The sequence below is a fragment of the Novosphingobium sp. NDB2Meth1 genome (assembly GCF_900117425.1).
GTDB lineage: Bacteria > Pseudomonadota > Alphaproteobacteria > Sphingomonadales > Sphingomonadaceae > Novosphingobium.
Genome location: NZ_FPEH01000012.1, coordinates 345,332 through 403,002, shown reverse-complemented (window position 1 = coordinate 403,002; position 57,671 = coordinate 345,332). Strand labels below are relative to the sequence as shown.

The window sequence follows — 57,671 nt, the reverse complement described above, 5'->3', positions numbered from 1 at the left end:
GACGAGTGTTCCGGCCGGCATCGCGAGTTATGCCGTGTTCGGCTTCTCGACCTCGATCTTCCTCGCGCTCCATTCCGCGCAGACCTTGCGCACCTTGCCCGACAGCAACCGGCGTGGGCGCGATCTCGGCCTGTTCAATCTCACCAACACGATGCCCTCGCTGGTGATGCCGTGGTTCACCATAGCTTTGGTGCCGTGGTTCGGCTTTTCGGGGCTGTTTCTGATGTTTGCTGCACTTGCGCTTGTTGCTGCAGCATTGCTGGCCGAACTTCGCTCCGATCCGGACTCCGATAGCTGAAACCACCGCTTGATTTTGATGCTTTCTCATGCGACGAACGCGCTTGAGAACGTTCACAGAATACAAGGGAAGGGTGGGAATGATGGTTCGGCGCGCGCTTTTGGCTGCCATGTTGCTGGCTTCGGGGAGCGCCATAGCTGCGACCGCCGATCGTTCCAGCACGGCCCATCCCGCGCTCTGGCCCGCCGCGCACAGCCCCGCCGCGATCACCAGCGCCGAGACCGAGCGCCGCATTGCCCGCATGATCGCGGCGATGACGCTCGAGCAGAAAGTCGGCCAGATGATCCAGGCGGACATCAGCGCGATCACCCCCGAAGACCTCGCCCGATACCCGCTCGGCTCGATCCTCGCGGGCGGCAATTCCGGCCCTTACGGCGATGAGCGCGGCGATGCGGCCAAGTGGTCGAAGCTGGTCCACGAGTTCCGCGCGGCTTCGGTCAAGGCAGGCGCGGGCATTCCGATCCTCTTCGGCATCGACGCGGTCCACGGCCATTCCAACGTGCCGGGCGCGACGATCTTCCCGCACAACATCGGGCTCGGCGCAGCGCATGATCCCGCGCTGATCCAGCGCATCGGCGAAGTGACGGCCATCGAAGTCGCCGCCAGCGGGATCGACTGGACGTTCGCGCCCACGCTCGCCGTGCCGCAGGACCTGCGCTGGGGCCGCAGCTATGAAGGCTACGCGGCCGATCCCGCATTGGTAGCAAGCTATGCCAAGGCCATGACCATCGGCCTGCAAGGCGCGCTTCTGCCCGGCAAGCCGCTCGCCGCCGACCGCGTCGCGGCCACGGCCAAGCACTACCTCGCCGATGGCGGCACCGATGGCGGCAAGGACCAGGGCGACGCGCTGGTTTCCGAACGCGAACTCGTGGCGAAGCACGCGCAGGGCTATCCGCCCGCGATCAATGCCGGTGCATTGACCGTGATGGCCAGCTTTTCCAGCTGGAACGGCGCCAAGAACCACGGCAACCAGAGCCTGCTCACCGACGTGCTCAAGGGCCGGATGGGCTTCGAGGGCCTCGTCGTCGGCGATTGGAACGGCCACGGCCAGATCCCCGGCTGCACTGTCACCGATTGCCCGAAAACCTTCACTGCCGGTCTCGACCTCGCGATGGCGCCCAACAGCTGGAAGGGCCTCTACGAAGCCACCTTGCGCGAGGCCAGGGATGGCTCGCTGCCGATGGCGCGCATCGATGATGCGGTCGCCCGCATCCTGCGCGTCAAGGCCAAGCTCGGCTTGCTCGGCGCGCATCCGGTCGATCGCGGCAATCCCTCGGTCGTCGGCAGCGATGCACACCTCGCGGTCGCGCGCGAAGCCGCCGCCAAGTCGCTCGTCCTCCTCAAGAACAACGGCGGCGTCCTCCCGCTGAAGCCCGGCACCAAAGTGCTGATCACCGGCCCGGGCGCGGACAATATGGCGATGCAGGCCGGTGGCTGGACGATCACGTGGCAGGGTACCGACACCACCGCCGCCGATTTTCCCAAGGGCCACACCATCGGCCGCGCCATCGCCGCAGCCGTGAAGGACGCGGGCGGCAGCGCAGCCCTCTCGGCAGACGGCAGCTTCACCGACAGGCCCGACGTTGCAGTCGTCGTATATGGCGAGCAGCCCTACGCCGAATTCCAGGGCGACATGCCCAACATCGCCTTCCGCGATCATGCGGGCGAGACGGCCATGCTCGCCAAGCTCAAGGCGCAAGGGATCAAGGTCGTCTCGGTGTTCCTCTCGGGCCGCCCCTTGTTCACCGGTCCCGAAATCAACGCCTCCGATGCGTTTGTCGCGGCATGGCTTCCCGGCACCCAAGGCGAAGGCGTCGCCGATGTCCTCGTCGCCCGCAAGGATGGCAAGCCTGCCCGCGGCTTTACCGGCAAGCTGTCCTTCCCCTGGCCGGCCGATGCGGTCTCGCCGGTCAAGACCCCGCTGTTCGCGGCCGGGTACGGTCTGACCTATGCCAGCAAGGCGGCGGTCGGCCCGGTCAACGAAGACCCCAAGGTCGATCTCGTCGCCTCGGCCAGCGAAGGCGTCTATTTCGCGCTCGGCAAAGTCCCCTCCCCCTGGCACCTCAGCCTCGATCCGGGTATTGCCGCCCGCGCGGTCGATCTCGGCGCACAGGAAGATGCGCAAGCGTTCGTGTGGAGCGAAGCAGGCGCCATCGGCATCGACGGCCCGCCGGTCGATCTGATGCGCCAGCTTGACGAGGAATTCGCGCTGAAGCTGGAAGGCAAGCTCGATGCTGCCGCCGGCCCCATCGCGGTAACCATGGCGGGCGCCACGCTCAAGATCACCCCGCCTGCCGGTCCGATGACGGTGCGCATCCCGCTGCGCTGCTTCCTCGAGGCAGGAGCGAACTTCAAGGCGGTCGGTACGCCGCTGCGCATCGCCGGTGACAGGGGCCTCGTGCTCACCTTGCGCGGTGCCAGCATCGAAGGCGTCGGCGAGACCATCGCCTGCCCGGCTAGATAGCGATGCCTTCGCTTTCAAAGTAGGCGATCACCGGGGCCAGCGCGTCCCGGTGCGCCTTCCAGCGCGCGACCGAATCCTTGTACATGGGCCGCCGCACCTGCTGCGCGCTGGGGGTCGAGACGGGCGCGGTGTTGCGGTGGAAGTCGAGGCAGGCTTCGTCCCACGCCAGCCCGCAGTGCGCGAGCAGACGCCGCGTCTGGCCCTCCTGATCGGCGACCAGATCCTCGTAGCCCAGTTCAAGAATGCGGCCCGGCAGCGCCGCGCGCCAGAAGGCCATCAGACGGTCAAACCGCACATAGTAGCGCGCGATGTCCATCAGGTCGTAGCTGTAGTCGTAATAGCGCGAGGAGATCGCGAAGAGATTGCGGAAATTCGCCAGCACCGTATCGAGCGGATGGCGCCTGAGGCACACGATCCGCGCCTCCGGCAGCGCCCGCGCGATGAACCCGGCGTACTGGAAATTGCCCGGAAACTTGTCGGTAAACCGCCCCTCGCGCGCCCCGGCATGGGTGCGCGCCCGCGCCATGTAGTCGCGCCCGATCGCGCCGAGATCGGCCCCGGCGGCCGCTTCGATGGTCTCCACATCCAGCACCTTCCGGCTGCGCGTTCCCGAGGCCATCTTCACCGCGAGCGGCATTGCCTGCAATTCGCCCGCGCTCCACACCTCGGGGTGCGAGGACAGGATGCGGTCGACCAGCGTCGTCCCGGTACGCGGCATGCCGATCACGAAAATCGGTGCATCCTGCGGCGCTCCTTGCACCGGGGCGGCAGCCACGCGCGGCCAGACCCGCTCGATGGCATCGAAATTCGCCGCATCGCGCGCGAACGTATAGGGCAGGCGCGCCCGGTGCTCGGCATTGGCGGCAGAATGACGGGCGAAGGCGGCCTGCTGCTCGCCCAGATCCTCTAGTTCCTTCGCCAGCGCATAACCGATCAGCAGCCGCGCATCACCCGCAGCGGCTCGGGCAAGTGCCACTTCGAGCCTCGCGACATGGTTGCTCTCAGGCGTCTGCTTCCTGAGGCCCGCGAGCAGGTGATGCCCGCGCGCGTAATCGGGATCGATGGCCAGCAAAGCCTCTACCGCAACCTCCGCTCCGGCAATGTCGCCGATGAAATTGAGCGCCGCGGCCAGATTGTAGTGGAACGAAACATTGCCCGGGGCGAGCCGCACCGCCTCGCGGAAATGCGGCACCGAAGCGGCATGCTCGCCAAGCCGGGCGTAGACGCAGCCCATCGTGTCGCGGCCCAGCGCATCTTCCGGCAGCGCCTGCTCGGCTGCCGCCAATGTCGCCGCCGCCGCGCCATCCTGCCGCAACATGATCTGCAGCCGCGCCAGTTGCGCCCGGAAACTGCCGCGCGGCTCAAGCTCCACGGCCTGCGCAACATCGGCAATCCCGGCACTCACCCGCCCCGCTTCCGCCCGCGTCATGCCGAGCAGGAAGCGCGCTTCCGCATCATCGGGAAAGGCCGCGACCGCGCTCGCCGCAAGCTGCTCCGCGGCTCCCAGATCGCCCCGGTTCAGCGCCCGGCGGATGGCTGCAATCCGGGCCGGCTCAGCGCTCACGTTTTGGTCTTCACGCCTGGATCTTCACTGGGCGGTGGACGCGCCCTTGCGCTTCTCCACCATCGCGATCAGCGGCTTGAACGGAAACACGAACTGCTCCCAGATCGTCAGCCGGCGCCGGTCGTCCTGCCCCACCAGAATGCCTTCGCCTTCCTTGTAGGTGCCGAACATCCGGTCGATCAGGATCAGCGAATTGCCATAATTGCAGCGCGTGTTCTCATAGCCCACCGAGTGGTGGAAGCTGTGGTGGCGGATCGTCGTGAAGAAGAAGCTGTAGAACAGCGGCGGGTCGCTCTTCACGTTGGCATGGGCGTACGTCGCCACAGCATTGGTCACCGCAAAGGCGCAGAGATAGGCTGCGGGCGAAACATCGAGCAGCGCGACAATCCCGAGGCTGATCAGGAACAGCTCGATCGGATTGCCGACCGCGCCTTTCATCGCGTTGAGCTGGGTGATGTGGTGATGCGGCGCGTGGGTCAGCCAGAACGGCTCCCAGTTGTGCATCAGCCGGTGCATCCAGTACTGGCCGAACTCCCACAGGAACACGACGAGCGCCACTTGCGCGAGGAACGGCATTGCCGTCACCCACGGCGTGGTGATGCCCCAGGCTTCCTTCAGCGCATGAAGCGGCGCCTCGGACAGGATATAGGCCATGCGCGAGATGACCGTGTTGATCAGCACGAAGTAGAACAGATCGGTGAAGAACTCCTGCCGGTTGATCCGCCAGCCCTCATGCCGCTCGAACACCAGCTCCAGCCCCAGCACGAAGGCCGTCACCACGCTGTTGACCACAAGCAGGGTCCACGGGTTCGCGACGAGGCTTTCCGGCGCCCACGCCCAGAATGCCACCACTGCCGCCACTGTCGCGGGCGGGATGCAATCGACCGCCAGCCTCTTGATGCCCGAACTCATGACGCACCACTCCTCACCTGTGGTTTTTCACGTTCCTGCCCTGCAACTTGTCTTATTGCTGCAGAATTGCGCAATCGGGGGCGAGGATCAACCCCGCCCCCTTTTGTGCAGTCACCCTCTTCCCAAGCTCAGTACTTGACGCGCATCTCCAGCCCGAAGGTGCGCGGCGTGATCACCGTGTTGCGCAAGTAGCGCAGGCGGACGCCATCATTCAGCCCGACGCGTGAACGGTCGTTGGAGACCGCCGTCACCGCGTACTTGTTGAAGATGTTGTTCGCGAACAGCCCCACCGTGAACGTATCGTTCTGCCAGCTGAGCGAGGCGCGGTGCAGCACGAAGCCCGGCAGCTTGTCGCCAAAGGCGCGGTCCCAACCAAGGCGCGTCACCACATCGCCGCGGTAGGTCGCGGTCCAGTCCGCCGTCAGATCGCCGCCGAACGCGGGCTTGGTATAGTTGATACCGAGGCTGCCGCTGTTGCGGGTCGATCCGGGCAAACGGTCGCCCTTGAGCGCATTGATCCGGGCCGGCGAACTCGGATAGACGCCTGCCGGATCGTTGACCGGGATCAGACCGACAACATCTTCGGTAAGGCGTGCGTTGGTGTAGGAATACGTCCCCTGGATCGACAGCCCATCGATCGGCCGCAGCTGGAACGACGCGTCGAAGCCGTCCGACTTGCCCTTGCCGCCATTGACGGTGATGCCGACGATGCCGTTGACCGTTGCCGAGGCCAGCTGGATGCCGTCCCAACTGATCGTGAACGCGTTCAGGTTGAAGGTCAGCTTCCGGTCGAAAAGTTCGGCGCGAATACCGACTTCGAGGTTCTTGGTGCTGTCCGGGCCATACTGCTGCTCGTTCGGCAGCGCGCAAACGTTCTGGAACGGCGGCGGCTTGAGCGGGAAGATGCAAGGCGCAACCGTGTTCGGTCCGCCGATACGATAGCCCTTGCTGTAAGTCACATAGAGCATGACATCCGGCGTGAACTTGTACGAGGTGTTGAACTTCCACACCCCACCGCTTTGGCCAGCCTGACCGCCCGCGGGGTCTGCATCATAGGGGCTGAGCGGATCGCCGAGAAGCGGTACGACCGCACGTCCGGAAACCTGTGAAGTGTAGCTGAAATAGCGGCCGCCAGCCGTGACTTGCCATTCCGGCGTGATCTTGAACGTGCCCTCGCCAAACACTGCCTTCTCGATCACCTTGGCGCGGTTGTAGGAGACATATTCGAGCTCCAGAGGATTGGTCGCCAGGTCGACGCCCGGCAATCCGGGCACGCGCTCACGGTAATCCGCCTGCAGCTTCTGCTGGTTGAAGAAGCCGCCGAGCACCCAGCTGAACGGCCCGCCGTGGGTCGAGACGAAGCGGATTTCCTGATTGAACTGTTTGCGTGTGTTTTCGCTCTCGTTGAAGCTGGTGAACGCTGGGAACAACTCGTAATCATAGTCCAGATCAAGCAGCAGGTCGGTGTTGTCGCCGACCCGCTTGTTGTTGACCTTCGTATAGGCCGTCGTCGCTACGAGATCGAAGATATCGGCGACATTGGCATTGATTTCCATGCTGGCGAGGTGCGCATTGCGGTTCACGGGCTCGGCATAACGCGCCGCGCTTTCATACTTGCCGGTGCCGAACACGAAATCGCTGTTGTACTGCCCGCCGCCGGTCTTCGTACGCTGGAAGGCGTAGGTGAAGTCAACCGACAGATCCGGCGTGATCTGGAACAACAGTTGGTTGCGGGTCGTGAAGGTCTTCTCGAAGTTGAGATCTTTGCGGGTAGTTAGATTGGCGTCAGCAAACGCCTGCGTGATCGGCGGAGAACCCGGCTCCTGCGGGAGTGAGACGCCCGGTGTCTTCACTATGCGCGTGTAATCGATGAAGCCGGGATCGTAGTAGTATCCCGTCACCGAACGGAACGCGATGCGGTCCTTGACAATCGGAATGTTGATCACTCCGTCGACCTGATAGCCGACTTTCGAGGCCTCGTTCTTGCCGTAGACGCGTCCGTGCCACTCCGCCGACCACTTGTTCGTGTCAGGCCGGTTGGGGATGTTGCGGATCGCACCGGCCAGCGTGCCCAGGCCGTAGAGCGTGCCCTGCGGGCCGAGCAGAGTCTCGACGCGGGCGATGTCGAGCATCTTGAAGTCATAGTAGATCGGGACTTCGCCGAGGTAGACGCCCAACGCGTTGTCATAGTTGTTGCCGGTCGCGTCGGTATCCGAGGCATTCAGGCCGCGCAGCACGATCGTGCCGGTCGAGCCCGGGCCAGTGTCGGCAATCGTCACGCCCGGGGTGAAATCGGCAATGTCGCGGATGTCGTCGATGCGCTGGCGCGACAGTTGTTCGGAACCCAGAGCGGTGATGTTGATCGGCACGTCCTGCAGCGAAGTCGCGCGCCGCGTCGCTGTCACCACGATGGCACTGTTGTCTTCGACTGCCGCGGCCTGAGGCGCGTCGCTCACCGGGGCCGGAGCCGGGTCCGTCTGCGCGAAAGCGGGAAATGCGGTGCTGCCCATGAGGATCGTCGCACCATACAGAGCCTTTTTGGCCAGCGTTGTCTTATAGGTTTTCTTGGTCACTCGAGCCCCCGCGTTGACTGCGTGAAAGCCTTTTCGAAGTGACATCCAGTCCCTGATTTCCCCCTTGTTGCCGGGGAGCGCCGCCCCTTGTGGAACTGGCGCCATGTCAATCCCTCAATCTGCCTCCGAAGAGGCGCCCCAACTCGCAGCTTCACCAGATGACCAAAGAGGCAATTCCACCCGAACCGCCGATCATCCAGCAAATCATGACAAACCGGCGCCAGGCGATTTCAGAACCACCTGCCGAATTCGCACGACACCATTCTGCACGAATACCATTCATGCAGCTTAACGTGGTCAAGCAATACTATTGCCTGACTCAAAGTGTTATTGTTGGCGCCGCAATGGACCAGCTCCTTTGCGACATTTCAGTTACGCTATCGATATTACATAACAGGTCAAGCGTAATAATTCCCGGCAACTCCGGTATTATTCGATCCTCGCTGCAGTGCGGAAATCCTTGATTTTTCCGGACCGGATGGCTCACCAAACAGCCGCGAGATCGCACACCCGGTTCGCTGCAGCGTTGCATCGAATCAACAGAAAGCCACGGTTTATGGGGCCCGATTCGCAGCCTCCACAGGGCATCGGCCCAAGGTGGTATTACGTTTTTTCCGGAACGTAACATTTTGCCGTGGACAAGCAGATTGTTTCTCGCAATGCTGCACTGCGAAAGGAGACAGAATCGTGTCAGCCACCTCTCCCACCAGGAAAACCCGAGGGATCACCGGTTCGCTCCTCGCTGCGGCCCTTGTCGCCACGCTCGCCCTCACGGGGTGTTCCGGCGGAGGCGGCGCTCCCACTGAAAAGAAATCCGAATTCAGCATCGGCTGGTCGATCTATGCCGGCTGGATGCCGTGGCCTTATGCCCAGCAAGCCGGCATCGTGAAGAAGTGGGAAGACAAGTACCACCTCAAGATCACGATCGTGCAGGTCAACGACTACGTCGAATCGATCAACCAGTACACCGCCGGCAAGCTCGACGGCGTCACCCTCGCCAACATGGACGCGCTGACGATCCCGGCCGCGGGCGGCAAGGACACCACGGCGGTCATTCTCGGCGACTATTCCAACGGCAACGACGGCGTGCTGCTAAAGGGCGCCGCGGACCTTTCCGCACTCAAGGGCCGCTCGGTCAATCTGGTCGAGCTCTCGGTCTCGCACTACCTTCTGGCGCGCGCCCTCGAAAAGGCAGGCATGGGCATGACCGACGTGAAGACGGTCAACACGGCCGATGCGGACATCGTCGGCGCCTTCGCCAGCCCCGATGTCACCGCCGCCGTTGCCTGGAACCCGCAGCTTTCGGTGATGCGCGCGCAGCCCGGCGTCACGCAGGTCTTTTCCTCGGCCGATATTCCGGGCGAAATCCTCGACCTGCTCGTTGTCGATACCGCCACGCTCAAGGCCAATCCCGATCTCGGCAAGGCGCTCGCGGGCATCTGGTACGATACCGTCCAGCTGATGATGAAGCAGGATGCGGACGGCAAGGCCGCGCGCGCCGCGATGGCCAAGCTGGCAGGGGCCGCGCCCGAAACCTTCGACAGCCAGCTCAAGACGACCTTCCTCTACACCGACCCGAAGGCCGCGGTCGCCGCCGCACAATCACCTGCGCTCGTCACCACGATGACCCGCGTGCGCGATTTCAGCTTCGCGCGCGGGCTGTTCAAGGGCGCGGCAACGGCGGACGCTGTGGGCATCGCCTTCCCCGGCGGCAAGACACTCGGCGACAAGAACCACGTCACCCTGCGCTTCGACGACAGCTTCATGAAGCTCGCCGCCGACGGGAAGATCTGAGCCGATGCGGCTGATCAACCGCCACTTCTCCAAACGGGACCGCCTGATCGCAGGCGGCGCACCGATCGTGCTGCTCCTCGTGATCTACCTGATCATGGCGGCAGCGCGGCACGCGGCGAACCCGTCGGACAAGATCCTCCCCCTCCCCGGCGGCATGTTCACGGCGATGGCCGGCCTCCTCACCACGCCCGATCCGCTTTCCGGCCATCTCGTGTTCTGGGCCGATACGCTCGCCAGCCTCCAGCGCCTCGGCCTCGGCCTTGGCATCGCGACACTTTTCGCGCTCGTCCTCGGCCTTCTCATCGGGGCAATCCCGCCGGTCCGTGCAACGCTGAGCCCGCTGGTGACCGGCATTGCGGTCATCCCGCCGATCGCGCTGCTCCCAATCCTGTTCATCGCGCTGGGGCTGGGTGAGACCTCGAAGGTCGTCCTCATCGCCATCGGCGTCGCGCCGGTGATGATCCGCGACATCGCCGCCCATGTCGGCAGCCTCCCGCGCGAGCAGATCATCAAGGCCGAGACGCTTGGCGCCAATTCATGGCAGATCATCGCCCGCGTCGCGCTCCCCCAAGCGATGCCGCGGCTGCTGCAGGCGATCCGCCTTGCACTCGGCCCGGCGTGGGTATTCCTCATCTCCGCCGAAGCTGTCGCTTCCGACATCGGCCTTGGCTACCGCATCTTCCTCGTCCGCCGCTATCTCTCGATGGACGTGATCATACCCTACGTCGCGTGGATCGCGCTGCTCGCCATCGTGATGGACGTCGCGCTGAATGCGCTGAGCCGCCGCGCCTTCCCCTGGGCCCATGGAGACGCCCGGTGAACGCGCTGCTCTCGCTACGCAATGTCTGGGTCGAATACGGCGACAAGGTCGTGCTCGAAAAGGTCAACCTCGAGGTCGCCGAAGGGGCGTTCCTCTCGATCATCGGCCCTTCCGGCGCGGGCAAGTCGAGCCTGCTGCGCCTGATCCTCGGGCAGGAAGCGCCAACGCGCGGGCAGGTCTTGCTCGACGGGCAGCCGCTCCGCCCCGAATGCGGTCCCGATCGCGGCGTCGTGTTCCAGCGCTATTCGGTCTTCCCGCATATGACGGTGCTCGGCAACGTCACCTTCGGCCTCGAATGCCCCGCCGCGCCCCTCGCCGCGCGCCTGTTCGGCGGCGCCCGCCGGAAGGCGGAAGCCGAAGCGACGCAGATGCTCGAAGCCGTTGGCCTTGGCGACAGCCTCCACCTCTACCCGGCGCAAATGTCGGGGGGCATGCAGCAGCGCCTCGCCATCGCGCAGGCGCTGATCAAGCGCCCGCGCATCCTGCTTCTCGATGAACCCTTCGGCGCGCTCGACCCCGGCATCCGGGCGGACATGCATGGCCTGATCACCCGCTTGTGGCGCGACTATTCGCTCACTGTCGTGATGGTCACGCACGATATCAAGGAAGCCTTCACGCTCGGCACGCGCGTCCTCGCGCTCGACAAGCGCCGCCACGATCCGCACGCGCCGCACCGCTACGGCGCGACGGCGGTCTACGACCTGCCCTTGCGCGGTCCTCCGGTCCCGGCGCCGGAACCCGAAACCCAGCCAACACCTGTCGCGGCCACGAATTGAGAGGAATGGCAATGACGCCCACAACATTCGGCTCAACCCCCGGCCTCGCCCGGCTCAGCATGAGCCTCCCCGCCGAACTGTTCCGCAAGCTCGACATGATGGTGACCGAGCGCCAGCTCCCCTCGCGCTCGCAGCTCATGGCCGAGCTGATCCGCCACGCGCTCGCCGCGCACGAGGCGTTCACCCGGCCCGACGAGATGCTCGCCGGCACGATCACCCTCGTCTACCGCGGCGAGCGCGGCCGCGTCCGCCACCAGCTCGCGCAGACGCAGGCGCACTACCTCAAGGAAGTGATCTCCTCGCAGCATGTCTTCCTCGAGGATGATCAGTCGCTCGAAGTGCTGCTCGTGCAGGGCCCCGCCGCCCGCCTCAAGGACCTCTCCGATGCGCTGCGCCGCGTGCGCGGGGTCCAGCAGCTCGAACTCGTCACCACCACCGCGCTCCTCCCCCAGCTCTACGAGCCGGAAGCCGATGCGCCGCAGGGAGCCGCCGCATGACTACTGCGCTCGCAAACCCCAACGCCGCCCGCGATCACGCCCGCGCCCAGGGCGGCACCGTGGTCGAGGCGATGCCGATCCTCCCCCCCGCCGCGCCGGACCTGCCCGAAGACGTCGACGCGTCCGACCTGCTCTGGGAAGAAACCGTCGCCCCCGGCGGCTATGCCACCCGCCGGCTGCCGCGCGGGAGCCGACTGCGGCTGATCGACACCAAAGGCGATGCCTGCGCCAGCCTGCAGATCTTCAACGCCGAGATGCCGACCGAGCGTTACAGCTTTGCAGACACCGTGAAGATCCAGTGGAACGCCTATCTCGCCGAGGGCAAGTTCCTGCTCTCCGACATGGGCCGTGTCCTGATGAGCATCTTCAAGGACACGACGCGCGGCACGCACGATACGTTCTCCGGCACTTCCAACGCCTACACCAACGCGGCGAAGTATGGCGACGGGCGCAACTCCGGCCAGTTCCCCAACGGGCGTGACCGTTTCCTGCTCGGCGCCGCCAAGCACGGCCTCCAGCGCCGCGACATCCACGCCGCGATCACCCTGTTCAAGGGCGCGAAGATTGGGGATGACGGCACGATCGAACCGCAGATCGGCCCGTTCGAGCCTGGTCGCGAGGTGATCCTGCGCGCCGAAATGGACGTCATCGTGGTGATCGCCAACGTGCCCCACGTGCTTGATCCCCGGCCGGACTACACCGTCACGCCGCTGCGCCTCACCGCCTGGCGCGGACCCGTCGCGGCCGAAGACGATCCCATCCGCACCGCGACGCCGGAGGGTCTTCGGGCTTTCCTCAACGTCGAAGACTACTACCGCCGGTAAGGAGGCAGCCCCATGCAGAACCGCGATCCGCACCATGACGGCCTCCCTGATACCATCGTCCACGACGAGGTCGTCCCCGCCCGCGCGCCCTGGATCCATCACATCAAGAAGGGCCAGACGCTGCGCATCGTCGACCTCGAAGGCAACCAGGCGGTCGACTTCCTGCTCTACAGCGAGGCCGACGATACCGAGCGCTATTCCGCGCAGGACACCGTTGCCGCGCAAGGCAACCTGTTCCTGCGCACCGGCACCGTGCTGCGCTCGAACGAGGGCCGCCCGATGATGACCATCGCCGCCACCACGGTCGAATACCACGACACCATCGGCGGCGCCTGCTCCTGCGAGAGCAACACTTTGCGCTATGGCCACCACACCAAGGCCCAGCATGCCTGCGTCGAGAACTTCCTCGAAGCCAACCTCACCGAAGGGCGCGGCAAGCGCGATATTGTCGCCAACATCAACTTCTTCATGAACGTGCCGGTGGAAGCAGACGGCGCGCTCGGCATCGTCGACGGCATTTCCGCGCCGGGCCTCACGGTCGATCTCAAGGCCGAGATGGACGTCATCGTCGTCGTGTCCAACTGCCCGCAGATCAACAATCCCTGCAACGGCTTCAACCCGACTCCCGTGCGCATGATCGTCGCCGCATGAGCGCGGCGTTCCCAAATCCTTCTTCTTCCCCTCCCCCGTCCGGGGGAGGCCGGGTGGGGGTATCCAGCACTCACCGGACATGCCGTACCCCCTCCCCCAACCCCTCCCCACGGGGAGGGGAGCAGTGAGTCATAGCGAGAACATGAGCTTCGACACCGTCCTCATTGCCAACCGCGGGGCCATCGCCACCCGGATCATCCGCACCTTGCGCCGCATGGGGCTGCGCTCGGTTGCGGTCTATTCGGAAGCCGATGCTGGCTCGCTCCATGTCTCGGAGGCAGACGAGGCCGTCTGCATCGGCGGCGCGCGTCCCTCTGAAAGCTATCTCAACATCGAGGCGATCCTCGCTGCCGCAAAGCAGACGGGCGCAGGTGCGATCCATCCCGGATACGGATTCCTGGCCGAGAACACCGATTTCGCCGAAGCCTGTGCGGCGGCCGGGATCGTCTTCATCGGCCCGACGCCCGACAATATCCGCATGTTCGGCCTCAAGCACAGCGCCCGCGCGCTCGCCAAGGCGCACGGCGTGCCGCTCGCGCCCGGCTCCGAACTGCTGACGAGCGAAAAGGAAGCGCTCGCCGCGGCGAACGAAATCGGCTTTCCCGTCATGCTCAAGGCGACCGCCGGCGGCGGCGGCATCGGCATGCGCGTTTGCGAAAGCCAGGCCGATGTCCGCGAAGGCTTCGCCACTGTCGCCCGCCTTGGCCAGAGCAACTTCGGCGATGCCGGCGTTTTCCTCGAACGCTATGTGCGCCGCGCCCGCCATGTCGAAGTGCAGATCTTCGGCGACGGCGAGGGCCGTGTCGTCGCGCTCGGCGAACGCGATTGCTCGCTCCAGCGCCGCAACCAGAAAGTGGTCGAGGAATCCCCCGCCCCTCTGCTTCCCGAGCATATCCGGCAGGACCTGTATACCGCCGCGATCCGCCTCGGCGAAGCCGCGCGCTATCGCAACGCCGGCACTGTCGAATTCCTCTATGATGCCGAGCGCGAGCAGTTCTACTTCCTCGAAATGAACACCCGCCTGCAGGTCGAGCACGGCGTGACCGAAATGGTCATGGGCATCGATCTCGTCGAATGGATGGTGCGCGGCGGCGCGGGCGATTTCAGCTTCCTAGATAGCGCGCCCACTGTGCCGCAGGGCCATTCGGTACAGGTCCGCCTCTACGCCGAAGACCCGGCGCTCGATTATCGCCCCACCTCCGGCACGCTCACGGCAGTCGAATTCCCGGCCGATATCCGCACCGAAACCTGGGTCATGGCCGGCAGCGAGGTCACCTCGTGGTACGATCCCATGCTCGCCAAGCTGATCGTCCATGCCCCGACGCGCGGCCTTGCCGTCACCGCGATACAAACGGCGCTCGGCGAAACCCGCGTCGATGGCATCGAAACCAATTTGCGCTGGCTGCGCGATGTGGTCCGCACCCCCGCCTTCACCAGCGGCGAAGTCTCGACCCGCGTCCTTGATACCATCGCCTATACCCCCCGCAGCGTCCGCGTCGTCAGCGGCGGCACCGCCACCACGGTGCAGGATTGGCCCGGCCGCCAGCGCCTCTGGGCGGTCGGCGTGCCGCCTTCAGGCCCGATGGACGATCAATCGTTCCGGCTTGGCAACCGCCTGCTCGGCAATCCCGAAGGCACCGCCGGCCTCGAACTCACTCACTCCGGCCCGACCCTCGCCTTCACCGCGCCCGCGCGCGTCGCGCTCACCGGTGCAGATTTCGGCGCGACGCTCGATGGCATGCCCGTCCCGCGCGGGCAGGTGATCCCGATTGCCGCCGGGCAAACGCTGGCACTCGGCCGCGCGCGGGGCGGCGGCATGCGCGGCTATCTGCTCTTTGCAGGCGGCCTTGATATCGCGCCCTATCTTGGCAGCCGCGCCACGTTCGAACTCGGCCAGTTCGGCGGCCACGCCGCGCGCCGCCTTGTTGCGGGCGATGTGCTCCACTTGGGCAATCAACCCGCCGAGGCGCCGCTTGCCGCGACGGCACTGCCGCCGCTCAGCAACGAATGGACCCTGCGCGTCCTCTACGGCCCGCACGGCGCGCCCGATTTCTTCACGCCCGACGATATTGCCATGATCGTCGCCGCCGAATGGCAGGTGCACTACAATTCCAACCGCACCGGCGTGCGCCTCATCGGCCCCAAGCCGCACTGGGCGCGGAAGGACGGCGGCGAAGCGGGGCTCCACCCCTCCAACATCCACGACAACCCCTACGCCATCGGCGCGGTCGATTTCACCGGTGACATGCCGATCATCCTTGGCCCGGATGGCCCCTCCTTGGGGGGGTTTGTCTGCCCCTTCGTGGTCATCGCGGCCGACCGTTGGAAGCTTGGCCAGCTCGTCCCCGGCGACCGGCTGCGCTTTGCCCCGGTCACCATCGCCGATGCCGCCACAGCCGATGCCGACCAGCAGCGCCTGCTCAGCGACGGCACGCTCCCCGGCCCGGTGCCCGACCGCCCTGTCGCCCATCTTTCCCCGATCCTCGTCGAACTGCCCGAAGCACAAGGCCGCCCCCGCACGATCTACCGCCAGCAGGGTGATCGAAACATCCTCGTCGAATATGGCCCGATCGTCCTCGACATCGAGCTCAGGATCCGCGTCCACGCGCTGATGGTCGAGATGGAGCGAATGGCCCACCCCGGCGTCATCGACGTGGTCCCGGGTATCCGTTCGCTCCAGCTGCATTTTGATGGGAAGGCGCTGGATCAGGCCACCGCGCTCGCCATGCTGATCGACGCGGAAGAACGCCTCGGAGACCTCGGGGACTTCACCATCCCGAGCCGCGTTGTCCACCTGCCGCTGTCATGGCGCGATCCCGCCACGCTGGAGACCATCCAGAAGTACATGGGCGCCGTCCGCGACGATGCGCCATGGTGCCCGGACAACATCGAATTCATCCGCCGCATCAACGGCCTTCCCGATGTCGCCGCGGTCGAGAACCTGATATTCGAGGCCAACTACCTCGTCATGGGCCTCGGCGACGTCTATCTCGGCGCGCCTGTCGCGACCCCGGTCGATCCGCGCCACCGCCTCGTCACCACCAAGTACAACCCTGCGCGCACCTGGACCCCGCCCAATGTCGTCGGCATCGGCGGCGCCTATATGTGCATCTACGGGATGGAAGGCCCCGGCGGCTACCAGCTGTTCGGCCGCACCGTGCAGGTGTGGAACACCTACAAGCAGACGGATGCCTTCACCGAAGGCAAGCCCTGGCTGCTGCGCTTCTTCGACCAGATCCGTTTCTATCCGGTCAGCGCCGAAGAGCTCACCGCATGGCGCCGCGATTTCCCCGCCGGCCGCCGCGCGCTGAAGATCGAGCCGAGCGAATTCCGCCTCGCCGATTACCGCGCATTCCTGGCGGGCAACGCGGAGACCATTGCCGCCTTCGAAGCCAATCGCCAGGCCGCCTTCGACGCCGAGCGCGCCGACTGGGAGCGCCGCGGCGAGTTCGACCGCGTCAGCAGCCTCACCGAGGCCGAAGCCCCCGCCCAAGCGCTTGCCGAAGTGCCCGACGGCACCGACCTCGTCGAAGCCCCCTTCGGCGGCAGCGTGTGGAAGCTCCTCGTCTCGGCCGGAGACGCGGTGAAGGCCGGCGACACCATCGCGGTGATCGAGGCGATGAAGATGGAATGCCCGGTCGAAAGCCCTGGCACCGGCACGATCGAGGCGCTCTACATCAAGGAGAAGCAGTCCCTCCAGCCAGGCTCGCCGATGCTCGCGCTAAGGAGGACGGCATGACCCAGACCTCGCTCCACTGCCCCTCCCACTCCCGTTCGTGTCGAGCGAAGTCGAGACACCGGGCGCTGCGTAAGGTGTCTCGACTTCGGGTCTTCGACCCGAAGTTTATCCCGAGCCAGTCGAGGGGCTCGACACGAACGGAGATTGGGCTTTGACGTCTGTCAGCACTGCCGCCGAAATCGCCGCCGCCGTCCAGTCCGGCGCAACAACCGCCGTCGAGCAGGCCGAAGCCGCACTCGCCCGGATCGCCGCCTACGACGCGGTTCAACCCCAGATTTGGATCAGCCGCGCCAGTGCCGAACAGGTCCTCGCCGCCGCGCGCGACGTGGATGCCCGCATCGCGGCTGGCGAGAAGCTCCCCCTCGCCGGCGTTCCCTACGCCGCGAAGGACAACATCGACGTCGCCGGCTTCGAGACCACCGCCGCCTGCCCCGCCTTCGCCTATACGCCAGAGCAAAGCGCCACCGTCACCGCGCGCCTCGCGGCGGCAGGCGCGATCTGCATGGGCAAGACCAATCTCGATCAGTTCGCCACCGGCCTCGTCGGCGTGCGCAGCCCCTATGGCATCCCGCGCAATGCCTTCAACCGCGCCTATGTCAGCGGCGGCTCCAGTTCCGGCTCGGCCATCGCCGTCGCCGCCGGCCTTGTCCCCGTCGCGCTCGGGACCGATACGGCCGGATCCGGACGTGTCCCTGCCGCGTTCAACCACCTGATCGGCTTCAAGCCAACCAAGGGCCGCTGGAGCACGAACGGCGTTGTCCCCGCCTGCCGCTCGATCGATTGCGTCACCGTCTTCGCGCACACCACCGCCGACGCCGCATTGGTCGACAAGGTCCTCGCCCGCTTCGATCCCGCCGATCCGTGGTCCAAGCCGCTGGCTGACCGCGCCATCACGCCGACCCGCATCGGCGTCCCGATGCGCCACCAGCGCCAGTGGTTCGGCGATGCAGAATCCGAATACTTCTACGACCGCGCGCTCGATCACCTCGCCAGCTTCGCCGAACTGGTCGAGATCGACATCGCCCCGCTGCAGGAAGCCGCGCAGCTGCTCTATGACGGCCCTTGGGTGGCCGAACGCACCGCCGCGATGGCGCAGATCCTCAAGGCCAACCCCAATGCCGTCGATCCCACCGTCCGCGCCGTGGTCGAAGCCGGGTGGGACAAGACCGCGGTCGAGACCTTCCAGGGCATCTACCGCCTCGCCGAGATCAAGCGTCACGCCGACCTTCTGTGGGGCGAGATCGACGCGCTCGCCTTCCCGACCACCGGCACCACCTACCGTGTGGCGGAACTCGCCAAGGCACCCATCGCGCTCAACAGCAATCTCGGCGCCTACACGAACTTCGTGAACCTGCTCGACATGGCCGCGCTCGCGGTCCCCGCAGGCACGCGCCACAACCGCACCGGCTTCGGGATCACCTTCATCGGCCCCGCCGACACCGACCGCACGCTGCTCGATCTTGCCGACACCTATCTCGCCAGGGCCCACCTCGCCCCCCCGCCACCTCTTGACCTCGAGGGCCATATGCAGACCGTCAAGCTCGCCGTCGTCGGCGCCCACCTCAAGGACATGCCGCTCCACTGGCAGCTCACCTCGCGCGAGGCGACCTTCGTGGAGGCAACCCATACCGCGCCCAGCTACCGGCTCTATGCCATGGCCGACAGCGTGCCGCCCAAGCCGGCGTTGGTCCACAGCGGCGATGACGGCGCTTCCATCGCGGTCGAAGTCTATGAGCTGGGCGTCGCCGAATTCGGCAGCTTCACCGTCGAAGTCCCCGCCCCGCTTGCCATCGGCACCGTCACGCTGGCAGACGGGACCAGCGTCAAGGGCTTCGTCGCCGAACCGCGTGCGCTGATCGGCGCGGAGGACATCACCCACCTCGGCGGCTGGCGCGCCTATATCGCGCAGAAGAATTGAAGGAGCAGCCCATGCGAAGCCCCAAGTCCCTGCTTCTCGCCGCCGCGCTGATCCCCGCTGCTGCCCATGCCGAAGCCGCGAAGCCCGTCGTGCAGGTCGTCCCCGGTTTTGCCGACTTCCTTGCCATCGACGGCGACACCGTCTGGGCGACCAACAAGGGCCGCGTCGAGCAGTGGTCGGTGAAGGGCAAGAAGACCGAATACCCGATGGGGCGGCCCTGCGGCGGCATGAGCGTGGACTATGGCTCGCTCTGGGTCGCCGATTGCCCGGAGAACGCCGTCAAGCGCATCGACGTGAAGACCGGGCGGCTCCTCGCCACGATTTCCAGCGGCATCGCCAACAATATGGAGGGCGAGCTCAACACCGTTACCGGCGCGGGCTCCGTCTGGATCGGCAGCGAGGCCAGCGGGAAGATCGCCCGCATCGACCCCGCCACCAACAAGGTCGTCGCCTCGATCCCGGTCGCACCCGGCTCGTGGTACCTCAGCTTCGGCCTCGGCGCGCTCTGGGCGGTGAGCGGCAAGGAACAGGTGCTCAGCCGCATCGATCCCGCCACCAACACCGTCACTGGCACCGTCGCGCTCGGCAAGATGCCGGGCTTCCTCGTCGCGGGCGAAGGCGCGGTCTGGGTGCAGGAACAGGGCGATGGCACCGTCGCGAAGATCGACCCAGCCACGATGACGGTCACCGCGCGGATCAAGGTGGGCGACAACCTCAAGTGGGGCGATATCGATACCGGCGGCGGGAAGGTCTGGCTGCGCACCACCGATGATCAGGAATACGTGGTGATCGATGCCGCCACCAACGCGATCCTCGACCGCGTCGGCAAGCCCTCCGGCAGCGGCGCGCTGCGTTGGACGCCCAAGGGCGTATGGACCTCGGCGCACGATATCCGCACGCTGACATGGTGGCCCAACAAATAGGGACAGTCCCCTTTTTTTCACTCGCCTCCTCTTTCCGATCAAGATACTCGAAAGAAACGAAAATAAAGGGGACAGTCCCTTTTTCTAAGCCGCGGCCTTGCGCCCCTTTACCCAGTCGATGATCGGCATGAGCGGATAGATCAGCGTCTCGCCGATGCCCATGTGCCGCCGGCCTTCCTGCCCGACTTCCACCGCCTCGCCCCCCTTGAACGTGCCGTGCAGCCGGTCAAACAGGATCAGCGCGCAGGCATAGTTGCAGCGCGTATCCTCGTACTCCACCGAATGGTGCAGGCTGTGCGCCTCGATCGTGGTGAACACGGCGGAATACCAGCGCGGCGGATCGAAGCGCACGTTGGCGTGGCTGAACGCCGCGATGGTTCCCAGCATATGCCCGGCGCAGAACAGGGCCGGCAGCGAGAAATCGAGGAATACCGTCAGGCTAAGCCCGATCAGGAACAGCTCGAAGGGATTGCCCACCGCCCCCTTCAGCGCGTTCAGTTGCCGCACAAAGTGGTGCGGCGCGTGGACCACCCACAGCGGAAACCAGTTGTGCATCGCCCGGTGCAGCCAGTAGTGCCCCCACTCGATCAGCAGCATGATCAGCGCCACCTGCAAGATCAGCGGCGCATGCTCCAGCCACGGGGTATGGATGCCCAGCGCGTCCTTCACCCCGATCAGCGGCGCATCGGCCCAGTGCTTTCCGGCATAGCGCACAACCGTGTAGAACATCACGAAGTAGAACAGGTCCGAAAAGAATTCAGCGCGCGTCAGCCGCCACCCGGCGTGCCGTTCGTTGATCTGCTCGAGTCCCAGGATCATGAACTTGGTGCAGACCGCCGCGATCACGATGGTCCAGCCATTCGTCGCCAGTTCCGGCGGCAGAACCGACCAGAACACGAAAATCGCCAGCAGCGTCGCCGGCTGGTAATACTTGAATATCAGCGGTTTAATACCAGCCATGATACTGCGAACCCCCACGGCATTTCTGTGGCTTGAAGGCTAACACCAAGTCCGAATGCCAACAACTCCCCAGATCGTATTACCGACCACAGGGTATCCCCGTTGGCTGCATTCGCCCCCCGATTTCGCTTGCATCCGATGCGCGTTTTTGATCAAAGCAATCATAAACAATCATGGTCCGTTCGGGAGACGCGCGTTGCACAAGGCCCCCATCCGCCTCTTCGGAGCGCTTCTGCTCGCCGGTAGCGCCCTTGCTCCGCTCCACGCCGAGCCAACAGCGGATCCGCTCGCCGACGGCTTCCGCGATCCGCCCGCTTCCGCCCGCCCGCGCGTGTGGTGGCACTGGATGAACGGCAACGTCACCGAGGAAGGCATCCGCCTCGATCTCGAATGGATGAAGCGCATCGGCATCGGCGGCGCGCAGACGTTCGATGCGCAGCTCAATACGCCGCAAGTGATCGAGAAGCGGCTCGTCTACATGGCGCCGGAATGGAAGCACGCCTTCCGCACCGCTGCCGAGACCGCCGACCAGCTCGGCCTCGAACTCGCCATCGCCGCCTCGCCGGGCTGGAGCGAAACCGGCGGTCCCTGGGTCAAGCCCGAAGACGGCATGAAGAAGCTCGTCTGGTCCGAAACGCGAGTGACCGGCGGCAAACCCTTCAAGGGCAAGCTCGCGCTCCCGCCCACGATCACCGGCCCGTTCCAGGACCTGGGCATGCAGCCCGAGATCGGGGTCGAGCATCCCAAGACCGACCTGCCGCAGCTCTACCGCGACTCCTACGTCTTCGCCGTGCCGGAGACGGCCGCACCAATCGTCCCCGTCTGGACGGCATCATCCGGCAAGATCGACACCGCCGCGCTGACCGATGGCAAGCTGGCCACTGCCGTCGAAGTCCCTGTCGGCCAAGCCGATGCACCCGCATGGATCCGCGCGGACTTTGCCGCACCCCAGCAGGTCCGCTCGGCCACGCTGGCGATGCCACCCGTCTCGCTGTTCAGCGCAGCCAAGTTCGCGTCTGTCCTCGAGGCCAGCAAGGACGGCACCAGCTTCAGCGAAGTCGTCCGCTTCCCAACCGGCACATCCGCCGAATACACAATCACCTTCCCCGCCGTCACCGCCAAGGCGCTGCGCGTGCGCTTCATAGCGGAGCAGACCGGCTTCAACCTGCCGACCCCGCCCGCCCCCGGTGCCGAATTCCCCTCGTTCCCCGGCTTCATGAGCGGTGCGGGCGCGCATGCCACCGTCAACGAACTGCGCTTCTCCGCCGCCGCGCTCACCCACCGCTTCGAGGAAAAGGCGGGTTTTGCCACCACGCTGAATTACGACACGATCCCGACGGGCGAAGCTCCCGCCGTGCCGGAAGGCGCGGTCATCGACCTCACCTCGCGCCTGAAGCCGGACGGCTCGCTCGACTGGACCCCGCCCAAGGGCCAGTGGCGCGTGCTGCGTATGGGCTATTCGCTTACCGGCACCGAGAACCACCCCGCGCCGCCCGAAGCTACCGGCCTCGAAGTCGACAAGTTCGATGCCGCCGCCGTCCGCCGCTACATCAACACGTACCTCGACACATATATCGCCGCTGCGGGCCCCGACATGATCGGCCAGCACGGCGTCCGCGCCCTCCTCAACGACAGCATCGAGGTTGGCGCGAGCAACTGGACGCCGCAGATCGTGGCCGAGTTCAAGGCGCGGCGCGGTTATGATCCGGTGCCGTGGCTCCCGACGCTCACCGGCGTGATCCTCGGCACCCCGGCGCGCACCGACGCGTTCCTCCACGATTACCGGCAGACCCTCGCCGACCTGATGGCGGACGGGCACTACAAGACCATCGCCGAGGAAGCCCACAAGCGCGGCCTCATCCACTATTCCGAAGCGCTCGAGGACAAGCGCCCCTCGCTCGGCGACGACATGGCGATGCGCCGCCATGCCGATGTGCCGATGGCCGCGATGTGGTCCTACGACACCGAGCGCGGCGCCCCGCAGCCCAGCTACGAAGGCGACATGCGCGGCGCGGCTTCGGTCGCCCATGTCTATGGCAAAAACCTCGTCGCGGCGGAATCGCTCACCGCCGCGCTGCAGCCATGGGCCTTCGCCCCGCGCGACCTCAAGCCGATGATCGACATGGAATTCGCGCTCGGCGTCAATCGCCCAGTGATCCATACCTCGGTCCACCAGCCACTGACCGACAAGGCACCCGGCTTCTCGCTGTTCATCTTCGGACAGTATTTCAACCGACTGGAGACATGGAGCGAGCAGGCAAAGCCTTGGGTCGATTACATCGCGCGCAGCAGCTACATGCTCCAGCGGGGCCGCAACGTGGCCGATGTCGCCTGGTTCTACGGCGAGGAAGCGCCGCTCACGGGCCTCTTCGCCAATGCTGTTCCGGGCGACCTGCCGACAAACAACGCCTTCGATTTCGTCAATCCCGACGTGCTCCTGAACCAGCTATCGAATGACGGCCCGGACCTCGTCGCCAAGAGCGGCGCGCGGTACAAGGCGCTCTATCTCGGCGGCAGTTCGGCGCGGATGAGCCTCGCGGTGCTGAAGCGGATCGACAAGCTGGTGCGCAGCGGAGCGACTCTGGTCGGTGAGAAGCCGCTTGGCTCGCCCACCCTGCAAGACGATCCTGCTGAATTCACACGCATCGCCGACGCGCTTTGGAGCGGCGATACCGGCAAAGGCCGCGTCCTCGCGAGCCACGATCCCGATGGTGCGCTGGCCAAGCTCGGCATCGCGCCGGACTTCACCTACACCAAGGCCCGGCCCGACACCGCACTCCGCTTCGTCCATCGCAAGACGGCAGACGCCGAGATCTACTTCGTCACCAACCGCAAAAACCGCGCCGAGCCGACGACACTCAGCTTCGCAGTCACAGGCAAGGCGCCCGAATGGTGGGACGCGCAGACCGGCAGGGCTGCGCCGCTCGGCTACACCGACAGAGATGGCCGGACCGACATCGCGATGACACTGAAGCCTTGGCAATCCGGCTTTGTCGTGTTCCGCAAGGCCGGTCCCGCAAGCCTTAGCCTTCCGGCATCGACGCGCACGCAGCTCGCAGCGCTGTCCGGCCCATGGGCGCTGACTTTCCAGCCCGGACGCGGCGCACCCGCCAGCGTGTCCTTGCCCGCCCTCGCCGACTGGACCAAGAGCAGCGACCCGGGCGTGCGCTACTTCTCAGGCACCGCCACCTATCGCCAGACGCTGAAGGTCCCTGCCACCAAACCCGGCCAGCGCCTGATCCTCGATCTCGGAGAGGTGCGCGATCTGGCCGAGGTAATGGTCAACGGCAAGTCCGCCGGCATCCTCTGGCAGCCGCCGTACGAGGCCGACCTGACCGGCCTCGCCAAGCCCGGCACCAATTCCATCGAAATCCGCGTCACCAACCTGTGGGTCAACCGCCTCATCGGCGACGCGCAGCCGGGGGCCAAGCCGATCACCTTCACCACGCTCAAGACCTACCGCGCCGATGCGCCCTTGCGGCCCTCGGGTCTGCTCGGGCCGGTGACGCTGAACGTGGAGAATTAGCCCCCACTTCCCCAGCCCCGCTCACCCTGAGCTTGTCGAAGGGTGCGAGCACCACGGTTGCGCGTGATGCTTCGACAAGCTCAGCATGAGCGGACGTGACGTTTCTTGTAGGGATGATGTGTAGATCGAGGCTCAGTGCAGCTTCAGCCGCGGCCGCACGATCTGGTTCACATGCCCGATCACGATCAGCGTGACACCCCGCCACCAGCCATGGATGGCGATGAGGTGCATGCGGTAGAGCGACATGTAGACCATCCGCGCGATCCGCCCCTCGACGAACATGCGCCCGCCGACGAGGTTGCCCATCAGGCTCCCCACGGTCGAGAACCGGCTGAGCGACACCAGCGAGCCATGGTCGCTATAGGCGAAGTCCTTGAGCGGCTGTCCCGCCTGCGCCCGCACCAGATTGGTGAAGACAAGGCTCGCCATCTGGTGCGCAGACTGCGCGCGCGGCGGCACCGGGCGTTCCTTGCCGGGGAGCAGGCACGATGCGCAATCCCCCAGCGCATAGATCCGGTCATCGGTCTTGGTCTGCAGCGTTGGCCGCACCACGATCTGATTGCCGCGCGTCAGCTCCAGATCGCTCATCGTCTTGATTTCCTCGGCGCCCTTGACGCCCGCCGCCCAGACAATCAGATCCGCGTCGATCACGCCGCCGTCGCCAGTATGCACCGCGCGGTCCTCCAGCTTCACAACTTGCGTGCGCTCCAGCACTTTCACGCCGAGCCGCTGCAGTTCCTCGCGCGCCGTCGTCGCCAGCGCCTCGTCCAGCGCGGGCAGGATGCGCGGCCCGGCTTCCAGCAGCGAGACTTCGAGCTTGGTCTCGTCGAACACCTCGAGCCCGTAATGCCGCAGCGATCCCGCCGCGTTGTAGAGTTCCGCTGCCAGTTCCACGCCCGTCGCACCGCCGCCGACGATGCTGACCCGCACCTTCGCGTCGGGATTGCCGGTGTGATGCAAATGGTTCGCCCTCAGGCAGGCATTGAGCAGCTTCTGGCGGAACTTGTCCGCCTGCGGCCGATCCTCGAGGAACATCGCATGTTCGCGTACACCGGGCACGCCGAAGTCGTTGGAGATGCCGCCGATCGCGAGCACCAGGTAATCGTAGCGCACGGTATGCCGCCCTATCACTTCCTCGCCGCGTTCATCGAGCAGCGGCGCGGTGGTGATCGTCCGGTGCTCGCGGTCGATGCTCTCGATGCTGCCCTGAAAGAAGCGGTAACCCCAGCGCACCGCGTGCCCGCCATAGCCCACTTCGTCGAGATTGGCGTCGAGCGAGCCCGCCGCGACTTCGTGCAGCAGCGGCTTCCAGATATGCGTCAGGTTGCGGTCGATCAGGATGATGTCGTGCTTCTTGCGCCCGTATTTTGCACCCAGCTTGCGGACGAGTTCCAACCCGCCCGCGCCGCCGCCCACGACAACGATCTGCGTCTTCTGATCCGGCACGCGCATTTCCCCCCGCGCACGCGAATTGGCGCGAGGGGATCAATGCCAGAAACAGACCGGAAATAGTAGCCTGTCCGTAGGGGAAAGCGGGTTTTCAGGCCTTGGTGCGGCCCCCCAGCGTGTCGGCGAACCAGTCGGCAATGTAATCATTGCCAAAACTCATGTTGTCTGCCCCCACGTGCTCCACCCCGCCTTCGCGCGCAGTGAAGATCTTCAGCTCGCGGCGCGGCGAATTGACCAGCTGCGCATAGCTCTGGTGCGCGTAGTCGACGCTGATCTGCCGGTCGGTCGCGCCGTGCGTCACCAGGAACGGCACCTTGATCCGGTCCAAATGGCCATTGAGGTTCATGTCGTTGCTCTTGGCGAGGAAGTCCTCATGGTCCTTCGCGCCAAACACCCAGTAGACGTGCCCCCAGTAGTGCGGCACCGGGTTCTCGCCCTCGCGCGCCATGCGCTTGTCCTGCACCTCGCGCCAGTTGTGGTTCGCGCCCCAGGCTGCCCCGCTGGCAAAACGCGGCTCATAGGCCACCGCGCGCGGCGCGAAGTGGCCGCCGAGCGAAATGCCGGTCATGCCGATCCGCTTGGGATCGACAACGCCAGCCTGCGTCTCGAGCCAATCGACCCACTTCGAGGCCCACCGCTCGGAGTAGGGCGTCGCATTCAGCCCCTGCAGCCGCAGCGCCTCGCCCGTCCCCGGCTGATCGACACACAGCGTATGAATACCACGCTGCGCCAGCGAAGCCGGAAAGCCGCCCAGCCACAGCATTTCCTTCATGCTGTCGAGCCCGTTGCAATAGACCACGCAAGGCGCCGGACCTTCCACGTTCGCACGGTGGAAGTAGGCGGCAATCGTCTTGCCGTCATAGGGGATTTCCACCCGCTGCACCGGATCGCCCGCGAACTGTGTCCCGCGCTGGAAGCTGTCGAGCGCCTTGGCATAAGTCTGCTCGCGCCCCGCCGATCCATGCGCCTGCATGCGCTCGCCCGTCAGGTAGTAGATCGTCGCGCGCTTGAGCTTGGCCCCGGCGGACAACTCGCGGCCCAGCGCGAGGTCTTCCTCGGCGAGGCCGACCAGCTTGTCCGCCATCTTGACCCATTCGGCCATGAACTCGGCCGTGCCAGCATCGGCGCCGCTCTGCGCCTTGTCGAGCAGCGGCTTGATCATGTCGACGATCTCGCCGATCCGCCCGCCGTTCTCCATCGCGATCGCGACGGAGAGGTTCCAGATGTAGTTGGGAAAGGGTTCGAACAGCGCCATCGGATCAAACCCCCGCCGGCTGGAACAGCGCCGCGTCGGGCGCAGGGTGCGGCATGGTCTGCGGGCCGCCGACGCCGACGCCCCACTGATCCATGATCTCGGGCGCGGGCGCGATCACTTGCGCGACATGGTTCTCGAAATCGACCTTCTCCAGTTCGGACGTGTATTCGATCGCAAAACCGGCGGGCGTGGTGAAATAGCTGAAGGTGTTGTTGCCCGCCGTGTGCCGACCGGGGCCCCAGCGGATGTCGATCTTCTGCCGCTTCAGCCGCGCGATGCCGCGCATCATCTCGTCGACATTGGGCATGTCGTAGGCCACGTGATTGAGGCACGGCGGCCCGGGCAGGAAGGCAATGCGGTGGTGCGCCTCGTTGCAGCGCAGGAAGCACATGAAGTCGCCCAGCCAGTCGCTCAGCTTGAAGCCCAGCACGTCGATGAAGAACGCCAGTTCCTCGTGGTGGCGCGGCGAATGCATGACGATATGGCTGATCCGCTCGGGGATCGCCTCGCGCGGGGCGAGCGCGCGGGCCGTGCCGCGCGCGACACCGGCGGAAATCTCGTAGGGCAGGCCGTCCTTCGAGAAGAAGCGGAAGCCGTAGCCGCCGCCGAAATGATCGAGCTGCTTGGGTTCGAACACGATCTGGCAGCCGTAATCGCGAACCTTCGCGAACAGCGCATCGACGTCAGCATGGGTATCCGCCGCCAGCGCGATCACGTCGACCCGCTGCACCGCATCCTGCCGCAGGCGGACGACATAGAGCTCGTCATGCCCCTCGGCAGCGAAATAGACGAGGCCATCAGCCTCGTGGACTTCCTTGAGCTTCCAGTTGTCGGTGTAGAACGCCCGCTCGGCGGCAAGATCGGTGACGGCATAGCCGACATAGCGGATTTCGGTAACGCGGCTCATGCGAGGGCCTTTCCAGTGTCGCAAGGTTGTTTGAAAAACTGACCGCCCTTCATGATGGCGGCAAGGTTGTCCTTGTCCTGCAGCAAACGGACATCGGAAGTCGGATCGCCCTCGACCAGCAGCAGATCGGCGAGATAGCCGGCGCACACCTGCCCGACATCCCAGCCCACCAGTTCGCCGCCCTGCTTCGTCGCGGCAACCAGCGCCTCAGTCGGTGAAAAGCCGAACAAGTTCACGAAGTGCTCCAGATCGCGCGCATTGCGGCCATGCGGGTTATAGGGGAAGCCGTAGTCCCCGCCCGGCAGCACGCGGATGCCGCGCTTGCGCATTTCAGGAATCACCTGCTGGCCCAGCTCGATCCCGCGCAGCGCGCCGAGTTCCGCCGCTTCCTTGGGCCCGATCCCAAAGTCCTGCGCCTCGTAGGCCCGCGCCCAAAGGAGGCCGACTGCGGGCGCGGTGAAGGTCTGGTCCTTCTTCGCCTCGAACAGATCAAGCGCCTCCTCATCGGCATAAGTGCAGTGATAGATCGCCCGGAAACCGGCCCGCAGTGCCCGCTTCACCGCCTCGGCCCCCTGCGCATGGCAGGCAAGCCAGATCCCCGCCTCGCGCGCCGCTTCGCCGATCGCCTGCGCTTCCTCTTCGGAATACATCAGCGTCTGCGATCCGCCGGGCTGGAAAGCATCGTCGCTCGACATCAGGAACTTGATCGTGTCGCAGCCATCCGCCTTCTTCTGCGCGATGTATTCGCGAAGGTGCGGAATGTCGCGCTGGTGCGTGGGATCATGCCCGGCCGGAACCCCCAGAACGCCTTCTGCGCCCTTCTCCAGCGCAGAGGCCCGCAGGCGCGGCCCGGGGAGAAAGCCGCCATCGATCATGTCGCGCAAGGCCGGTTCGATCCGCTCGCCCAGCGAGCCCGCCGAATAGACGCTGGTGAACCCGTGATCGAGCGTGATCCGCGCGTTCTGCGCCGTGACGAGCACATGCTGTTCGATGGGGAGCGGCTTCATCGTGTTGATGGTGCGCTCGACATTGGTCGGCCAGGTCAGGTGCCCATGTGCCTCGACCATGCCAGGCATGAGCGTGCGGCCCTTGCCTTCCACAACCGCGGCGCCTTCACGCGGCAAGCGTTCATCACCTCGCGCGACCGCCTCGATCCGCTCGCCGCGCACCAGCACCTCGCCCGGAAACCGCGCCGCGCCGCTGCCGTCGAAAATCATCACATCGGTGAAGAGCGTGCCGCTCATGCGCCGGTATCCGCTTGCAGCCCCGCCGCGGCGATCCCCGCCAGCGCGCAGAGTTCGTCATTGTCCGAGGTGTCGCCCGTCACGCCCACCGCGCCGAGCAGGTTGCCTTCGCCATCGCGGACCAGAACGCCGCCCGGCACAGGCAACATGCCACTCGGGAACGCGGCTTGCAGGCCATTGAAAAACATCGGCATCGCCGCCGCGCGCTTGGCGAGTTCGCGACCGCCGAAGCCCATGCCGAGGCAGCCCGCGGCCTTGCCCATCGCAATTTCGGGCCGGTAGATCGAGGCATTCTCATCGCGCAGCATCGCCAGCACATGGCCGCCGCAATCAAGCACGACGCAGGCCAGCGGCGCGAGGCCCAGCCGCCGACCTTCAGCCAGCGTCTCCATGGCGATTGTCAGTCCGTGCGCGAGCGTCAGCATGTCCGGCGTTTCTCCCGCCGCTGTTCTGCTGGGGCTCAATCAATCTGTAAAAATGATTGTTTGGATAATTCGATATAGACTGACGTTATGCGTCAAGCGCCTCGCCACGCTGCGCAATCGCCTCGATCCGCCCGCGCAGCCAGGTCAGCCCGGCATCGTCCTTGCGCCCCGGATGATAGCTCAGCATCTGCTTCATCGCGGGAATCTCGAACGGCACCGGCGCGGTACTGATCGCAAATCGCCCCTTGAGCTGCTCGGCCAGCCGCGAATGCATCACCGAAAGCCTGTTGGTTCCTTCGATCAGCCAGGGCACCGCCGTAAAGATCGCCACCGTCGCCTCGATCATGCGGCCTCGCCCCATCAGCTCCAGCGTCCGGTCCGCGTAAGACAATGTCTGTCCGCCGCCCAGCACGACAACGACATGGCCCGCATCGAAGAATGCTTCCTCGGTGATAACGCCGCCGGCAATGGCGGGATTGCCGCTCCACCCCACCACGACCTGCGGTTCGCGATAAAGCACATAGGAGAGGTGATTGCCGCCGATCACATATTCCGGCGTGATCGTGATATCGATCTTGCCTTCTTCCAGTTCCTGCACCGTGCTCGGCTGCGGGAGCCCGCAATCGATGCGGATACCCGGCGCATCCTCCGCCAGCTGCGCGACGAGCGGCACGATCAGCGAGGCGAAGACATAGTCCGAGGTCACGATCTTGAAACTGCGCTGCGAGGTGCGCGGATCGAAATTGGGCGAGCGCGACAGCATCACTTCCAGCCCGAGCAGGCTCTCGCGCACTTGCGGCATGAGTTCATCGGCAAAGGGCGTGGGATGCATGCGCTTGCCCTGCAGTTGCAGCAACTCATCGCCGAAATACTCCCGCAGCCGTGCCAGCGCCGCGCTCATCGCGGGTTGACTGAGGTTCAGGCGCTCCGCCGAACGGCTTACACTGCGTGTCGCCATCAGCGCGTCGAACGCGACGAGAAGGTTGAGATCGAGACCCTTGAAGCGCATCCTGTCCAAACTCTCCGGCGTATGTATCGACGCTGGCTATACGATTTTATGCATCATGACAATTTTACTTGATCGATGATTTCGCCCAGATCAGCATCCAAACAGATGGGAGATGGCGGAATGACAATCGACCGGCGCACATTCGTGGCGGCCACGGCAGCAGGCCTTGCGCTGAGCGCGGCTCCGCGCGTGGCAGCCAAGGCGGTCAAGGCAGCTGCGGCGCCCGGCCCCTTCCCCGCCAACTTCATCTGGGGCGCCGCCACCGCAGGCCATCAGGTCGAAGGCAACAACATCAATTCCGATTGCTGGCTGCTCGAAAACCTCAAGCAGACAGCCTACAGCGAACCCTCCGGCGATGCGGCCAACAGCTTCGAACTTTGGCGCACCGATCTCGAGCTCGCGAAGAACCTCGGGCTCAATGCCTACCGCTTCAGCCTCGAATGGGCACGGATCGAACCCGAACCTGGCCAGTTCTCGATCGCCATGCTCGATCACTACAAGCGGATGATCGAAGGTGCGCGGGCCGTTGGCCTGCGGCCCATCGTCACCTTCAATCACTTCACCACGCCGATATGGTTCGCTGCGCGCGGTGGCTGGACCAACGACGAGGCACCGCAACTCTTCGCGCGCTTCTGCGACAAAGCCGCGCGCCATCTCGCCGGCGGGATCGATCATGCGACTACGCTCAACGAGCCCAATCTGGCAGGGTTGCTCCAGTTCCTACTACCGGGCGGACTTCTCGAAGCGGATAGAGCCATGGCCGCTGCCGCCGCAGCCAAGCTGGGGGTCCCGGTATTCCTTGCCGGCAACGCGATCCATCATCCCGATCCGGCAATGGTGCAGTCCAACCTGCGAGCCGGCCATACCGCCGGAAAGGCAGCGATCAAGGCGGTGCGGGGTGATCTGCCAGTTGGCGTGAGCCTCGCCATGCTCGACGATCAAGCGGGAGAGCCCGGCTCGCTGCGCGATGCAATGCGCGAGAAGTTCTACAATGCCTGGCTGCGCCTCGCTCAGGCCGATGACTTCATCGGCGTGCAGAATTACGAGCGCTCGATCTGGGGCAAGAAGGGCAAACTTGATCCGCCGGCGGACGCACGCCGCAATATCATGGGCGCGGAAGTCTATCCCCCTTCGCTCGCTGGCGCGGTGCGTTATGCCTACGAGGTGGCAAAGGTTCCGGTCATCGTGACCGAACACGGCGTCGGTACCGATGACGACGCGATCCGAGCCTGGCTCATTCCCGAGGCACTCACCCACCTCAAGGCCGCGATGGACGAAGGCGTGCCGGTGAAGGGCTATTGCCACTGGTCGCTGATCGACAATTTCGAATGGGGCTTCGGCTACAAGTTTCATTACGGGCTGCACACGCTTGACCGCCAGACGTTCGTGCGCACGCCCAAGCCCAGCGCTCTTGTTTACCGCGACTACATCAAGAGCCACACGGCAGGTGCCTGACCCCATGCGCAAGATCCTTGCCTTTCTCACCGGGCTGCTCGCATTCGCCGCAAGTCCTGCGCAGGCACAGATGCCGCCTCTGCCGCCTGCAGACACCGTCGCGCCGGTGCGCGGCGAGGAGATCGTGCTCAACGACGTGCCCACCGGCGGTGAAACCTGGACCCGTGTGTTCGGCCAGGTCTGGGCACGCAATGTCCAGCGCTCGACGCTCTCTGTGGTTCGCCCGCTGAACGGCCGCGCCAATGGCAAGGCGGTGATCGTGGTGCCCGGCGGCGGCTACATGTTCGTCTCGATCGACAGCGAGGGCTTTCGCGTCGCCGACCGGCTCGCGGCGCAGGGCTACACCGCCTTTGTCCTCAAGTACCGCGTGAACCCGACGCCGCCGACACCGCAAGCCTTCATGGCCGACATGGCGTCCAAGTTCGGCCAGCTCGGCAAGGGCGAACTGGCTGAACTGCCGCCCGCCGTCGATGATCTCGCCGCGGCGGTTTCCGTCGTCAGCAAGCGCGCCTCGGAGTGGAAGCTCGACCCCAAGCAGGTCGGCGCCATCGGCTTTTCCGCCGGTTCGCGCACGCTGATCCGCCTGATCGAGCAGCGCCCCGAAGCCGCACTGCTGCGCCACGTTGGCCTCATTTATCCGCCGATGACGCAGACTGTCACGGGAGGTCCGCGCCCGCCCTTGTTCCTTGCCATCGCCGCGCATGATCCGCTGTTCAGGCAGGGCGGTCTGAAGCTCGTCGACAGCTGGCTCAAGGAAAGCGACGCCGTCGAATTCCACCTCTACTATGGCGGCGAGCACGGCTTCGGCATGATGCCCAAGGGCACGACGAGTGATCGCTGGATCGACCAGTACATCGATTGGCTGGCGGTCCAGTGAGCGCGCTGCGGGCCATCGCTGCCGCACTGACGCTGGTTGCCGCGACACCGGCGATTGGGCACGAGCCCGTGCGCGATTGCCCGCTCGCCACGGCGCCGCTCGGCGTGGATTCGCCGCTGTCCGATGTCCTGATGCACCCCGGCGGTCCTGCTGCGCTCGAAAGCGTCGCGTCCGATCTCGTTACCGGCTTCACCCGCAACTTCGGCGGGGGCGGGCTTCCAACGGGCTTTGCCAATATCCTCAGTGTCGGCTCGCTGCTTGAAGTGCGCGCCGATGGCGCCGCGCTCAAGGCCCCGCTCGCCGCCAAGCTCGCCAAGCTCCCCATCACCCCCTCCTTCACCGTGGCGCGCTGCGCCCGCTATGACCATGACCGCCCCGCCCTGCCCCCGGCAGATGGCCGCCCGCAGGTTCTGGTCTTCGAGAAGATCAACGGCTTTCGCGACAATCCCTCCGTCGATGCCGCCCGCGCGCGCCTCAAGGCCATCGCGGCGGAGCGGGGCTGGCAGATCGTCTTCACGGATCGCGGCGGGGTGATGAACGCCGAGGATCTCGCGCGCTTTGCTGTCGTCGTCTGGAACAACACCAGCGGCGACGCGCTCACCCTGCCCCAGCGTGCCGCGTTCCGGGGCTATCTGGAACATGGCGGCGGCTATGCCGGAATCCACGGCGCAGGCGGCGATCCCGTGTGGTTCTGGGACTGGTACGCCGACACCCTGCTCGGCGCGCGCTTCATCGGCCACCCCGGCCGCCCGCAGTTCCAGACGGCCACCGTCGGCATCACCGACGATGCCATCGGCGCGGGCGGCGCGAAGTCTTTTCCGCTGCTCGAGGAATGGTACTCCTTCGACCGCAATCCCGTCACCGGCGGCGCGGTCGCCGTCGCGACCATCGACGAGAGGGATTACCAACAGATCGGCTATCGCGGCGAGAGCCTCTCGATGGGCTACCACCCCATTGCCTGGCGCAAGCCCGTCGGAACCGGCCGCATGTTCTACACCGCCATCGGCCACCGGCCGGAAAACTATGACGAGCCGCATGCCGCGGCGCTGCTGGCCGAGGGGATTGCCTGGGCCATGGAAAACAAGGGAACCAGACCGCATGACTGAGCCTCAGCCCATCACCGCCATCGGCAACGCCCTGATCGTCGGCGGCGGCATCGGCGGAATGGCGGCCGCGATCGATCTTGCCGCGCGCGGCGTCGCGGTCACGCTGATCGATCTCGATCCCGAATGGCGCGTCTACGGCGCGGGCATCACCATCACCGGCCCGACCCTGCGCGCCTACCAGCGGCTCGGCATGGTCGAGGACATTGCGCGCGAAGGCGCCATCGTCGCGGGCTCCAGCATGTTCCTGTTCAACGGCATGCACCTGCGCGATCTCGACGAGCCGCCGATCGAGGAAGGCCTCCCCGCGACCGGCGGCATCATGCGCCCGGTGCTCCACCACCTGATGCAGCAGCGCATTGCCGCCGCCGGCATTCCGGTCCGCCTGGGCGTGACCGTGGACACCCTCGCCAACCGCGACGGCGGTGTCGACGTCACCTTCTCCGATGGTACCACCGGCCGCTACGACCTCGTCATCGGCGCCGACAGCGTCCGCTCGCGCGTGCGTGAGCTCGCCTTCCCGCACATGGGCGAGGCGGAGCGCACCGGCCAGGGCTGCTGGCGCGTCTCGATGAAGAAGCCGCCGACACTGGAGCGCGGCGAGATGTTCTTCGGCCACCGCTTCATGGTCGGCATCACCCGCTGCGGCGAGGACCGCATCTACCTCTGGCTGCTCACCCCGCACGCCGATGGCGAGGAGCGCCTCGAAGGCGAGAACCTCGTCGCGCAGATGAAGGCCCACCTCGCCGATTTCGGCGGCAATGCCGGCTGGGTGCGCGATACGATGACTTCGGAAGACTGGGTGAACTACCGCCCGCTCGCCGCGAAGATCCAGCCCCGCCCGTGGTCGGATGGCCGGATCGTGCTGCTGGGCGATGCCGTCCACGCGACCACGCCCCACCTCGCTTCAGGCGCGGGCATCGCAGTGGAAAGCGCACTGGTCCTCGGTGAGGAACTGGCGCGGGCAGACAATGCCGAAGCCGCGCTTATGGCTTACGAGGACCGCCGCTACGAACGCTGCCGCGATGTGGTGGAAACCAGCGTCTCCATCGGCGCCGCGCAGCTGGCAGGTCGCCCCGGCGAGGAAATCGGCGGCATCATGGGCGCGGCGCTGCACCGGCTGGCCGGGCCGTTCTGAGGAATTCCGACAACACCCAAGTCCGCTCACGCTGAGCTTGTCGAAGCATCTGGCACGGTGGTGCGCCACCACCCTTCGACAGGCTCAGGGTGAGCGGGGTTGAGGAATGGCCGAGGACTCGGTTTGAACCGCGCCGCCCTCAATCCGCGTGGCGCAAGTAGGCCAGCGCCATCTTGACGATCTCGTCCTTGATGAAGCCCCACAGGTAGGGATCGCTCGATTCCGGTGTCGAACCCAGCCCGAACTGGCGCGCGATCGTCGCGAACACGATCTGGAACACCGCCAGCGCCTTGGCCTCCGGATCGGCCGACTTGATCTCGTCGCGGAAGGTCAGGATCGCTGCAATCGACATTTCAGCTGAACGCCGCGCCGTCTCCTTGCCCGGCTCGGACACCAGCGGATCGATTTCGGCGCGTGCCATGATCGTGCGCAGCAGCGGGGCATGCTCCTCCAGAAATGCGCTGTAGCGCGCGATGTAGAGCGGGAGGAACGCGCCCAGCGAAGATGTCTCCGCCAGTACGGCATCGATCATCACGCGTTCCTTGGCGATGATCGCCTGCAATTCCTCCGCGATCACCGCGTGCAGCAACCGGTCCTTGCTTTCAAAGCGCAGGTAGATCGAGCCGATCGAGACCTGCCCGCGCTCGCTCACGTCCTGCAGCGTGAAGCTGTCGCCCCCCGTCTCGATCATCAGCGACTTGGTCGCTTCGAGCATGCGTTCGAACGAAGCAAGGCTGCGCCCCTGGCGCGGTTTGCGGCTGAGGGCCTGAAGCGCGAGGGCCTCGGTGTGGCGTGTGGCAGTTGACATTGGAATGCTAAACCCTACTTAAACACGAACGTCAATTCTAATTTTATTCGTCGAGTCCGTACCAGAATCATGGTTCAGGCGGCCCAGACGGGAGGAGAAGACAAGCAGATGCGTTTTTCGGTTTTCCTCAACGCGCGCACGATGTGCCCCGAAGACGACCGCAAGCTGATGAAGGATCTGGAATCGCATGCCCTGCGTGCAGGTGATCTCGGCTTCTCGGCGATCTTCATGCCGGACCATCACTTCAACGGCTACATGCCGGTGGCCAGCGACAGCTTCATCTTCGCCGCCTACCTCGCCGCCAAGATGCCGCGGATGCATTTCGGCTTCTCGGTCGTCTCGGTCCCGCTGCACCATCCGGTCCGCTTTGCCGAGCGCATCAACATCCTTGACCAGCTGACCGAGGGCAAAATCCTCGTCGGCATCGGCAGCGGCACGACGCCGGAGGAAATGATCGGCTTCGGCGTCAACTACAAGGATGCCGGCGCGATCTCCGACCGCAACCTCGAACTGGCCGAGGCGCTCTGGGCCAAGGCGATGACCGACCCCGCCATCGAAATCGACAACGGCCCCCACCAGGGCCGCGTGCTCCAGCGCATCGCGCCCGCCAGCTATACGCCCGGCCATGCGCGCCTCATGCCGGTGGCGATGAAGGAAACCAGCGCCCAGCGCGCCGCGACCCACGGCTGGCCCGCGTTCATCCCGGCTTTCACACCGCCTAGGATCGGCGGCACCGAGCCCTTCGTCCACGTGAAGAAGTTCTTCGACATCTACCACGCCAAGCTCACCGCCGCCGGCCACTCGGACGAGGTCGTGAAGAGCGCGCTCGACTGGACGACACACACCTACCAGTGCGTCCATGTGGCCGAGAGCGATGATCAGGCGCGCGAAGAGCTCGAAGTGATCCTCAGGGCCTATCAGGCGGCGGTCGAGCGCGAGGCCGAGTTCAACGCCCGCGCTGAAAGCAACGCCGAGAATACCAAGACGGACCGGACCCCCAACGCGCTCACCGAAGACTGGATCGGCACCTGGTGTCTCTATGGATCGCCCGAGACGGTGATTGAGCATCTCACGCCCTACAAGGAGCTCGGCATCGGCAACGTTCTGTGCGGGACGACGACTGGTCCGCTGACGGAAGAGCGCCTTCGCCTCGGCAACCAGACGCTCGATCTGCTCGCGCGCGAGGTCATGCCCGCATTGGCCTAATCTATGCACCGATCAGATTATGTATCGATCTGATGAATGATTATCGATGAAAACATACTATTTCACTTAATGGAACCAATCGGGCAGGACATTTTTGTTCCGCCATTCCGGGCCGGTTTCCCGCCATGCTGCGCAGCATGAACGGTACGCCGGAATGGCAGCCCGAGGTTCGAAAACGGGCTTGAATTGAAAATCGCTAACCAGACGCTCCGGATCAAGCGGAGTGCATAACGGGAGGGATCATGCGCAACATCATCCAAGGTACCAGTCTGCTTGCATCGTGCGCCATCATCGCCATGGCCGCGCCCGCGCATGCCCAGCAAACCGCACAGGCAGATGCCGAGGCCGCCAACGCCGAAATCGTCGTCACCGCGCAGAACCGCAAGCAGAACGTCAACGACGTGCCGATCGCGATCAACGTGATCAGCGGCGAGGACCTCAAGAAGGCCGGCTTCTCTACGCTCAACGACATCGACAAGATCGCTCCGGTCGTCCAGCTCAACCAGGATCAGGGCACCGTCAAGGTCACCGTCCGCGGCATCGGCACCACCTCGAACGACGAGGCGCAGGATACCTCGGTCGTCATCAATATCGACGGCGAGTACATCAACCGCCCGAACGTGATGTCGATGGCGCTGTTCGACATGGACCGCGTCGAAGTGCTGCGCGGGCCGCAGGGTACGCTCTATGGCCGCAACTCGACCGGCGGCGCGATCAACTTCATCACGAAGAAGCCCGGCCGCACCTTCGGCGCCGAAGGCACGATCAGCTACGGCAACTACAACGCCGTGCGCGCCGATGCCGGGGTCGATGTGCCGCTCGGTGATGTTGCCGCGGTGCGCGTCTCGGGCTTCTATGAAGACCGCGACGGCTACAACAAGCACCCCGCCGGCGGCGGCTTCTTCGTGTTCCCGGCTTATGCCGCGGGTCGTTCGGACGACAACAACGCGTATGGCGGCCGCATCTCGCTGCGCCTCGATCCGACCGACAAGCTGTCGATCAATCTTGCCGCCGAGTACTCGCAGCGCAAGTTCAGCCCCGGCATCTTTGCCGTTGCCGATCTCAACCGCCCGGGCAACGGCCCGACCGGCGGCGGTTGCAACAACGGCTTCAGCCGCGTTGCTCCGGCCTACACGCAGGTGCTGTGCGTTCCCAACAACACCAACCTCGTCTCGCAGATCGACCGCAACGAATACGTGGCGCCGCTCTACGGCATCGGCAAGGTCAAGCAGGACAGCTGGGCCGTGCGCGGGCGCATCGCCTATGAATTCAGCGATGCGGCAACGCTCACCTACATCGGCGGCTACCGCAGCTTCTCGGGTGATCCCAAGAACCGCCTGACCCTGCCGGTGATCTACCAGTCGTTCTCGTTCCAGGACGATGCCGGGACGCAGAGCCACGAACTGCGCCTCAATGGCAAGATCGGCGGGGTGATCTACCAGATCGGCGGATTCTACTTCAAGGAGAAGCTCGACCGCGAGAACGGCTTCTTCCTCGGCCCGATCGCACCTCCGGCCGGCACCTACCTCTCGTACTTCGGCCGCAAGATCTCCAGCGACAGCAAGTCTCTGTTCGGTCAGGTCGAAGTGCCGTTGGGCGACAAGCTGACCGCGGTCGGCGGTCTGCGCTACACTGACAACTCGCGCGACGCCGTCTACGTCAATGGCACGCCGTTTGTTCGCTACAATACCGTGCCCATCCCGCAGCGCCCGGATTGCCCGACTGTCGGGTCCTGCCCCGTCGGTGGCCCCAACTTCACGCTGCTCGGTGCGGGTCCGGGACGCAAGGATCTGAACGCCATCAATGCTCAGATCCTGCCGCTGGGCAGCAACGACAGCAAGGTCACCTGGCTCGCCGGGCTGAACTACAAGCCCAATGCCGATACGCTGGTCTATTTCAAGGCCTCCACCGGCTTCAAGGGCGGTGGCTTCGACGCGGTCGGCACTTACCGGCCCGAAACCAACACCGCCTTCGAAGGCGGCTGGAAGCAGACCTTCGGCGATCACCGCCAGCACCAGTTCAACCTCGGCGCGTTCTACTACGACTACAAGGACCTTCAGGTCTCGGTCCTGCTCGACACCACGGTGGGCGGTCAGACCTTCAACGCGGGCAAGGCCAAGATCTGGGGCATCGAAGCCTCGGCGAGCATCCAGCTGGATGACGCGACGAACTTCCACACCTCGTTCAACTACCTGAACGCGGAGTACAAGGAACTGCTCGCCCAGTTCAACGTGCTCGATCTGAGCGGCGCGCTCAACGGCATCGGCGATCTCGATCCCACGACTCCCGGCGTGCAGCAGCCGAACTTTGCCGGCAATCGCCCGCCGTTCTCGCCCAAGTTCATCATCACCGCCGGGATCGACCACACCTTCCAGCTGGGCGGTGCGGGCAGCCTGACGGCGCGTGCGGACACGACCTTCAAGTCGTCCTACTTCACCGACTTCTACAACTACCGCGACGGCACGCAGCAGGCGTTCACGCAGAGCGACTTCAGCCTCGAGTACCAGACCGCCAACAAGCGCTACTCGCTGATCGCCTTCGTGAAGAATGTCGAGAACACCCGCCCGCTGACTTACGGCAGCTTCATCTCGGCAGGTCCGGACGACGTGTTCAACTGGCAGTTCGGTACGCCGCGCACCTACGGGATCCGTCTCGGCGTGAAGTTCTGATCTGATCTGACTTTCCAGGCGGGGGCGTCTGGCGCGCGCCCCCGACATCCGGCAGCCGGCCGATCGAACAAGGGAGAACGGACATGACCTTGTCCGCCTGCATCGAATGGCCGCTTGCCCAGCGGATTGAGACGCCACAGAAGCGGTCCTGCTCCAACAGGGCCGCATTCTGTGTCTGATCGGCTCTCACTCGCCGAACGCGCCAGCTACGGCTTCGGCGATTTCGGCTACAGCCTTGCCTACAACATGGCAGGCGCGTTCCTGCTCTATTACTACACCACCGTCGTAGGGCTTCCGGCGGCGGCGGTCGGCACGATCTTCCTTGTCGCGCGCCTGCTCGATGCGGTGATCGATCCGCTGGTGGGCATCGCGGTCGACAAGACGCGCAGCCGCTGGGGCCGCACCCGGCCCTACTTCCTGTTGACCGCCGTGCCCTACGTCCTTGTCTTCATCGCCACGTTCAATGTGCCGCACTGGAGCCAGGGCGCGCAGCTCGTCTACGCCTTCCTCACTTTCAAGGCGCTGGGCATCATCATGAGCTTCGGCTCGATCCCCTACACCGCGCTGATGCCGATGATGACGGACGATCCGGCGGACCGCCTGCGCCTCGGCGGCTGGCGCTCGATCGGCACGTCGGTGGGCGTCATCCTCGGAACCGCGGCGACGATGCCGCTGGTCGGCGCGCTCGGCGGCGGCAACGAAGCGCATGGCTTTCTCATGGTCACGCTGCTGTTCGGCGCGCTGTCGCTCTTCGCGCTCGCCATGCTCTTCCGCAATTGCCGCGAGCGCATTGCCGACGAAGCCCCGGCCTCCGCCTTCCGCACCCTGCCCGCCATCGGCCAGATGCTGCGCAACCGCGCCTTGGCCGTCTGCTTCGGCTTCTGCCTGCTCTACTTCGTGCGTTTCGGCGCGATGCTCGGCCTGACGATCTTCTATGCCAAGGACGTCGTCCAGAAGCCGTGGCTGATCCCGGTCATGCTGCCGATGGTCTCGGGCGGCCTGCTCCTCGCTGCCTTCATCGCTCCGCCGATCCTCGCGCGCACCGGCATCCGCAAGGGCTGCATCGGCGCCATCGCGACTGCATTGGTGCTGCTTGCCGCCATGGCCGGGCTCGATCATGCGGCAGACCTGCAGATCGGCGCGCTCGCCGTGCCTCCGCTGCTGCTCCCCTATTTCGCCTTCTCGATCGTCACTTCGGTCACGATCACCGGCATCTTCTCGATGGCCGCCGCGACCGCAGACTACCACCAGGCCCTGTTCGGCGTGCGCCACGAAGGCCTCCTGTCCTCCGGCATCAGCACTTCGACCAAAGTCGGCATGGCAATCGGCAGCGCGCTTGGCGCCTTTGTCCTGTCGTGGGCGGGATACGTCCCCGATGCGCTGACCGATGCCGCCCGCGCCGATATCCGCCAAGCCTATTTCCTCGCCGCTGGCACCCTGCTTGCGGCGCAGGCCGCCGTTGTCTGGTTCTGGCCGATGGATGGCAACTGGCGCGCCCGGTTCGGCGCAAAGGCCCCTTGACTCGGACCACAAGTTTCTAGAATTAGCATTCTAATAATGCTTCAGGAATCGCAGGCAGCCACGCGATTCCATTTCACGATCAGAGCGGCGCTTTGGCAGCCGCCTCAGGGGAGACAGCAAGTGCCGATCAAGCGCGGCGTAAGCCTGTACAGCTTTCAGAACGAGACCTTCCAGGGCAAGATGACCCTTGAGGACTGCATCCGCACCTGCGCCGAGATGGGCGCGAACGGCATCGAGGTCATCGGCGAGCAAACCTTCTGGGGCTGGCCCGAAGTCGGCGTCGACGACGCGGAAATCGCCAACTGGCACCAGCTCATCGCCAAGTACGATTGCGTGCCCGTCAGCCACGATTTCATGCTCGACTACAAGCGCTACAAGGGCCGCGAGATGCCCTTCGCCGAGCAGGTCGCCAGCGTGAAGAAGGACATCGACTTCGGCGCCCGCCTCGGCATGAAGTACATCCGCGCGCTTGTCTCGATCGCACCCGAAGTGCTCGTCGCCGCCGCGCCTTATGCCGAGGAAAAGGGCATCAAGATCCTTATCGAGGTCCACGCCCCGCTGCACTTCGATCATCCGTGGATAATCCGCCACGCCGAGTGCTTCGAGAAGTCGGGTTCGGATGCGCTCGGCTTCCTGCCGGACATGGGCATGTTCCTCCATGCCTTCCCGCCGGTCTGGAAGGAAAAATTCATGCGCATCGGCGTGCCGCAGAACATCGCCGACTACATCGTGAAGGCTTACGAGGACCGCGTCCTTTCGGAATACGTCATCCTCAACGTCCAGCAGATGGGCGGCGTCGGCCCCGCCATCGCGATGGCCGAAACGCTGCGCCACAATGCCGCGTTCGAGCCGAAGCGCATGCTCGATTACATGCCGCGCATCCACAACATCCACGGCAAGTTCTACGAGATGGCCTCGGATTCCACTGGCTCCTACGTCGAGCCCTCGATCCCCTACGACAAGATCGTCGCGGTGCTCCAGCAGGGCGGCTATGATGGCTACATCTGCTCCGAATACGAAGGCAACCGCTGGATCGAGGACAAGGAAGAGCCCGACAGCGTCGAGCAGGTCCGCCGCCAGCAAGTCATGCTCGCCAACCTGCTTGGCGAACCCACCCCCCAACTCCGCGCTGCTGCCTGAGGAACCGATCCCATGATGGACAACAAGATGATCGTCGAGGGCAGCCTCGAGAGCTCCGAGCTGGGCTTCGCCTTCTACGGCCGCCTGCCCTACTACCGCGGCCTCGGCCTCTCGATGGTCGAGGACATCGTCGTCACCGTCGACGGTGAGCCGGTCGCCCGCGAGGACATCCGCTTCCACGTGCGCGGCAAGACCTACACGCTCGACCAGATGGAAACGGTCTACGACGACCGCTGGAACTTCGGCGAGAAAGCCAAGATCATCGCGATGAAGCCCGGCGGCCTCCCCGCCGGCGATCACAAGATCGAGTTCGCGGTGCGCATGCGGGTGTCCTACCTGCCCTTCGTGCCCACCACGAAGGACACCAAGGTTCTCGCGCTGGCCGCCTGAATCCCATGACCCGACTGACTCTCGACCAGGCCGCTCTCCTCACGGCGGGAGCCTCCATGTGGACCACGCCCGCCGTGCCGGACGTCGGCATTCCGTCGTTCGCCATGAGCGACGGACCGATGGGCATCGCCAGCGGTTTGGTCGACGAGCGTGACGTCGCCCGGCTTTCCCCTTGCGCAACGGCGCTGGGGGCAAGCTGGGACGTCGATCTCGCCCGGCGCATCGGCACCTTGGTCGGGCAGGAAGCGGTGGGGCGCGGCATCGACATGGTGCTCGCGCCCAACATCAACCTCGCCCGCAGTCCACTCGCCGGCCGCGCCTTCGAGTATTTCTCCGAGGACCCGCTGCTCGCCGGCATTCTCGGCGCGGCGTGGATCGGCGGCCTGCAATCGACCGGCACCGGCTCCTGCGCCAAGCACCTCGCCTGCAACGACAGCGAAACCGCGCGCGACACAATGAACGTTCAGGTGGACGAGCGCACCTTGCGCGAAGTCTATCTCCTACCCTTCGAATTCGCTGCGGCGGCGGGCTGCGCGGGAATGCTTGCCGCCTACAACCGCGTGAACGGCCAGTACTGCGCCGAACAGCACCATATCCTCACCGAAGTCGTGAAGGGCGAATGGGGCTATCATGGCGTCATCATGTCCGACTGGTTCGGCACGCATTCCACCGCGCCGACACTTCTCGGCGGGCTGGACCTTGAAATGCCCGGCCCCGCGCGGTTCCTCGGCGCCAAGTCTGCTGCTGCCGTCACCGCAGGCGAAGTCGAAGAAGCCCGCGTGCAGGATGCCGCCACTCGCGTGGCCAACGCCGCAGCGCGCGTTACCGGCCCCAAGTCGCAGCCCCTTGCCGAAGCCGATATCACCGCGCTGCTGGAAGAAGCCGCCGCAGCCGGGATGGTCCTCCTCAAGAACGATGGCGATCTCCTTCCGCTCGATCCCGCCAGCATCAAGACGCTCGCTGTCATCGGCCCCAACGCCGCCGCTCCCTGCTTCCAGGGCGGCACCTTCGCCAAGATCTCGGTCCGCCCGGACCTCCCCTCGCCCATCGACGCCATCCGCGCCCGCTTCGGCGCGCATAGCGAGGTGGTGTTCGAACCCGGTGTCGATCCCGCCCCGCGCCTGCCGCTGATGCCGGTCGCCCCCGCGCACGACATCGGCGACGGCTGCACAAGCGGCATGACGCTCGACTACTTCGCCAGCCCCGATTGCACCGGCGAGCCGTTGACCCGCGAGACGCGCGACACCAATTCGCTCGTCTGGTTCGCGGGGATGCACGATCAGGCCCCCTTCGCGAAAGGCGGCTCGATCCGCGCCTCGGGCCGCTTCACTGCCACACAATCCGGCATCCACCGCTTCCACCTTGGCGCCACCGGCGTCTCGCGCCTGCTCGTCGATGGTCAGGAAGTGCTCACCACCACCGAATGCCCCCCGGGTGATACGATGGGCGTGCTCAAGGCCGGTGACAGCGAGAGCGCCCCGTTCGACCTGACCGCCGGGCAGACCGTCGCCGTAACCGCCGAGTTCACCTTCGCCGGCGCCCGTGTCCATGGCCTGTGGTACGGCATCCGCGCCCCCGGCAGCGGTGAGGAACTGCTGGCCGCCGCCGAAGCCGCCGCCCGCGCCGCCGACGCCGTGGTGCTCATCGTCGGCGAAACCTCGGACAGCTCGGTCGAAAGCAAGGACCGCCACGACACGCGCCTCGCTGCCGGACAGCTGGATCTCATCGCCCGCGTCACCGCCGCCAACCCTCGCGTCGCCGTGGTCACCAATGTCGGCCACGCCTATGACGCCGCGTGGGAAGACAGCGCCGCCGCCCACCTCGCCACCTGGTATCCCGGCGAAGGCTTTGCCGCCGCGCTTGCTTCGGTGCTCGCCGGAGACCGCGAACCCGGCGGCCGCATGCCCGTCACCATCGCGCGCGCCGAGGCCGATTATCCCGGCTATCACCTCCAGCCGCAGGCCGATGGCTCGCTGCCCTATACCGACGGCACGCACATCGGCTATCGCGGCGTGATCACCGCCGGTAAGACCGCGCGCCACACGCTCGGCGCCGGACAAGGCTACGCCCGCTTCGAATGGTCGCACCCCGAAGTGACAGCAGAAGGCGTCGCGATCACCGTCACCAACCTCTCCGCACGCGCCGGTTCCGATATCGTTCAGGTCTATCGCGACAGCCCGGAGCCGACGCTGATCGGCTTCGCCAAGGCGCACCTCGAACCGGGCCGCGCCGCGCGCGTCACGGTCCCGCTTGCCCGGCGCCGCTTCATGACGTGGGCCGAGGCTGGCTGGGAACTGCTGCCGACCCCGCACACCGTGCGCATCGCGCGCCACGCGGAAGATGCCGGGAGCACGATGGACATCGACGTCGAAACGCTCGAGCGTCAGGCGCCCTAGAACGAGAAACGGCAGGATGGAGAAGGATCAGTGAGTCGGTTGCGTATGGCCATGATCGGCGGCGGCCCGGGTGCCTTCATCGGCCCCGTCCACCGCATCGCGGCAGAACTCGACCGGGAAATCGAACTGGTCGCCGGGGTCTTCTCCAGCGATCCCGCCCGCAGCCGCGCCGGCGGCGAGGCCTATGGCCTCGATCCGGCCCGCGCCTATGGCAGCCTCGCCGAAATGCTGGCCGCTGAAACGGCGCGCCCGGATGGCGCCCAGTTCGTCGCCGTCGTCACGCCGAACCACGATCACCTGCCCTCTGCCAGGGCCGCACTTGCTGCCGGCCTCCCGGTCATCAGCGACAAGCCAATGACCGCCACGCTGGACGAAGCCCGCGAACTCGCCGCCGTCGTCGAGGCATCCGCCCTCCCCTTCGCCCTCACCTACACCTATTCCGGCTACCCCCTCGTGCGCGAGGCCCGCGCCCGCATCGCCGCCGGAGCACTCGGCAAAGTCCGCAAGGTCGTCGTCGAGTACCCGCAAGGCTGGCTCGCTGGTCCCGCCGAGGGCAAGCAGGCCGAATGGCGCGTCGATCCCGCGCGCGCCGGGGCGGGCGGCTGCATCGGCGATATCGGCGTCCACGCGTTCCAGCTCGCCGAATTCGTGACCGGCCTCCACGTCACCGAACTGCTGGCGGACCTCGGCGCCGTCGTCCCCGGCCGCCAGCTCGACGACGATTGCTCCGTCCTCCTCCGCTTCAACAACGGCGCGCGCGGCGTGATGCTCGCCAGTCAGATCGAAGTCGGCGAACTCAATGGCCTGCGCATCCGCGTCTATGGCGAAACCGGCGGACTCGCGTGGAAGCAGGAAGAGCCCAACACACTCACCCTCCACCACCTCGATGGCCGCAGCGAGGTGATCCGCGCCGGCACCGGCCTGCTCGGCCCCGATGCCGCGCGCCGGACCCGCACCCCCGGCGGCCACCCCGAAGGCTATCTCGAAGCCTTCGCCAACCTCTACCGCGACTTCGCCGAACTGGTGCGCGGCGGCTCTGCCCCTCTGCTGCCCGGCGCTGCCCAGGGCCTGCGCTCCATGGCCTTCATCGACACCGCCGTCCGCGCCAGCGCCGCCCGCGCAGGCTGGACCCCGCTTTCCATCTGAGGACTTGCCCCATGAAGACGATTCTAGGCCCCGGCATCTTCCTCGCCCAGTTTGCAGGCGATACGGCCCCCTTCAACAGCCTCCCCGCCATCGCCGATTACATGGCCGGGCTCGGCTACAAGGGCCTCCAGATCCCCAGCTGGGACGCGCGCCTGTTCAACCTCGATCTCGCGGCGGAAAGCCAGACCTACTGCGACGAGATCAAGGGCATGCTGTCGGACAAGGGGCTGGAGATCAGCGAGCTTTCAACGCACCTGCAAGGCCAGCTCGTTGCAGTACATCCCGCCTTCGACGCGCAGTTCGATGGCTTCGCGCCCGCCGAACTCCACGGCAAGCCCAAGGCCCGGCAGGAATGGGCCGTCCAGCAGGTCAAGAACGCCGCAGTGGCAAGCCGCCGCCTCGGCCTTGCCGCGCACGCCACGTTCTCCGGCGCGCTGGCATGGCCATACTTCTACCCCTGGCCCGCTCGCCCCGCAGGCCTCGTCGAGGACGCCTTCGCCGAACTCGCCAAGCGCTGGAAGCCGATCCTCGACGTGTTCGAGGACAACGGCGTCGACGCCGCCTACGAAATCCACCCCGGCGAAGACCTCCACGACGGCGTCACCTTCGAGCGCTTCCTCGAAGCCGTCGGCAACCACCCGCGCGCCAATATTCTCTACGATCCCAGCCACTTCGTGCTGCAGTGCCTCGACTACCTCGCGTTCATCGACATCTACCACAGCCGCATCAAGTGCTTCCACGTGAAGGACGCCGAGTTCCGCCCCAGTGGCCGCTCGGGCGTCTACGGCGGCTATCAGGGCTGGGTCGACCGCCCCGGCCGCTTCCGCTCGCTGGGTGACGGACAGGTCGATTTCGGCGGCATCTTCTCCAAGATGGCCGCCAACGACTTCGCCGGCTGGGCCGTGCTCGAATGGGAATGCGCCTTGAAGCACCCCGAAGTCGGTGCAGCGGAAGGCGCGCCTTTCATTGATCGGCACATCATCAAGGTCACCGAGCACGCTTTCGACGATTTCGCCGCAGGTGGTGCCGACCGCGCGCTCAACCGCCGCATCATGGGCATCGGCGAATGACCGGCTGGAGCCGCCGCAGCTTCCTCGGCGCCGCCTCGCTGGTCGCGTTGCTCAGTTCTGCGCCCGGCGGGGCCGAAGTCCTGCGCAAGCTCGATCCCAAGGACGTCCCCTCCCCGCACATGCGCAAGCTGATGCGGACCGTGGCCGAACTGGTGATCCCCACCACAGACACGCCCGGCGCAGGGGCGCTCGGCGCTGACGATTTCGTGCTCGTCGCGCTCGCCCATGGCCTTGAAGGCACGCGCAAGCCCCCTGCTGCCGATCCCTCGTTTACGCCTTGCCTGCGTGCAGATGGCAGCCTTGATCACGCCGCCTGGCTGGACGGCAAACTCGGCCCGGACTGGCTTACGTTGCCCCCGGCGCGCCAGTCCGAACAGCTCGCCGCGCTCGATGCATCTGCATACAAGGGTGAAACGACCGCCGCCCCATGGCGCGCGATCAAGGCGCTGATCCTCACCGGCTACTACACCAGCGAAGTGGGCGGATCGCGTGAACTCAACTACGAACTGGTCCCCGGCCGGTTCGATCCCAAGGTGCCCGTCAAGCCTGATACGCGCGCCTATTCCAGCGACTGGACGGCAGTGGACTTCGGCTGATGGACGACAATCTCACTTTCGACGCAATTGTCGTCGGCTCCGGCATCACCGGCGGCTGGGCGGCCAAGGAACTGACCGAAGCCGGCCTCAAGGTCCTCCTCCTCGAACGCGGCCGCAAGATCGAGCACCAGCTCGATTACGAGACCGAGATGAAGGCGCCGTGGGAAATGCCCTTCCGTGGGCAAGGCGATACCGATCTCTACGCCAGCGAATATGCGGTGCAGCGGCTCAACCGGCACTTTACCGAGTTCACGCAGAACCATTTCGTGAGCGACGCGCAGAACCCCTACCAGACTGGCGATGGCACCGATTTCACGTGGTTCCGCAGCTATCAGCTCGGCGGCCGCTCGCTCACCTGGGGCCGCCAGTCCTATCGCTGGTCGGACTACGACTTCGGCGCCAACAAGCGCGACGGGCACGGCACCGACTGGCCGATCCGCTACGCCGATCTCGCGCCGTGGTACGATAGGATCGAGGACTTCATCGGCGTCTCCGGCGCGGCGGAAGGCCTGCCCCAGCTGCCCGACGGCAAGTTCCTGCCCCCCTTCGCGCTCAACGTGGTCGAACAGGCCGCGCGCGAGAAGATCATGGCCGCATGGCCCGAACGCCGCCTGACGATCGGCCGCACCGCCAATCTCACGCAGGAAAAAGAGGGCCGCGGCCCCTGCCAGAGCCGTTCGATCTGCGCGCGCGGCTGCTCGTATGGCGCCTATTTCTCGACCCAGTCGAGCACGCTTCCCGCCGCGCAGGCGACCGGCAACCTGACGCTGATCACCGACGCAGCGGTCGAGAAGATCGACTATGACCCGAAAACCCGCCGCGTCACCGGCGTGCGCTGGATCGACAGCAAGACGAAGACCCGCCGTCAGGCCACCGCACGGATGGTCTTCCTCAATGCGGGTGCCTTCAACTCGGTCCACCTCCTGCTGAACTCTGCCAGCGAAGCCAATCCGAACGGCCTTGCGAACAGCAGCGGCGTGCTCGGCACGCACATCATGGACCACGCCAACACGCTCTCCGCCGCCGCGATCATGCCCGGCTTCGAGGCGTGGACCACCTTCGGCAACCGCCCGACCGGCGCGATCATCCCGCGCTACCGCAACATGGACGTGATGGACGGCGTCGGCCACACGCGCGGCTTCTCGTTCCAGGGCGGCGCGCTGCAATCGACCTGGACCGCCGGCAAGCGCGAGGCCGGGATCGGCGCCGACTACAAGCGCCACCTGCAAAAGCCCGGCCCGTGGCGCATGGTCCTCGTCGCCTTCGCCGATTGCGTCCCGCGCGCCAGCAACCGCCTCACGCTCGACCGCACGAAGTTCGACGCCAACGGCATCCCGCAGCTCCACATCGATTTCGCGTTCGGCGCGGAGGAACACGCCGCGCTCGCGCAGGCCAAGGCCGATGCGACCGAGATGCTGACCAAGGCCGGCGGCCACGTCATCTTCGGGTTCGACCGCCCCGGCGCGGGCGGCACCGCGATCCACGAAATGGGCGGCGCACGCATGGGCTTCGATCCGGCAACCTCGGTGCTCAACAAGTGGAGCCAGGCCCACGACGTCGCCAATCTCTTCGTCACCGACGGCGCGCAGATGAGCTCGTCCGCCTGCCAGAACCCCTCGCTCACCTATATGGCGCTGACCGCCAGGGCCGCGGCCCACGCCGTCTCCCTCCTCAAGTCGAGTGCGATATGACCGCCTACGTCAAGAATGTCTGGTACATGGCCGCCTGGGCCGACGAGATCGTCGGCGATGCGATGCTGCCCCGTACCCTGCTCGGCAAACCCTGGCTGATCTGGCGCAAGGCTGACGGCTCCTACGCGATGATCGCCGACCGCTGCCCGCACCGCTTCGTGCCGCTTTCGATGGGCACGCGCGTGGGCGACACCGTCCAATGCCGCTACCACGGTCTCCGCTTCGACGGCACGGGCACTTGCGTCCACTCGCCCTTCCCCGGCGATCCGCCCACGCATGTCACTGCGCCGGCCATGCCGATCGTGGAGAAGCATCGCGGCCTGTGGTTCTGGCCCGGCGATCCGGCGCTGGCCGTCCCGGCGAAGATCCCCGATTTCAGCTTCCTCGACGAAGAGCGCGGCATGCACCGCGGTGTCCTGCGCATCGAGGGCAACTACGAGCTCATCACCGACAACCTGATGGACCTCACCCACGCCGAGTTCCTCCACATCGAGACCTTCGGCGTCAACGGCTCGATCTTCCACGGGACACAGACCGTCCGCCACGACGATGACAACACACGCGGCGGGGCGATCTGGAACAACTGGGACATGACCGAGGCCGAGCCGCCCGAATGGTCCAAGCCCATGCTCGAGCCCGGCGCAAAGATCGACCAGTGGCTCTACATGCGCTGGCATGCGCCTGCCGCGATGGCGCTTACCGTCGGCCTAGCGAAGTCCGGCACGCAGCGCGCGGATCTGATCGTCCCGCCGATGATCAACCCGCATATCATCACGCCCGAGACCGAGACCTCGTCGCATTACTTCTACGATCATGAAGACAACGAGCAGGCTGCCGAAATGGCCCGCCGCGTCTTCATCGAGGAAGACGAGCCGATGATCGAGGCGGCCCAGCGCGCGCTTGGGACACAGGACTTCTGGGACGCCCGCCCGGCCATCCTCAAGACCGACGCCGGCGCCATCCGCGCCCGCCGCGCGCTGATGCAAATGCGCAAGGCGGAGGATACAACGACCTCCGTCTAGGCACTCAGCGCATCTTCGCCAGAAACCCCGAAGCCCGCATCCACTTGTAGAGCAGTTCGATCCACCCTTCCTCGGGTGTCCCCGGCTGGCCGATGCCGAAACCGTGGCCCCCGCTCGGAAACAAGTGGAACTCGATCGGCCGCCCCGCCGCGCGGTAGCTTTCGATCAGCGGGAAGCCCTTCTCGCGCGCCAGCAGGAAATCGTCCTCAGCGATCGCCACGAACATCGGCGGCGCATCGGCCGGAACTGCCAACGGCGCCATGTTCGGATAGATCGGCGCCGTGAACGCAGGCCGATCCGCCTTGTCCGCCAGCACCATCGTGCGGCTGAGGAACCCGCCCGCCGAAAAGCCCATGAAGCCAAGCCGCGCCGGATCGATCCCGAACTTGCCGGCATTCGCCCGCAACATGCGCAACGCCGCAAGGCCATCCTCGCGCGCCAGGTCTGGCGTGTCGTCCGGCAGCTTCATCGCGGAAGGCTGGCCATGGATCAGCTTCGTCAGCTCGTCGACGAACACCCCCTGATCCTTCGGCGTGGGCAAGGTCCGGTACTTCAGCACGAACGCGGCAACACCGTGGTCCGCCAGCCACTGCGCGATTGTGTAGCCTTCCTTTTCGATGGCAAGCCCAAGGAACCCGCCGCCCGGCGCCACAATCACCGACGCACCGGTTGCGCCCGCTTTCGGCAGAAATGGCAGCAAGGTCGGGCACGTCACATTGCGCACCGCCGGCTTGCCGGCATCCGGATGCCAAATCTCGCTCGCGGGGTCACAGCCTTGCACCGGGAGCGCGATCACGCCCGGCTGCGGCGGCGCTGGCATCGTCGTGCGGGCAATCTCTGCCTGCGCCAGCGCATTGGTCCCGAAAGCAGCGCAACCCAGCAGCGCGGCAGCGAGCAGGCGCTTCATGTCGCCGCCCCCTTCTCGCCGTCCTGCGAAAGCAGCACCAGCAACACGATCGCACCCGCCGCGCTGACGATGCCCGCCACAAGGAACGCGCCCTGCATCGTGCCGGTCAGGCCGCGCAGCAGCGAAACCAGCAGCGGCGAGGAGAACTGGCCGAAGAAGAACGTCGCCGTCCAGATCCCCATGCCGCGCCCGCGATGCGCGAAGGGCAGCTTGCTCTGCGCCCAGGCAATCAGCGTCGGGATCGCCATGCCCGCGCCGGTCTGCTGCAGCGCCATGCCGAGGATCATGCCCTTCCAGTCCAGCGCCAGTCCCATCGCGGCGAGGCCCGCACCGAGGAAGCCGAGAAAAATCGCGATCAGCGTGGGCGAGCCGACACCCTTCGCACCCAGCCACCAGAACAGCGTCGCGCCGACAAGGATGAACAGCGTCGGCAGCGCGGTGATCTGGCCGATGCTTTCGGGATCGGTCACGCCCAGTTCCTGCCAGACAGTCGCGCCATTGACGATGAACACATAGTAGATCGCCGAGGAGAACAGCGTCAGCCCGGCGATCCCCAGCATCGCGCTCCACGGGAAGCCTTCGGTGTCCTTCTCGTCCATGCCCAGCATCATGCGCACGGTGGCGTCGCTCTCCGGCTCGAACATCCAGCGCACCATCGCCGCCCAGATCGGCACCGCCAGCAGATAGAGCAGGAAAATGCCGTTCCAGCGCCACGCGGTCATCGTCCCGGCAAAGAAGATCATCACCGAGGACAGCGCCGGTCCCACCAGCCCCTGCAAGGCCAGCCACTTGCGGCGGCCATCGTCGGGCCAATAGTCCGCGATCAGCGTGTTGACCGTGGTCAGGATCACCGCCTCGCACAGCCCCAGCAGCAGGCGCGAAGCATAGATCACGTTCAGGTTTTCAAGCAGGAACGGCGCGGCGCCGATCAGGCCGTAGAAGAAGGTCGAGACCAGCAGCAGCTTGCGCCGCCCGAAGCGGTCGACCATCAGCCCGGCAAACAGCGCCACCAGCGCGATCGTCAGTCCCGGCGCGGTGACCATCGAGGGTACCTTGGTCGGCGCGGTCGGATCGGTCGGCGCAAAGTGGCCGATGATCGCCGGAATTGCCGGAAACATCGTCACGATGGCCAGAATCGGCAGGAAGCCCGCGATGATGACCGTCATGCCCTGCGGCAATCCTGCGTGAGGGCCGGCCTTGCGCCCGTCCATAGGTGTACTTGCCAAGGTATTCTCCCGAAACAATTTTTCTGCGCCGGGTGGGCTGTCATCCCCATGATACCCTGCGCGCCAGCCTTGACCATAGGCGACACATCGGCATAATAGAAGCATGATTTTAATTTGACCGGGCCGAGCGCACCGGCTGACGGGGACAACAAACAGGCGATGACAGCGCACGCAGCCCCGGCAGCCCGGAAGCCCGGCAAGCAGCCGCACGAACTCGATGATCGTCAGCGCGCGCTCGCCTTCTTCACCGTGCTTACCGCCGTCGTCCTCGAAGTGGCGGACACCACCATCGTCAACACCGCGCTGCCTGCGATCCGCGACGGGCTCGGCGCGTCACCCGCCGCCATGCAATGGATCGTCGCGGGCTATCTGCTCACGCTCGGCTCGCTGCTGCTGCTCGGCGGACGGCTGGGCGACACCTTCGGCCATGACCGCCTGTTCCTCGGCGGCGTCGCCAGCTTCGTCGCCGCCTCGGCCCTGTGCGGCTTCGCCCCCACGCCGGGCGTCCTCGTCCTCGCCCGCGTGCTGCAAGGCGCGGCAGGCGCGATGATGGGCCCGCAGACCATGGCCATCGTCCAGCTGCTCTACACCCCGCTCGAGCGCGTGAAGCGGCTCGCCTTCTTTGGCATGATCATCGGCCTTGCCGCCATCGTCGGCCCGATCATCGGCGGCTTCCTGATCGAGCTCAACCTGTTTGGCCTCGGCTGGCGGCTGATCTTCCTGATCAACCTCCCCGTCGGCCTCTTCGCCCTCGCCATGGGCCGCATCGCGCTTCCCCGCACCGGCGAGGAGCACAAGGGCCTCGCCATCGATCTCACCGGAGCCGCCCTTTTCGCCTTGGGTTTCGGCCTGATCCTCTTCGCGCTGATCCAGGCGCACGAGAACCTCGGCCCCGTCGCCGCAGCAGCGATCCTTGCGGCAGGCCTCGGCGCAGTCATCCTCGGCGTCCGCCGCTCCATCGCCCGCCGCGCAAACGGCCTGCCGGCGATGATCGAGCCGACATTGTTCGCGCTCCCCACCTTCCGCTGGGGCGTCACTGCAGCCATGGCCTTCAACAGCAGCTCGGTCGGCTTCCTGATGATCTTCGCCGTCGCCCTCCAGCAAGGCCTCGCGCTCACCCCGCTCAAGACCGCGCTGATCCACATCCCATTCGGCCTCGGCGTGATGATCGCGGTCGGCCTCCTCGTCCCGCGCCTGCTTCCCCGCCTCGGACGCCTGCTCCCGATGGCAGGTGGCATGCTGATGGCCGCAGGCATCATCAGCACTCTTGCCCTGATCCACAGCCGGATCGACGGCGGCCCGATCCTGATCGTCACGCTCGCGCTCGCCGGCATCGGCTTCGGCACGCTGTCCGGCCCGCTCGGGCCCATCGCCGTCTCGGAAGTCCCGCGCACCCACGCCGGCACCGCGAGCGCCACCATGCGCACCGCCCAGCAACTCGGCGGCGCGCTCGGGATCGCGCTCGTCGGCTCGGCCTATTTCGCGGTCGGCGGGCACGATCCGGCAGCGCGCCTCGCCGGCCTCATTCCCGGCGCGCTGATGATCGCCGCGCTGCTCACCATCGCCATACTTGCCGTCTCGCGCCTGCCGACAACATTGTTCGCGGCAGAGCGCAAACCCGCCGCAGATTGACCTTGCGCCCATACATCGGCATTGTCGATTGGAATCAAATTAAATCCATCCATCAGATGGATGGATAATCATCGCGGGAGATTATATGGAAGTGAAACCCGTCCGCCGCGTCGTCACCGGCCACAATGCGTCCGGCCTTGCGATCATCCAGGAAGACGGCGCCGCGCCCCGCGTCCAGCAGGTCGGCGGCGCGATCGGCCCGATGTTCCACGAGGTGTGGAACACGCAAGGCACGCCCGCCTTCATCGACGCCGCCTCGGGCGAGCCGCACGAAGCCGGCATCGTCCTCGCCCCGCCGAAGAACGGCACCCGCATCCGCGTGCTCGACATTCCGCCCGAAGGCGACGGCATCCGCAACATGACGGCAGAGGAAGCCGCCGCCCACTTCGCCGAGATCGGCGCCGGCCACGCCTCCAACGCCGCCAAGGAAGGCGCCCGCCACGCGCTGATGCACCGCACCGAAACCATCGACTACGGCATCGTCATCGAAGGCGAACTCGTCCTGATCATGGATGAGGGCGAAACCACAGTGTACCCCGGCGACATCGTCATCCAGCGCGGCACCAACCACGGCTGGGCCAACCGCTCCGACAGGAACTGCCGCATCGTCTTCGTCCTGATCGACGGCGAATTTGCGCCCGAGCTCAGGGCATGAGGCTCGCCACCCTGCGCGACGGCACGCCCGATGGCGCGCTGGCGCTCGTCTCGGCCGACGGGACGCGCCTCCTGCGCGTCGGCGGCAGCCTGCTTTCGGCGATGGAGGACTGGCCCGCAGCGCAGGCCAGGCTGGAAGCCGCCGAAGCCCCCCTCGCCGCCGGCGAAGGCGTCTCCACCGACGACGTCGACTTCGCCGCGCCGCTCCCGCGCACATGGCAGTGGCTCGATGGCTCGGCCTTCACCACCCACGGTGATTTGATGGCCGTGGCCTTCAACCACGATCCGCTCGGCAATGATCGACCGCTGATGTACCAGGGCCTGTCCGACCGGTTCTACGGCCCCGCCGATCCGGTCCCCTTCCCCGCGATGGAGCACGGCATCGATTTCGAAGGCGAATTCGGCGTCGTCGTCGATGCCGTCCCGATGGGCACGACCGCCGAAGAAGCGCTCAAGCAAATCCGCCTGATCGTCCAGATCAACGACTGGTCGCTGCGCGCCATCGCCCCCATCGAGATGAAGACCGGCTTCGGATGGGTCCAGGCCAAGCCCGCCTGCTCGATGGCGCCCTTCGCCGTCACGCCCGATGAGCTCGGCAATGCCTGGCAGGACGGCCGCGTCGGCCTTGATCTCATCATCGACTGGAACGGCAAGCAGGTCGGCCGCGCCAACGGCGCCCCGATGGCTTTCGGCTTCCACGAACTTGTCGCCCACGCCGCGCTCACCCGCGATCTTGTCGCCGGAACGGTGATCGGTTCGGGCACTGTCTCGAACGCCAACTATGCCGAAGTCGGCTCCAGCTGCATCTCGGAAATCCGCGCAATCGAGACCATCGCCCACGGCGCGCCGCAGACGCCGTTCATGGCCTTCGGCGATACCGTGCGGATGACCGCGGTGGACAGCGCAGGCCGCGCGCCGTTCGGCCAGATCGATCAGGAGGTCGTGAGGGCCTAGCAATTGCGGGCCGCCCCGGTGTAGGATCACCGAAACGACCCCATCACGAGGCGGCCCCACACCCATGACCAGACCCAAGCGGGCCACTATCGTCGACGTCGCGCGCATGGCCGAAGTCTCCGCCAAGACCGTCAGCCGCGTCGTCAACAACGAGCCCCATGTCACCGAAGCGGTGAAAACCCGCGTGCGCGAGGCGATGCGCGCGCTGCGCTATCATCCCAATGTCGCCGCGCAAGGCCTCGTCCGCAGCCGCTCCTACCTGATCGGCCTCGTCTACGAAAAGCCCAGCCCCAGCTACGTCGTCGAACTCCAGAAGGGCGCGCTCGAACGCCTCCACGGCGAGCGCTTCCGCCTCGTCGTGCTGCCGGTCGAATCCGTCACCGAGCGCGAGGACGAGATCATCGCCCTCCTGCGCTCCGCCGCACTCGATGCCGTCCTCCTCGCCCCGCCAGCCTCGGACCACGCCGGGCTGATGAAGGAATTGCGCGAAGTCGGCATGCCGTTTGCGCGCATTTCGCCCACCCGCCTGCTCGGCCAAGGCCCCTCGGTCGCGATGGACGATGTCGCCGCCGCGCAGGAAGCGGCCGAACATCTCGTCAATCTCGGCCACAAGCGTATCGGCGTGATCAAGGGCGATCCCAGCCACGCCGCTTCCGACGCGCGTCTCGTCGGCACGATGCAGGCGCTCGCCAAGGCCGGGATCACGCTGCACCCCGAACTCATCGAATCCGGCCTGTTCACCTTCGATTCCGGCCTCGCCGCCGCGCGCCGCCTGCTCGCGCTCGATCCGCCCCCCACCGCGATCCTCGCCCAGAACGACGACATGGCCGCCGCCGCCATCACCGCCGCGCGCGAATGCGGGCTGCTCGTACCGGAAGATCTCTCGGTCGTCGGCTTCGACGATTCCGATATCTCGCGCGTCGTCTGGCCCCCGCTCACCACGATCCGCCAGCCCGTGGAAGACATGGCCTACCGCGCGATGGACATGCTCCTCCACGTGCTGCGGGGCGAACCCGAAGGTGCCGACGTCCAGCTCGGCCACGAACTCCTCATCCGCCGCAGCACCGCCCCGCCGAAAGCGGGACTATAGGCCAGAACCCCATTCCAAACCCCGCTCACCCTGAGCCTGTCGAAGGGTGCTGGTACCACGTCCGGGTATGATACTTCGACAAGCTCAGCATGAGCGGCTGGTGGCGTGAGACAGCCCGCCTAATCCGCCAGCGCCAGATCGTCGAACGACAGCAGCGCCGCCCCCACCGCCGAGGCATCCTCCGCCAGCGCGGCGGGCATGACCGGCGCAATCGCCGGAGCATCGCGCCCGCCGCTGCGCAGCAGGAGATTGGTCCGCTGCGTCAGCCGCTCCAGCAGCGGCATCGGCAGCCGCCCGCCCACCAGCACCACGCCCGGATTGATCAGCAGGTTCACCGCCACCAAGGGCTGCACCAGCGCCCTCGCGCATTCCTCGATCCAGTCGTCGAGCACGCGCTGCAGCGCCGCGTCGGCCCCGCTCGCCTCGCCTTGCGCAAACGCCGCCCGGCCCGC

The 57,671-nt window shown here is 65.8% G+C and carries 45 protein-coding genes (2 of these 45 running past the window's edge); 31 read left to right on the top strand and 14 right to left on the bottom strand.

Features of this window, described 5'->3' with window-relative positions:
• Window positions 1-298 carry the final stretch of an MFS transporter gene (locus NDB2M1_RS06485; RefSeq protein WP_072380633.1) on the top strand. 911 nt of this gene lie to the left of the window's left edge, so 298 of the gene's 1,209 nt are visible here — the last part of the coding sequence; its start codon lies off the left edge, out of view; it ends in the stop codon at window positions 296-298.
• Window positions 299-380: 82 nt separating this feature from the next.
• Window positions 381-2,762: a glycoside hydrolase family 3 protein gene (locus tag NDB2M1_RS06480; protein ID WP_143146666.1), complete on the top strand. Its 2,382-nt coding sequence runs from the start codon at window positions 381-383 to the stop codon at window positions 2,760-2,762.
• Here NDB2M1_RS06480 and NDB2M1_RS06475 read toward each other — a convergent pair.
• The 3 genes from NDB2M1_RS06475 to NDB2M1_RS06465 form a co-directional block, all read right to left on the bottom strand.
• On the bottom strand, window positions 2,755-4,326 hold the full coding sequence (locus NDB2M1_RS06475) for a tetratricopeptide repeat-containing sulfotransferase family protein (protein ID WP_072380629.1): 1,572 nt from the start codon (window positions 4,324-4,326) through the stop codon (window positions 2,755-2,757). The genes NDB2M1_RS06480 and NDB2M1_RS06475 overlap by 8 nt on opposite strands.
• A 24-nt stretch (window positions 4,327-4,350) precedes the next feature.
• Window positions 4,351-5,238, bottom strand: a complete 888-nt coding sequence (locus NDB2M1_RS06470) for a sterol desaturase family protein (protein WP_054120206.1) — start codon at window positions 5,236-5,238, stop codon at window positions 4,351-4,353.
• Between the two features lie 128 nt (window positions 5,239-5,366).
• Window positions 5,367-7,748, bottom strand: a complete 2,382-nt coding sequence (locus tag NDB2M1_RS06465) for a TonB-dependent receptor (RefSeq protein ID WP_072380841.1) — start codon at window positions 7,746-7,748, stop codon at window positions 5,367-5,369.
• A gap of 750 nt (window positions 7,749-8,498) precedes the next feature.
• Here NDB2M1_RS06465 and NDB2M1_RS06460 point away from each other — a divergent pair.
• From NDB2M1_RS06460 to NDB2M1_RS06420, 9 genes are all read left to right on the top strand, one after another.
• Window positions 8,499-9,605 carry a putative urea ABC transporter substrate-binding protein gene (locus NDB2M1_RS06460; RefSeq protein WP_253185792.1) on the top strand — a complete coding sequence of 369 codons (1,107 nt, stop codon included), beginning with the start codon at window positions 8,499-8,501 and terminating at the stop codon, window positions 9,603-9,605.
• 4 nt (window positions 9,606-9,609) lie between these two features.
• Entirely contained in the window at window positions 9,610-10,425 is an 816-nt protein-coding gene (locus NDB2M1_RS06455) for an ABC transporter permease (protein WP_072380627.1), read from the top strand.
• Window positions 10,422-11,201, top strand: a complete 780-nt coding sequence (locus NDB2M1_RS06450) for an ABC transporter ATP-binding protein (protein ID WP_072380625.1) — start codon at window positions 10,422-10,424, stop codon at window positions 11,199-11,201. Before NDB2M1_RS06455 ends, NDB2M1_RS06450 begins: the two co-directional genes overlap by 4 nt.
• 11 nt (window positions 11,202-11,212) lie before the next feature.
• The gene (locus NDB2M1_RS06445; RefSeq protein ID WP_253185791.1) at window positions 11,213-11,698 is read left to right on the top strand and encodes a CopG family ribbon-helix-helix protein; all 486 of its coding nucleotides are present in this window, start codon (window positions 11,213-11,215) and stop codon (window positions 11,696-11,698) included.
• The gene (locus NDB2M1_RS06440; RefSeq protein WP_072380621.1) at window positions 11,695-12,522 is read left to right on the top strand and encodes an urea amidolyase associated protein UAAP1; all 828 of its coding nucleotides are present in this window, start codon (window positions 11,695-11,697) and stop codon (window positions 12,520-12,522) included. The genes NDB2M1_RS06445 and NDB2M1_RS06440 overlap by 4 nt, the downstream gene beginning before the upstream one ends.
• Window positions 12,523-12,534: 12 nt before the next feature.
• Entirely contained in the window at window positions 12,535-13,173 is a 639-nt protein-coding gene (locus NDB2M1_RS06435) for an urea amidolyase associated protein UAAP2 (protein ID WP_054120202.1), read from the top strand.
• Between the two features lie 142 nt (window positions 13,174-13,315).
• On the top strand, window positions 13,316-16,912 hold the full coding sequence (gene uca, locus NDB2M1_RS06430; RefSeq protein ID WP_072380619.1) for an urea carboxylase: 3,597 nt from the start codon (window positions 13,316-13,318) through the stop codon (window positions 16,910-16,912).
• Between the two features lie 151 nt (window positions 16,913-17,063).
• Entirely contained in the window at window positions 17,064-18,830 is a 1,767-nt protein-coding gene (gene atzF / locus NDB2M1_RS06425) for an allophanate hydrolase (protein WP_072380617.1), read from the top strand.
• A gap of 11 nt (window positions 18,831-18,841) precedes the next feature.
• Entirely contained in the window at window positions 18,842-19,753 is a 912-nt protein-coding gene (locus NDB2M1_RS06420; RefSeq protein ID WP_072380615.1) for a Vgb family protein, read from the top strand.
• 84 nt (window positions 19,754-19,837) lie between these two features.
• Here NDB2M1_RS06420 and NDB2M1_RS06415 read toward each other — a convergent pair whose 3' ends face one another.
• Window positions 19,838-20,713 (bottom strand): sterol desaturase family protein, encoded by an 876-nt coding sequence (locus NDB2M1_RS06415; protein WP_072380613.1) that lies wholly within the window; start codon window positions 20,711-20,713, stop codon window positions 19,838-19,840.
• Between the two features lie 196 nt (window positions 20,714-20,909).
• Here NDB2M1_RS06415 and NDB2M1_RS06410 point away from each other — a divergent pair, with 196 nt between their 5' ends.
• Window positions 20,910-24,239: a glycosyl hydrolase gene (locus tag NDB2M1_RS06410; protein ID WP_253185790.1), complete on the top strand. Its 3,330-nt coding sequence runs from the start codon at window positions 20,910-20,912 to the stop codon at window positions 24,237-24,239.
• Between the two features lie 132 nt (window positions 24,240-24,371).
• On the opposite strand, the gene NDB2M1_RS06405 is transcribed toward NDB2M1_RS06410, so the two are convergent.
• The 6 genes from NDB2M1_RS06405 to NDB2M1_RS06380 form a co-directional block, all read right to left on the bottom strand.
• Window positions 24,372-25,691 (bottom strand): NAD(P)/FAD-dependent oxidoreductase, encoded by a 1,320-nt coding sequence (locus tag NDB2M1_RS06405; protein WP_054120196.1) that lies wholly within the window; start codon window positions 25,689-25,691, stop codon window positions 24,372-24,374.
• Between the two features lie 88 nt (window positions 25,692-25,779).
• Window positions 25,780-26,943 (bottom strand): alpha/beta hydrolase family protein, encoded by a 1,164-nt coding sequence (locus NDB2M1_RS06400; RefSeq protein ID WP_054120195.1) that lies wholly within the window; start codon window positions 26,941-26,943, stop codon window positions 25,780-25,782.
• A gap of 4 nt (window positions 26,944-26,947) precedes the next feature.
• Complete coding sequence (locus NDB2M1_RS06395) at window positions 26,948-27,850, bottom strand: VOC family protein (RefSeq protein WP_054120194.1); 903 nt, start codon at window positions 27,848-27,850, stop codon at window positions 26,948-26,950.
• A complete protein-coding gene (locus tag NDB2M1_RS06390; RefSeq protein ID WP_072380611.1) occupies window positions 27,847-29,094 on the bottom strand; it encodes an amidohydrolase family protein in 1,248 nt (415 codons plus the stop codon). Before NDB2M1_RS06390 ends, NDB2M1_RS06395 begins: the two co-directional genes overlap by 4 nt.
• Window positions 29,091-29,519: a GlcG/HbpS family heme-binding protein gene (locus NDB2M1_RS06385; RefSeq protein ID WP_072380609.1), complete on the bottom strand. Its 429-nt coding sequence runs from the start codon at window positions 29,517-29,519 to the stop codon at window positions 29,091-29,093. The genes NDB2M1_RS06390 and NDB2M1_RS06385 overlap by 4 nt, the downstream gene beginning before the upstream one ends.
• An 85-nt stretch (window positions 29,520-29,604) precedes the next feature.
• Entirely contained in the window at window positions 29,605-30,528 is a 924-nt protein-coding gene (locus tag NDB2M1_RS06380) for a LysR family transcriptional regulator (protein ID WP_072380607.1), read from the bottom strand.
• Between the two features lie 120 nt (window positions 30,529-30,648).
• Between NDB2M1_RS06380 and NDB2M1_RS06375 the strand changes: the two genes are divergently transcribed.
• From NDB2M1_RS06375 to NDB2M1_RS06360, 4 genes are read left to right on the top strand one after another with little or no spacing between them, the layout of a single operon-like run.
• Window positions 30,649-31,983, top strand: coding sequence for a family 1 glycosylhydrolase (locus NDB2M1_RS06375; RefSeq protein WP_072380605.1), 1,335 nt, complete (start codon window positions 30,649-30,651; stop codon window positions 31,981-31,983).
• Window positions 31,976-32,860 (top strand): alpha/beta hydrolase, encoded by an 885-nt coding sequence (locus NDB2M1_RS06370; protein WP_072380603.1) that lies wholly within the window; start codon window positions 31,976-31,978, stop codon window positions 32,858-32,860. The genes NDB2M1_RS06375 and NDB2M1_RS06370 overlap by 8 nt, the downstream gene beginning before the upstream one ends.
• Window positions 32,857-33,966 carry a ThuA domain-containing protein gene (locus NDB2M1_RS06365; RefSeq protein WP_072380601.1) on the top strand — a complete coding sequence of 370 codons (1,110 nt, stop codon included), beginning with the start codon at window positions 32,857-32,859 and terminating at the stop codon, window positions 33,964-33,966. The genes NDB2M1_RS06370 and NDB2M1_RS06365 overlap by 4 nt, the downstream gene beginning before the upstream one ends.
• Entirely contained in the window at window positions 33,959-35,101 is a 1,143-nt protein-coding gene (locus tag NDB2M1_RS06360; protein WP_072380599.1) for an FAD-dependent monooxygenase, read from the top strand. Before NDB2M1_RS06365 ends, NDB2M1_RS06360 begins: the two co-directional genes overlap by 8 nt.
• A gap of 139 nt (window positions 35,102-35,240) precedes the next feature.
• Here NDB2M1_RS06360 and NDB2M1_RS06355 read toward each other — a convergent pair whose 3' ends face one another.
• On the bottom strand, window positions 35,241-35,909 hold the full coding sequence (locus NDB2M1_RS06355; protein WP_072380597.1) for a TetR/AcrR family transcriptional regulator: 669 nt from the start codon (window positions 35,907-35,909) through the stop codon (window positions 35,241-35,243).
• 108 nt (window positions 35,910-36,017) lie between these two features.
• On the opposite strand from NDB2M1_RS06355, the gene NDB2M1_RS06350 reads away from it, so the two are divergent.
• The 11 genes from NDB2M1_RS06350 to NDB2M1_RS06300 all read left to right on the top strand — a co-directional run bounded on the left by NDB2M1_RS06350 (window position 36,018) and on the right by NDB2M1_RS06300 (window position 50,756).
• Window positions 36,018-37,115, top strand: coding sequence for an LLM class flavin-dependent oxidoreductase (locus NDB2M1_RS06350; protein ID WP_072380835.1), 1,098 nt, complete (start codon window positions 36,018-36,020; stop codon window positions 37,113-37,115).
• A 242-nt stretch (window positions 37,116-37,357) separates the two neighbouring features.
• Window positions 37,358-39,784, top strand: coding sequence for a TonB-dependent receptor (locus NDB2M1_RS06345; protein ID WP_072380595.1), 2,427 nt, complete (start codon window positions 37,358-37,360; stop codon window positions 39,782-39,784).
• Window positions 39,785-39,955: 171 nt separating this feature from the next.
• Window positions 39,956-41,305: an MFS transporter gene (locus tag NDB2M1_RS06340; RefSeq protein ID WP_072380593.1), complete on the top strand. Its 1,350-nt coding sequence runs from the start codon at window positions 39,956-39,958 to the stop codon at window positions 41,303-41,305.
• 180 nt (window positions 41,306-41,485) lie between these two features.
• Window positions 41,486-42,445 carry a sugar phosphate isomerase/epimerase family protein gene (locus NDB2M1_RS06335; protein WP_371328190.1) on the top strand — a complete coding sequence of 320 codons (960 nt, stop codon included), beginning with the start codon at window positions 41,486-41,488 and terminating at the stop codon, window positions 42,443-42,445.
• 12 nt (window positions 42,446-42,457) lie between these two features.
• Complete coding sequence (locus NDB2M1_RS06330; RefSeq protein ID WP_072380591.1) at window positions 42,458-42,835, top strand: C-glycoside deglycosidase beta subunit domain-containing protein; 378 nt, start codon at window positions 42,458-42,460, stop codon at window positions 42,833-42,835.
• A 5-nt stretch (window positions 42,836-42,840) separates the two neighbouring features.
• On the top strand, window positions 42,841-45,231 hold the full coding sequence (locus tag NDB2M1_RS06325; RefSeq protein ID WP_072380589.1) for a beta-glucosidase H: 2,391 nt from the start codon (window positions 42,841-42,843) through the stop codon (window positions 45,229-45,231).
• A gap of 30 nt (window positions 45,232-45,261) precedes the next feature.
• The gene (locus tag NDB2M1_RS06320; RefSeq protein WP_253185789.1) at window positions 45,262-46,377 is read left to right on the top strand and encodes a Gfo/Idh/MocA family protein; all 1,116 of its coding nucleotides are present in this window, start codon (window positions 45,262-45,264) and stop codon (window positions 46,375-46,377) included.
• An 11-nt stretch (window positions 46,378-46,388) separates the two neighbouring features.
• Window positions 46,389-47,447, top strand: coding sequence for a sugar phosphate isomerase/epimerase family protein (locus tag NDB2M1_RS06315; RefSeq protein WP_072380585.1), 1,059 nt, complete (start codon window positions 46,389-46,391; stop codon window positions 47,445-47,447).
• On the top strand, window positions 47,444-48,043 hold the full coding sequence (locus NDB2M1_RS06310) for a gluconate 2-dehydrogenase subunit 3 family protein (protein WP_072380583.1): 600 nt from the start codon (window positions 47,444-47,446) through the stop codon (window positions 48,041-48,043). Before NDB2M1_RS06315 ends, NDB2M1_RS06310 begins: the two co-directional genes overlap by 4 nt.
• A complete protein-coding gene (locus NDB2M1_RS06305; RefSeq protein ID WP_072380581.1) occupies window positions 48,043-49,734 on the top strand; it encodes a GMC oxidoreductase in 1,692 nt (563 codons plus the stop codon). The genes NDB2M1_RS06310 and NDB2M1_RS06305 overlap by 1 nt, the downstream gene beginning before the upstream one ends.
• A complete protein-coding gene (locus NDB2M1_RS06300; protein ID WP_072380579.1) occupies window positions 49,731-50,756 on the top strand; it encodes an aromatic ring-hydroxylating dioxygenase subunit alpha in 1,026 nt (341 codons plus the stop codon). The genes NDB2M1_RS06305 and NDB2M1_RS06300 overlap by 4 nt, the downstream gene beginning before the upstream one ends.
• Before the next feature lie 4 nt (window positions 50,757-50,760).
• Here NDB2M1_RS06300 and NDB2M1_RS06295 read toward each other — a convergent pair whose 3' ends face one another.
• Window positions 50,761-51,663: an alpha/beta hydrolase gene (locus tag NDB2M1_RS06295; RefSeq protein ID WP_072380577.1), complete on the bottom strand. Its 903-nt coding sequence runs from the start codon at window positions 51,661-51,663 to the stop codon at window positions 50,761-50,763.
• Window positions 51,660-52,829, bottom strand: a complete 1,170-nt coding sequence (locus NDB2M1_RS06290; protein ID WP_253185788.1) for an MFS transporter — start codon at window positions 52,827-52,829, stop codon at window positions 51,660-51,662. Before NDB2M1_RS06290 ends, NDB2M1_RS06295 begins: the two co-directional genes overlap by 4 nt.
• Before the next feature lie 219 nt (window positions 52,830-53,048).
• Here NDB2M1_RS06290 and NDB2M1_RS06285 point away from each other — a divergent pair, with 219 nt between their 5' ends.
• The 4 genes from NDB2M1_RS06285 (at window position 53,049) to NDB2M1_RS06270 (ending at window position 57,219) form a co-directional block, all read left to right on the top strand.
• Window positions 53,049-54,521 carry an MFS transporter gene (locus tag NDB2M1_RS06285; protein WP_072380831.1) on the top strand — a complete coding sequence of 491 codons (1,473 nt, stop codon included), beginning with the start codon at window positions 53,049-53,051 and terminating at the stop codon, window positions 54,519-54,521.
• Window positions 54,522-54,606: 85 nt separating this feature from the next.
• The gene (locus tag NDB2M1_RS06280; protein WP_072380573.1) at window positions 54,607-55,176 is read left to right on the top strand and encodes a cupin domain-containing protein; all 570 of its coding nucleotides are present in this window, start codon (window positions 54,607-54,609) and stop codon (window positions 55,174-55,176) included.
• Window positions 55,173-56,129, top strand: a complete 957-nt coding sequence (locus NDB2M1_RS06275; RefSeq protein WP_072380571.1) for a fumarylacetoacetate hydrolase family protein — start codon at window positions 55,173-55,175, stop codon at window positions 56,127-56,129. Before NDB2M1_RS06280 ends, NDB2M1_RS06275 begins: the two co-directional genes overlap by 4 nt.
• A gap of 64 nt (window positions 56,130-56,193) precedes the next feature.
• Window positions 56,194-57,219: a LacI family DNA-binding transcriptional regulator gene (locus NDB2M1_RS06270; RefSeq protein ID WP_054120169.1), complete on the top strand. Its 1,026-nt coding sequence runs from the start codon at window positions 56,194-56,196 to the stop codon at window positions 57,217-57,219.
• Window positions 57,220-57,338: 119 nt separating this feature from the next.
• Here the strand turns inward: NDB2M1_RS06270 and NDB2M1_RS06265 are convergent, their stop codons facing one another.
• On the bottom strand, window positions 57,339-57,671 hold the 3' end of the coding sequence (locus NDB2M1_RS06265; RefSeq protein WP_072380568.1) for an ROK family transcriptional regulator. It continues 834 nt past the right edge of the window; only the last 333 of its 1,167 coding nucleotides appear in the window; its start codon lies off the right edge, out of view; the stop codon is at window positions 57,339-57,341.

Excerpts from the sequence above, each read along its gene's own strand:
- NDB2M1_RS06435 (WP_054120202.1), top strand. The coding sequence starts at position 12,535 with ATGCAGAACCGCGATCCGCACCATGACGGCCTCCCTGATACCATCGTC.
- NDB2M1_RS06330 (WP_072380591.1), top strand. The coding sequence starts at position 42,458 with ATGATGGACAACAAGATGATCGTCGAGGGCAGCCTCGAGAGCTCCGAG.
- NDB2M1_RS06275 (WP_072380571.1), top strand. The coding sequence starts at position 55,173 with ATGAGGCTCGCCACCCTGCGCGACGGCACGCCCGATGGCGCGCTGGCG.
- NDB2M1_RS06380 (WP_072380607.1), bottom strand. The coding sequence starts at position 30,528 with ATGCGCTTCAAGGGTCTCGATCTCAACCTTCTCGTCGCGTTCGACGCG.
- NDB2M1_RS06335 (WP_371328190.1), top strand. The coding sequence starts at position 41,486 with ATGACCCTTGAGGACTGCATCCGCACCTGCGCCGAGATGGGCGCGAAC.
- NDB2M1_RS06325 (WP_072380589.1), top strand. The coding sequence starts at position 42,841 with ATGACCCGACTGACTCTCGACCAGGCCGCTCTCCTCACGGCGGGAGCC.
- NDB2M1_RS06295 (WP_072380577.1), bottom strand. The coding sequence starts at position 51,663 with ATGAAGCGCCTGCTCGCTGCCGCGCTGCTGGGTTGCGCTGCTTTCGGG.
- NDB2M1_RS06440 (WP_072380621.1), top strand. The coding sequence starts at position 11,695 with ATGACTACTGCGCTCGCAAACCCCAACGCCGCCCGCGATCACGCCCGC.
- NDB2M1_RS06405 (WP_054120196.1), bottom strand. The coding sequence starts at position 25,691 with ATGCGCGTGCCGGATCAGAAGACGCAGATCGTTGTCGTGGGCGGCGGC.
- NDB2M1_RS06355 (WP_072380597.1), bottom strand. The coding sequence starts at position 35,909 with ATGTCAACTGCCACACGCCACACCGAGGCCCTCGCGCTTCAGGCCCTC.
- NDB2M1_RS06280 (WP_072380573.1), top strand. The coding sequence starts at position 54,607 with ATGGAAGTGAAACCCGTCCGCCGCGTCGTCACCGGCCACAATGCGTCC.
- NDB2M1_RS06300 (WP_072380579.1), top strand. The coding sequence starts at position 49,731 with ATGACCGCCTACGTCAAGAATGTCTGGTACATGGCCGCCTGGGCCGAC.
- NDB2M1_RS06465 (WP_072380841.1), bottom strand. The coding sequence starts at position 7,748 with ATGGGCAGCACCGCATTTCCCGCTTTCGCGCAGACGGACCCGGCTCCG.
- NDB2M1_RS06345 (WP_072380595.1), top strand. The coding sequence starts at position 37,358 with ATGCGCAACATCATCCAAGGTACCAGTCTGCTTGCATCGTGCGCCATC.
- NDB2M1_RS06375 (WP_072380605.1), top strand. The coding sequence starts at position 30,649 with ATGACAATCGACCGGCGCACATTCGTGGCGGCCACGGCAGCAGGCCTT.
- NDB2M1_RS06350 (WP_072380835.1), top strand. The coding sequence starts at position 36,018 with ATGCGTTTTTCGGTTTTCCTCAACGCGCGCACGATGTGCCCCGAAGAC.
- NDB2M1_RS06390 (WP_072380611.1), bottom strand. The coding sequence starts at position 29,094 with ATGAGCGGCACGCTCTTCACCGATGTGATGATTTTCGACGGCAGCGGC.
- NDB2M1_RS06480 (WP_143146666.1), top strand. The coding sequence starts at position 381 with ATGGTTCGGCGCGCGCTTTTGGCTGCCATGTTGCTGGCTTCGGGGAGC.
- NDB2M1_RS06305 (WP_072380581.1), top strand. The coding sequence starts at position 48,043 with ATGGACGACAATCTCACTTTCGACGCAATTGTCGTCGGCTCCGGCATC.
- NDB2M1_RS06420 (WP_072380615.1), top strand. The coding sequence starts at position 18,842 with ATGCGAAGCCCCAAGTCCCTGCTTCTCGCCGCCGCGCTGATCCCCGCT.
- NDB2M1_RS06455 (WP_072380627.1), top strand. The coding sequence starts at position 9,610 with ATGCGGCTGATCAACCGCCACTTCTCCAAACGGGACCGCCTGATCGCA.
- NDB2M1_RS06385 (WP_072380609.1), bottom strand. The coding sequence starts at position 29,519 with ATGCTGACGCTCGCGCACGGACTGACAATCGCCATGGAGACGCTGGCT.
- NDB2M1_RS06395 (WP_054120194.1), bottom strand. The coding sequence starts at position 27,850 with ATGAGCCGCGTTACCGAAATCCGCTATGTCGGCTATGCCGTCACCGAT.
- NDB2M1_RS06415 (WP_072380613.1), bottom strand. The coding sequence starts at position 20,713 with ATGGCTGGTATTAAACCGCTGATATTCAAGTATTACCAGCCGGCGACG.
- NDB2M1_RS06290 (WP_253185788.1), bottom strand. The coding sequence starts at position 52,829 with ATGACGGTCATCATCGCGGGCTTCCTGCCGATTCTGGCCATCGTGACG.
- NDB2M1_RS06285 (WP_072380831.1), top strand. The coding sequence starts at position 53,049 with ATGACAGCGCACGCAGCCCCGGCAGCCCGGAAGCCCGGCAAGCAGCCG.
- uca (WP_072380619.1), top strand. The coding sequence starts at position 13,316 with ATGAGCTTCGACACCGTCCTCATTGCCAACCGCGGGGCCATCGCCACC.
- NDB2M1_RS06360 (WP_072380599.1), top strand. The coding sequence starts at position 33,959 with ATGACTGAGCCTCAGCCCATCACCGCCATCGGCAACGCCCTGATCGTC.
- NDB2M1_RS06315 (WP_072380585.1), top strand. The coding sequence starts at position 46,389 with ATGAAGACGATTCTAGGCCCCGGCATCTTCCTCGCCCAGTTTGCAGGC.
- NDB2M1_RS06310 (WP_072380583.1), top strand. The coding sequence starts at position 47,444 with ATGACCGGCTGGAGCCGCCGCAGCTTCCTCGGCGCCGCCTCGCTGGTC.
- NDB2M1_RS06445 (WP_253185791.1), top strand. The coding sequence starts at position 11,213 with ATGACGCCCACAACATTCGGCTCAACCCCCGGCCTCGCCCGGCTCAGC.
- NDB2M1_RS06270 (WP_054120169.1), top strand. The coding sequence starts at position 56,194 with ATGACCAGACCCAAGCGGGCCACTATCGTCGACGTCGCGCGCATGGCC.
- NDB2M1_RS06400 (WP_054120195.1), bottom strand. The coding sequence starts at position 26,943 with ATGGCGCTGTTCGAACCCTTTCCCAACTACATCTGGAACCTCTCCGTC.
- NDB2M1_RS06470 (WP_054120206.1), bottom strand. The coding sequence starts at position 5,238 with ATGAGTTCGGGCATCAAGAGGCTGGCGGTCGATTGCATCCCGCCCGCG.